53 protein-coding genes and 1 tRNA gene (2 of these 54 running past the window's edge) are annotated in these 56,733 nt (G+C 57.2%); 24 read left to right on the top strand and 30 right to left on the bottom strand.

Features of this window, described 5'->3' with window-relative positions:
- Positions 1-1,317: the 5' portion of an NAD-dependent DNA ligase LigB gene (gene ligB, locus RTM13_RS08890; protein WP_312211701.1), read on the bottom strand. The gene continues 363 nt to the left of window position 1, outside the view; the window shows 1,317 of its 1,680 coding nt (coding positions 1-1,317); it begins with the start codon at positions 1,315-1,317; the stop codon falls past the left edge of the window.
- Between the two features lie 256 nt (positions 1,318-1,573).
- On the opposite strand from ligB, the gene gmk reads away from it, so the two are divergent.
- The 7 genes from gmk (at position 1,574) to RTM13_RS08855 (ending at position 10,735) form a co-directional block, all read left to right on the top strand.
- Positions 1,574-2,197 carry a guanylate kinase gene (gene gmk / locus RTM13_RS08885; protein ID WP_312211700.1) on the top strand — a complete coding sequence of 208 codons (624 nt, stop codon included), beginning with the start codon at positions 1,574-1,576 and terminating at the stop codon, positions 2,195-2,197.
- Positions 2,198-2,251: 54 nt separating this feature from the next.
- Complete coding sequence (gene rpoZ, locus RTM13_RS08880; RefSeq protein ID WP_031523238.1) at positions 2,252-2,527, top strand: DNA-directed RNA polymerase subunit omega; 276 nt, start codon at positions 2,252-2,254, stop codon at positions 2,525-2,527.
- Positions 2,528-2,545: 18 nt separating this feature from the next.
- Positions 2,546-4,660, top strand: a complete 2,115-nt coding sequence (gene spoT, locus RTM13_RS08875) for a bifunctional GTP diphosphokinase/guanosine-3',5'-bis pyrophosphate 3'-pyrophosphohydrolase (protein ID WP_312211699.1) — start codon at positions 2,546-2,548, stop codon at positions 4,658-4,660.
- A gap of 4 nt (positions 4,661-4,664) precedes the next feature.
- Positions 4,665-5,354: a tRNA (guanosine(18)-2'-O)-methyltransferase TrmH gene (trmH, locus tag RTM13_RS08870; RefSeq protein ID WP_312211698.1), complete on the top strand. Its 690-nt coding sequence runs from the start codon at positions 4,665-4,667 to the stop codon at positions 5,352-5,354.
- Positions 5,355-5,358: 4 nt separating this feature from the next.
- Positions 5,359-7,440 (top strand): ATP-dependent DNA helicase RecG, encoded by a 2,082-nt coding sequence (gene recG / locus RTM13_RS08865; RefSeq protein ID WP_312211697.1) that lies wholly within the window; start codon positions 5,359-5,361, stop codon positions 7,438-7,440.
- Positions 7,441-7,543: 103 nt separating this feature from the next.
- Positions 7,544-8,935 (top strand): xanthine/proton symporter XanP, encoded by a 1,392-nt coding sequence (xanP, locus tag RTM13_RS08860; RefSeq protein ID WP_042393379.1) that lies wholly within the window; start codon positions 7,544-7,546, stop codon positions 8,933-8,935.
- A gap of 120 nt (positions 8,936-9,055) precedes the next feature.
- Entirely contained in the window at positions 9,056-10,735 is a 1,680-nt protein-coding gene (locus RTM13_RS08855; protein WP_312211696.1) for an AsmA family protein, read from the top strand.
- A gap of 33 nt (positions 10,736-10,768) precedes the next feature.
- Here the strand turns inward: RTM13_RS08855 and yicI are convergent, their stop codons facing one another.
- The gene (gene yicI, locus RTM13_RS08850) at positions 10,769-13,087 is read right to left on the bottom strand and encodes an alpha-xylosidase (protein ID WP_312211695.1); all 2,319 of its coding nucleotides are present in this window, start codon (positions 13,085-13,087) and stop codon (positions 10,769-10,771) included.
- A gap of 12 nt (positions 13,088-13,099) precedes the next feature.
- The gene (locus RTM13_RS08845) at positions 13,100-14,494 is read right to left on the bottom strand and encodes a glycoside-pentoside-hexuronide family transporter (RefSeq protein WP_312211694.1); all 1,395 of its coding nucleotides are present in this window, start codon (positions 14,492-14,494) and stop codon (positions 13,100-13,102) included.
- A gap of 289 nt (positions 14,495-14,783) precedes the next feature.
- Here RTM13_RS08845 and RTM13_RS08840 point away from each other — a divergent pair.
- A tRNA-Sec gene (locus RTM13_RS08840) sits at positions 14,784-14,878 on the top strand.
- A gap of 161 nt (positions 14,879-15,039) precedes the next feature.
- On the opposite strand, the gene RTM13_RS08835 is transcribed toward RTM13_RS08840, so the two are convergent.
- The 3 genes from RTM13_RS08835 to bla form a co-directional block, all read right to left on the bottom strand.
- A complete protein-coding gene (locus RTM13_RS08835) occupies positions 15,040-15,615 on the bottom strand; it encodes a PIN domain-containing protein (protein WP_312211693.1) in 576 nt (191 codons plus the stop codon).
- Positions 15,615-16,073: a helix-turn-helix domain-containing protein gene (locus RTM13_RS08830; protein ID WP_312211692.1), complete on the bottom strand. Its 459-nt coding sequence runs from the start codon at positions 16,071-16,073 to the stop codon at positions 15,615-15,617. Before RTM13_RS08830 ends, RTM13_RS08835 begins: the two co-directional genes overlap by 1 nt.
- A gap of 106 nt (positions 16,074-16,179) precedes the next feature.
- Positions 16,180-17,034: a class A beta-lactamase gene (gene bla / locus RTM13_RS08825; RefSeq protein WP_409456034.1), complete on the bottom strand. Its 855-nt coding sequence runs from the start codon at positions 17,032-17,034 to the stop codon at positions 16,180-16,182.
- 245 nt (positions 17,035-17,279) lie between these two features.
- On the opposite strand from bla, the gene RTM13_RS08820 reads away from it, so the two are divergent.
- On the top strand, positions 17,280-18,692 hold the full coding sequence (locus RTM13_RS08820; RefSeq protein WP_312211691.1) for a hypothetical protein: 1,413 nt from the start codon (positions 17,280-17,282) through the stop codon (positions 18,690-18,692).
- A 144-nt stretch (positions 18,693-18,836) separates the two neighbouring features.
- On the opposite strand, the gene RTM13_RS08815 is transcribed toward RTM13_RS08820, so the two are convergent.
- From RTM13_RS08815 to RTM13_RS08795, 5 genes are all read right to left on the bottom strand, one after another.
- Positions 18,837-19,175 (bottom strand): helix-turn-helix domain-containing protein, encoded by a 339-nt coding sequence (locus RTM13_RS08815; RefSeq protein WP_312211690.1) that lies wholly within the window; start codon positions 19,173-19,175, stop codon positions 18,837-18,839.
- A 56-nt stretch (positions 19,176-19,231) separates the two neighbouring features.
- Entirely contained in the window at positions 19,232-19,483 is a 252-nt protein-coding gene (locus RTM13_RS08810; RefSeq protein ID WP_312211689.1) for a DUF1471 domain-containing protein, read from the bottom strand.
- Between the two features lie 217 nt (positions 19,484-19,700).
- A complete protein-coding gene (locus RTM13_RS08805) occupies positions 19,701-20,453 on the bottom strand; it encodes a carboxymuconolactone decarboxylase family protein (protein ID WP_312211688.1) in 753 nt (250 codons plus the stop codon).
- Positions 20,431-21,906: a heavy metal sensor histidine kinase gene (locus RTM13_RS08800; RefSeq protein WP_312211687.1), complete on the bottom strand. Its 1,476-nt coding sequence runs from the start codon at positions 21,904-21,906 to the stop codon at positions 20,431-20,433. The genes RTM13_RS08805 and RTM13_RS08800 overlap by 23 nt, the downstream gene beginning before the upstream one ends.
- 27 nt (positions 21,907-21,933) lie before the next feature.
- Positions 21,934-22,611, bottom strand: coding sequence for a heavy metal response regulator transcription factor (locus RTM13_RS08795; protein ID WP_312211686.1), 678 nt, complete (start codon positions 22,609-22,611; stop codon positions 21,934-21,936).
- A gap of 599 nt (positions 22,612-23,210) precedes the next feature.
- Here RTM13_RS08795 and RTM13_RS08790 point away from each other — a divergent pair.
- The 6 genes from RTM13_RS08790 (at position 23,211) to RTM13_RS08765 (ending at position 31,452) form a co-directional block, all read left to right on the top strand.
- Positions 23,211-24,479, top strand: a complete 1,269-nt coding sequence (locus tag RTM13_RS08790; protein ID WP_312211685.1) for an MFS transporter — start codon at positions 23,211-23,213, stop codon at positions 24,477-24,479.
- Positions 24,480-24,601: 122 nt separating this feature from the next.
- Positions 24,602-25,387: a hypothetical protein gene (locus tag RTM13_RS08785; RefSeq protein WP_312211684.1), complete on the top strand. Its 786-nt coding sequence runs from the start codon at positions 24,602-24,604 to the stop codon at positions 25,385-25,387.
- A gap of 174 nt (positions 25,388-25,561) precedes the next feature.
- Positions 25,562-28,534 carry a formate dehydrogenase subunit alpha gene (fdhF, locus tag RTM13_RS08780; RefSeq protein ID WP_312211683.1) on the top strand — a complete coding sequence of 991 codons (2,973 nt, stop codon included), beginning with the start codon at positions 25,562-25,564 and terminating at the stop codon, positions 28,532-28,534.
- On the top strand, positions 28,534-29,022 hold the full coding sequence (locus RTM13_RS08775) for a DUF1641 domain-containing protein (RefSeq protein ID WP_312211682.1): 489 nt from the start codon (positions 28,534-28,536) through the stop codon (positions 29,020-29,022). The genes fdhF and RTM13_RS08775 overlap by 1 nt, the downstream gene beginning before the upstream one ends.
- 17 nt (positions 29,023-29,039) lie before the next feature.
- On the top strand, positions 29,040-30,452 hold the full coding sequence (locus RTM13_RS08770) for a cytochrome ubiquinol oxidase subunit I (RefSeq protein WP_312211681.1): 1,413 nt from the start codon (positions 29,040-29,042) through the stop codon (positions 30,450-30,452).
- Complete coding sequence (locus RTM13_RS08765; protein WP_312211680.1) at positions 30,445-31,452, top strand: cytochrome d ubiquinol oxidase subunit II; 1,008 nt, start codon at positions 30,445-30,447, stop codon at positions 31,450-31,452. The genes RTM13_RS08770 and RTM13_RS08765 overlap by 8 nt, the downstream gene beginning before the upstream one ends.
- Here RTM13_RS08765 and RTM13_RS08760 read toward each other — a convergent pair.
- The 6 genes from RTM13_RS08760 to RTM13_RS08735 form a co-directional block, all read right to left on the bottom strand.
- Positions 31,422-32,375 (bottom strand): GlxA family transcriptional regulator, encoded by a 954-nt coding sequence (locus RTM13_RS08760; RefSeq protein WP_312211679.1) that lies wholly within the window; start codon positions 32,373-32,375, stop codon positions 31,422-31,424. The genes RTM13_RS08765 and RTM13_RS08760 overlap by 31 nt on opposite strands.
- Before the next feature lie 26 nt (positions 32,376-32,401).
- The gene (locus RTM13_RS08755) at positions 32,402-33,592 is read right to left on the bottom strand and encodes an MFS transporter (protein WP_312211678.1); all 1,191 of its coding nucleotides are present in this window, start codon (positions 33,590-33,592) and stop codon (positions 32,402-32,404) included.
- A gap of 48 nt (positions 33,593-33,640) precedes the next feature.
- Entirely contained in the window at positions 33,641-34,402 is a 762-nt protein-coding gene (locus tag RTM13_RS08750) for an SDR family oxidoreductase (protein WP_312211677.1), read from the bottom strand.
- A 44-nt stretch (positions 34,403-34,446) separates the two neighbouring features.
- The gene (locus RTM13_RS08745; RefSeq protein WP_312211676.1) at positions 34,447-35,262 is read right to left on the bottom strand and encodes an SDR family oxidoreductase; all 816 of its coding nucleotides are present in this window, start codon (positions 35,260-35,262) and stop codon (positions 34,447-34,449) included.
- Between the two features lie 100 nt (positions 35,263-35,362).
- Positions 35,363-36,280: a LysR family transcriptional regulator gene (locus RTM13_RS08740; protein ID WP_312211675.1), complete on the bottom strand. Its 918-nt coding sequence runs from the start codon at positions 36,278-36,280 to the stop codon at positions 35,363-35,365.
- A complete protein-coding gene (locus RTM13_RS08735) occupies positions 36,277-37,191 on the bottom strand; it encodes an AraC family transcriptional regulator (RefSeq protein ID WP_312211674.1) in 915 nt (304 codons plus the stop codon). The genes RTM13_RS08740 and RTM13_RS08735 overlap by 4 nt, the downstream gene beginning before the upstream one ends.
- 122 nt (positions 37,192-37,313) lie before the next feature.
- On the opposite strand from RTM13_RS08735, the gene RTM13_RS08730 reads away from it, so the two are divergent.
- Positions 37,314-37,847, top strand: coding sequence for a carboxymuconolactone decarboxylase family protein (locus RTM13_RS08730; RefSeq protein ID WP_312211673.1), 534 nt, complete (start codon positions 37,314-37,316; stop codon positions 37,845-37,847).
- A 40-nt stretch (positions 37,848-37,887) separates the two neighbouring features.
- Here the strand turns inward: RTM13_RS08730 and RTM13_RS08725 are convergent, their stop codons facing one another.
- Entirely contained in the window at positions 37,888-38,844 is a 957-nt protein-coding gene (locus RTM13_RS08725) for a LacI family DNA-binding transcriptional regulator (RefSeq protein WP_312211672.1), read from the bottom strand.
- Between the two features lie 292 nt (positions 38,845-39,136).
- On the opposite strand from RTM13_RS08725, the gene RTM13_RS08720 reads away from it, so the two are divergent.
- The 5 genes from RTM13_RS08720 to RTM13_RS08700 all read left to right on the top strand — a co-directional run bounded on the left by RTM13_RS08720 (position 39,137) and on the right by RTM13_RS08700 (position 44,017).
- Entirely contained in the window at positions 39,137-39,451 is a 315-nt protein-coding gene (locus RTM13_RS08720) for a PTS sugar transporter subunit IIB (protein WP_312211929.1), read from the top strand.
- A gap of 12 nt (positions 39,452-39,463) precedes the next feature.
- Positions 39,464-40,789 (top strand): PTS sugar transporter subunit IIC, encoded by a 1,326-nt coding sequence (locus tag RTM13_RS08715; protein ID WP_312211671.1) that lies wholly within the window; start codon positions 39,464-39,466, stop codon positions 40,787-40,789.
- Between the two features lie 19 nt (positions 40,790-40,808).
- Complete coding sequence (locus RTM13_RS08710) at positions 40,809-42,200, top strand: glycoside hydrolase family 1 protein (RefSeq protein WP_312211670.1); 1,392 nt, start codon at positions 40,809-40,811, stop codon at positions 42,198-42,200.
- Between the two features lies 1 nt (position 42,201).
- Positions 42,202-42,504, top strand: coding sequence for a PTS lactose/cellobiose transporter subunit IIA (locus RTM13_RS08705; RefSeq protein WP_042393431.1), 303 nt, complete (start codon positions 42,202-42,204; stop codon positions 42,502-42,504).
- Between the two features lie 133 nt (positions 42,505-42,637).
- Complete coding sequence (locus tag RTM13_RS08700) at positions 42,638-44,017, top strand: carbohydrate porin (protein ID WP_312211669.1); 1,380 nt, start codon at positions 42,638-42,640, stop codon at positions 44,015-44,017.
- A 44-nt stretch (positions 44,018-44,061) separates the two neighbouring features.
- Here the strand turns inward: RTM13_RS08700 and nepI are convergent, their stop codons facing one another.
- The 5 genes from nepI to rbsK form a co-directional block, all read right to left on the bottom strand.
- The gene (gene nepI / locus RTM13_RS08695; RefSeq protein WP_312211668.1) at positions 44,062-45,246 is read right to left on the bottom strand and encodes a purine ribonucleoside efflux pump NepI; all 1,185 of its coding nucleotides are present in this window, start codon (positions 45,244-45,246) and stop codon (positions 44,062-44,064) included.
- Positions 45,247-45,442: 196 nt separating this feature from the next.
- Positions 45,443-45,895 carry a DUF1198 domain-containing protein gene (locus tag RTM13_RS08690; RefSeq protein ID WP_409456033.1) on the bottom strand — a complete coding sequence of 151 codons (453 nt, stop codon included), beginning with the start codon at positions 45,893-45,895 and terminating at the stop codon, positions 45,443-45,445.
- 65 nt (positions 45,896-45,960) lie between these two features.
- Positions 45,961-46,977: an aldose 1-epimerase family protein gene (locus tag RTM13_RS08685; RefSeq protein WP_312211667.1), complete on the bottom strand. Its 1,017-nt coding sequence runs from the start codon at positions 46,975-46,977 to the stop codon at positions 45,961-45,963.
- Positions 46,978-46,988: 11 nt separating this feature from the next.
- Positions 46,989-48,305, bottom strand: coding sequence for an L-fucose:H+ symporter permease (gene fucP / locus RTM13_RS08680; RefSeq protein ID WP_312211666.1), 1,317 nt, complete (start codon positions 48,303-48,305; stop codon positions 46,989-46,991).
- Positions 48,306-48,337: 32 nt separating this feature from the next.
- A complete protein-coding gene (gene rbsK, locus RTM13_RS08675; RefSeq protein WP_312211665.1) occupies positions 48,338-49,258 on the bottom strand; it encodes a ribokinase in 921 nt (306 codons plus the stop codon).
- A 188-nt stretch (positions 49,259-49,446) separates the two neighbouring features.
- Here rbsK and RTM13_RS08670 point away from each other — a divergent pair, with 188 nt between their 5' ends.
- Positions 49,447-50,238, top strand: coding sequence for a DeoR family transcriptional regulator (locus RTM13_RS08670; RefSeq protein ID WP_312211664.1), 792 nt, complete (start codon positions 49,447-49,449; stop codon positions 50,236-50,238).
- A 1-nt stretch (position 50,239) separates the two neighbouring features.
- Here RTM13_RS08670 and ilvN read toward each other — a convergent pair whose 3' ends face one another.
- The 3 genes from ilvN to ivbL all read right to left on the bottom strand — a co-directional run bounded on the left by ilvN (position 50,240) and on the right by ivbL (position 52,421).
- Positions 50,240-50,530 (bottom strand): acetolactate synthase small subunit, encoded by a 291-nt coding sequence (gene ilvN / locus RTM13_RS08665; protein WP_312211663.1) that lies wholly within the window; start codon positions 50,528-50,530, stop codon positions 50,240-50,242.
- Between the two features lie 3 nt (positions 50,531-50,533).
- Positions 50,534-52,222: an acetolactate synthase large subunit gene (ilvB, locus tag RTM13_RS08660; protein ID WP_312211662.1), complete on the bottom strand. Its 1,689-nt coding sequence runs from the start codon at positions 52,220-52,222 to the stop codon at positions 50,534-50,536.
- Positions 52,223-52,322: 100 nt separating this feature from the next.
- Entirely contained in the window at positions 52,323-52,421 is a 99-nt protein-coding gene (ivbL, locus tag RTM13_RS08655) for an ilvB operon leader peptide IvbL (protein ID WP_144818304.1), read from the bottom strand.
- Between the two features lie 191 nt (positions 52,422-52,612).
- Here ivbL and RTM13_RS08650 point away from each other — a divergent pair, with 191 nt between their 5' ends.
- Both RTM13_RS08650 and emrD read left to right on the top strand, forming a co-directional pair.
- Positions 52,613-53,446 carry an EamA family transporter gene (locus tag RTM13_RS08650; RefSeq protein ID WP_312211661.1) on the top strand — a complete coding sequence of 278 codons (834 nt, stop codon included), beginning with the start codon at positions 52,613-52,615 and terminating at the stop codon, positions 53,444-53,446.
- 175 nt (positions 53,447-53,621) lie between these two features.
- Complete coding sequence (gene emrD / locus RTM13_RS08645; protein WP_312211660.1) at positions 53,622-54,806, top strand: multidrug efflux MFS transporter EmrD; 1,185 nt, start codon at positions 53,622-53,624, stop codon at positions 54,804-54,806.
- Here the strand turns inward: emrD and RTM13_RS08640 are convergent.
- The 4 genes from RTM13_RS08640 to ibpB form a co-directional block, all read right to left on the bottom strand.
- A complete protein-coding gene (locus RTM13_RS08640) occupies positions 54,709-55,794 on the bottom strand; it encodes a cellulase family glycosylhydrolase (RefSeq protein WP_312211659.1) in 1,086 nt (361 codons plus the stop codon). The two genes, emrD and RTM13_RS08640, sit on opposite strands and share 98 nt — an antisense overlap.
- 51 nt (positions 55,795-55,845) lie before the next feature.
- Positions 55,846-56,217, bottom strand: coding sequence for a DUF202 domain-containing protein (locus RTM13_RS08635; protein WP_312211658.1), 372 nt, complete (start codon positions 56,215-56,217; stop codon positions 55,846-55,848).
- Entirely contained in the window at positions 56,207-56,554 is a 348-nt protein-coding gene (locus RTM13_RS08630) for a DUF202 domain-containing protein (protein ID WP_312211657.1), read from the bottom strand. The genes RTM13_RS08635 and RTM13_RS08630 overlap by 11 nt, the downstream gene beginning before the upstream one ends.
- Positions 56,555-56,713: 159 nt before the next feature.
- Positions 56,714-56,733, bottom strand: the final stretch of a protein-coding gene (gene ibpB / locus RTM13_RS08625; protein ID WP_103820562.1) for a small heat shock chaperone IbpB. Its footprint extends 409 nt past the window's final position; 20 of the gene's 429 nt are visible here — the last part of the coding sequence; its start codon lies off the right edge, out of view; it ends in the stop codon at positions 56,714-56,716.

Here is a 56,733-nt window from a genome sequence, read left to right as displayed (position 1 = left end):
GAGCCGCCAACCCGCGTCGCCCAACCCTGGAATATCAAGCACCTGCTTCGAACTGAGCCATACCAGCCGGGCAAAAAACTGCGGCAGGCATTCAGGTGAGGCATAAAAGCAGGTAAGAGCGTTGAAATGCGCGGGCGGCGGCTCGGGCTTATCGCGCGCCAGACTGCGCCATACCACCCGATCGATGCGCGGGATCCCCTGGCCCGCCAGGCTCACCTGAACCTGATCGCCCGGGGCAATATCCAACTCATGCCAGCGGCGGACGGAGCCAAGGTTTACCCGACGCACCGTCTTGTCATCCAGCTGTACCGGCTCCAGCTCGGCCACTACGGCGATCTTACCGCTGCGCCCGGTAGCAAAGCGGATGTTCATCACCTCGGCGACCTGCTCAACGGGCGGATATTTCCAGGCCACAACCCACTCGCCTTCGCCGGGCCGCCAGCGCTTGCCCTCCGGCTCTTTCGCCCTACGGATCACCACCCCGTCAGTGACAAAGGGCAGCGGCGAGGTGAACCAGCGGGTGCGGATAGTCTCAACCTCATCCGCGTTTTTCACCGACAGGCTGAAACGCGCGCTAGTGCCAAACCCGGCTTCGCTCAGCAGCGTCAGGCGCTTCTCCATCGCGGCAGGTCCGTCTGGCCACGCCCAGACAAAGAGCGCCAGCTCATTCAGCAGAGGGGAGTTCTCCCGCTGCATTAGCGCGCCCGCTACTTTTGCTCGGGCATTGATGCCGCCCATCCGCTGCTGAATATGCCCCTCACGCGCCAGATAGATCTCCCCTTGTAGCACGCTGTTTGCCAGCGGCCCGGCAAGTCGTTTAGGCAGAGACGGAATAAGGCGCACCTTCTCCGTCCACGACTCACCTTTGCGGCCATCGCCCCGGCTGATTGCCTGCACAAGCTGCCCGTTACGGTAGACGAGGGTCACCGCTACCCCATCGATCTTAGGCTGCACCCATACATCGCGGCGATCGCTCATCCAGCGTTTAAGGGCATACTTGTCCGCCAGCTTGCGCACCCCGGTATGCATTACCGGATGCGGCACCGTGCCGTTCGCGGGCGGCGCTGAGACGTCGGGCAGCGGTTGGGATATAAAGCAACGCTGCCACTGCGCCAGCCGATCGCTGAGGCGATCGTACACCGCATCGCTTACTCCGCTGCTCCCCTCTCGCCAGTATGCCACGTTCCACTGGCTGACCTGTCGCTGGAGCCGGGCGATCTCCAGCTGCGCCCGAAAGGGCGACCAGGACGGACAGGCCGCGGTGCTGTAACAGCTCCAGATAGTTAAGCCGAGCGCTAATCCTCTACGCTTCCACATTTTTTGCCTCCCTTGCCTCGACCAGCACGGTATACCGCGTAGCGAACCGGCCGACGACTGGCAAAACAGCAGGCTGCGAGGCGGCTTCAGCACTTTTTAAAACGTTGCTGCAAACGAGAATTGGATCGGGAAGAGAGTACGCAAAATGCAATAATCTCGTGCGAAAATGTGACAAAAACTACGTTAAAGGGTGCCGACGTGTATAATAGGCACGTATGTAGACATTTCCGTTCGTTCATTACATATAAAGATACTCATGGCTCAAGGCACGCTCTATATCGTTTCCGCTCCCAGTGGCGCGGGTAAATCAAGCCTCATTCAGGCTTTGTTAAAGACCCAACCGTTGTACGACACCCAGGTTTCTGTTTCACACACCACGCGCGCGCCGCGTCCCGGTGAAGTGCACGGTGAACACTACTTCTTTGTGAATCATGACGAGTTTAAAACCATGATTGGCAACGATGCGTTCCTTGAGCATGCAGAAGTGTTTGGTAACTACTACGGTACGTCCCGGGCAGCCATCGAGCAGGTACTGTCCACGGGCGTAGACGTCTTCCTCGATATCGACTGGCAGGGTGCGCAGCAGATCCGTGCAAAAATGCCCCAGGCGCGCAGCATCTTTGTATTGCCGCCGTCGAAGCTGGAGCTGGATCGCCGCCTGCGTGGCCGTGGTCAGGATAGCGAAGAGGTTATTGCTAAGCGTATGGCCCAGGCTGTTGCAGAAATGAGCCATTACGCCGAATATGATTATCTGGTTGTGAACGATGATTTTGATACCGCTATCAGCGACATGAAGACCATCATCCGTGCTGAACGTCTGCGCATGGGCCGCCAAATGCAGCGACATGACGCTTTAATCAGCAAACTATTGGCAGATTGAACCTGGTTTCAGTATCATGCCCAGTCATTTCTTCATCTGTGGAGCACTTTAAGTATGGCACGCGTAACTGTTCAGGACGCTGTAGAGAAAATTGGTAACCGTTTTGACCTGGTACTGGTGGCCGCGCGTCGCGCTCGTCAGATGCAGGTTGGCGGTAAAGATCCGCTGGTAGCGGAAGAGAACGATAAAACTACCGTTATCGCGCTGCGCGAAATCGAAGAAGGTCTGATCAACAACCAGATCCTCGACGTACGTGAGCGCCAGGAGCAGCAAGAGCAGGAAGCCGCAGAATTACAGGCCGTCACCGCTATTGCTGAAGGTCGTCGTTAATAACGCTGCAGGTCACCCTTGTATCTGTTTGAAAGCCTGAATCAACTGATTCGCACCTACCTGCCGGAAGACCAGATCAAACGTCTCCAGCAGGCGTATCTCGTTGCACGTGACGCTCACGAGGGCCAGACACGTTCAAGCGGTGAACCCTACATTACGCACCCGGTAGCGGTGGCCTGTATTCTGGCCGAGATGAAACTCGACCACGAAACGCTGATGGCCGCCCTGCTGCATGACGTAATCGAAGATACCCCCGCCACCTATCAGGACATGGAGCAGCTGTTTGGCAAAACCGTGGCCGAGCTGGTGGAAGGGGTCTCAAAGCTTGATAAGCTGAATTTCCGCGATAAGAAAGAGGCGCAGGCCGAAAACTTTCGTAAGATGATCATGGCGATGGTGCAGGATATCCGCGTCATTCTCATCAAGCTTGCTGACCGCACCCATAACATGCGCACGCTGGGCTCGCTACGCCCGGACAAACGTCGCCGCATCGCCCGTGAAACCCTCGAAATCTACAGTCCGCTGGCGCACCGCTTAGGTATTCACCACATCAAAACCGAGCTGGAAGAGCTGGGCTTTGAGGCGCTACACCCGAACCGCTACCGCGTCATCAAAGAGGTCGTTAAGGCCGCGCGCGGTAACCGTAAAGAGATGATCCAAAAAATCCTCTCGGAGATCGAAGGTCGCTTGCAGGAGGCAGGAATTCCCTGCCGTGTCAGCGGTCGTGAGAAGCATCTTTACTCCATCTACTGCAAAATGGTGCTGAAAGAGCAGCGTTTTCACTCGATCATGGATATCTATGCTTTCCGGGTGATTGTCCACGATCTCGACACCTGCTACCGCGTGCTGGGCCAGATGCACAGCCTCTACAAGCCGCGTCCAGGACGCATGAAGGACTATATCGCCATTCCGAAAGCGAACGGCTATCAGTCTCTGCACACCTCCATGATTGGCCCGCACGGCGTGCCGGTTGAGGTGCAGATCCGTACTGAAGATATGGACCAGATGGCAGAGATGGGGGTTGCGGCACACTGGGCGTATAAAGAGCACGGTGAAAGCAGCACCACCGCACAGATCCGCGCCCAGCGCTGGATGCAGAGCCTGCTTGAGCTTCAGCAGAGCGCGGGCAGCTCGTTTGAATTTATCGAGAGCGTTAAATCCGATCTCTTCCCCGATGAGATTTACGTTTTCACACCGGAAGGGCGCATCGTTGAGCTGCCTGCCGGTGCGACGCCGGTCGACTTTGCCTATGCGGTGCATACCGATATCGGCCACGCCTGCGTAGGCGCGCGCGTCGATCGACAGCCCTATCCGCTATCGCAGCCGCTGACCAGCGGTCAGACGGTAGAGATTATTACCGCGCCGGGCGCACGCCCGAACGCCGCCTGGCTTAACTTTGTCGTGAGCTCGAAAGCGCGCGCCAAAATCCGCCAGATGCTGAAAAACCTCAAGCGTGATGACTCGGTGAGCCTGGGCCGTCGTCTGCTGAATCATGCCCTCGGCGGCAGCCGCAAGCTGGCGGAGATCCCGACCGAACATATCCAGCGAGAGCTGGTGCGTATGAAGCTTGTCTCCCTTGACGATCTGCTGGCAGAGATCGGCCTCGGCAACGCTATGAGCGTGGTGGTGGCGAAAAACCTGCAGCAGGGCGAAGCCTCTGCGCCGACAGCGACAACGACGCCAAGCCATGGCCATCTGCCGATTAAGGGCGCGGACGGGGTGCTGATCACCTTTGCGAAATGCTGCCGTCCGATCCCCGGCGACCCGATTATTGCGCACGTTAGCCCCGGTAAAGGGCTGGTGATCCACCATGAGTCCTGCCGTAACATCCGTGGCTACCAGAAAGAGCCAGAGAAGTTTATGGCGGTCGAGTGGGATAAAGAGACGGCGCAGGAGTTTATCACCGAGATCAAGGTTGATATGTTCAACCATCAGGGTGCGCTGGCAAACCTGACGGCGGCAATCAACACGGCCTCTTCCAATATTCAAAGTCTGAATACGGAAGAGAAAGATGGTCGCGTCTATAGCGCCTTTATTCGTCTGACCTGCCGCGATCGCGTGCACCTGGCGAATATCATGCGCAAAATCCGCGTGCTGCCGGACGTGATCAAGGTCACCCGTAACCGAAACTAGCCTTATGACTCTGAAACGTTATACGCGTATACGTGAGATGCTCGCCAGGCGGCAGCCTGATCTGACCGTCTGCATGGAGCAGGTTCACAAGCCGCATAACGTTTCGGCAATTATTCGCACCGCCGATGCCGTCGGCTTGCATGAAGTTCACGCCGTCTGGCCGGAAAACCGGATGCGCATCATGGCCTCCTCTGCTGCGGGGAGCAACAGCTGGGTACAGGTTAAAACGCACCGCACCATTGCCGATGCCGTCGGGCATCTGAAAGGCCAGGGGATGCAGGTGCTGGCTACCCATCTCTCTGAAAAAGCAGTAGATTTCCGCGATATCGACTACACCCGCCCGACCTGCATTCTGATGGGACAGGAGAAGACCGGTATCACCCAGGAGGCGCTGGATCTGGCGGACCAGGACATTATCATCCCGATGATCGGCATGGTGCAGTCGCTTAACGTCTCGGTGGCCTCTGCGCTGATCCTCTATGAAGCGCAGCGCCAGCGGCAGAACGCCGGAATGTACGCTCGCGACACGAGCACCATAGATTATGACGACCAGCATCGACTGCTGTTTGAAGGCAGTTACCCGGTGCTCGCCCGCGTGGCGAAGCAGAAAGGGCTCCCCTATCCCGACCTCAACGCGCATGGCGAAATAGAAGCCGACGCCGCGTGGTGGGCCACTATGCAGGCGGCAAGGTAAGCGTATGCAGGGTCGGTTATTAGATGCTGTCCCGCTCAGTTCTTTAACCGGCGTTGGCGCGGCGCAAAGCAGCAAGCTGGCTAAAATCGGCCTGGTTAACGTCCAGGATCTGCTCCTGCATCTGCCGCTGCGCTACGAAGACCGCACCCATCTCTACCCTATTGCCGACCTGCTGCCGGGCGTCTATGCCACGGTTGAGGGCGAAGTGCTGAACAGCAACGTTACCTTTGGCGGCCGTAAGATGATGACCTGCCAGATCAGCGACGGCAGCGGCATTCTGACGATGCGCTTTTTCAACTTTAACGCGGCGATGAAAAACAGCCTCTCGCCAGGCCGCCGCGTGCTGGCCTACGGCGAAGCGAAGCGCGGCAAGTATGGCGCGGAGATGATCCACCCTGAGTACCGCATTCAGGGCGATCTCAGCACCCCGGAACTTCAGGAAACTCTGACGCCGGTCTACCCCACTACCGAAGGCATCAAGCAGGGAACGCTGCGCAAGCTGACCGATCAGGCGCTGGATCTGCTCGACACCTGCGCCATTTCAGAGCTGCTGCCGCCTGAGCTGGCACAGGGGATGATGACCCTGCCGGAGGCGCTGCGCACCCTGCATCGTCCGCCGCCGACGCTACAGCTGACCGATTTAGAGCACGGCCAGCACCCTGCCCAGCGCCGCCTGATCCTGGAAGAGCTGCTGGCGCACAACCTCAGTATGCTGGCGTTACGCGCTGGGGCGCAGCGTTTCCATGCCCAGTCGCTGAAGGCCAACGATACGTTAAAAAATCAGCTGCTGGCGGCCCTGCCGTTTAAGCCAACCGCTGCACAGGCGCGGGTCACGGCAGAGATCGAACACGATATGGCGCTGGATATCCCCATGATGCGCCTGGTGCAGGGCGACGTTGGCTCGGGTAAAACGCTGGTGGCCGCTCTCGCCGCATTACGCGCTATCGCCAACGGTAAGCAGGTGGGGCTGATGGCGCCCACCGAGCTGCTGGCCGAGCAGCACGCCAATAACTTCCGCAGCTGGTTTGAACCGCTGGGAATCCAAGTGGGCTGGCTGGCGGGCAAGCAGAAGGGCAAGGCCCGCCTTGCGCAACAGGAAGCGATTGCCAGCGGTCAGGTGCAGATGGTGGTCGGTACGCACGCTATATTCCAGGAGCAGGTGCAGTTTAACGGCCTGGCGCTGGTGATTATCGATGAGCAGCACCGCTTTGGCGTCCACCAGCGGCTGGCGCTGCGGGAGAAGGGCCAGCAGCAGGGCTTCCATCCGCATCAGCTGATCATGACCGCCACCCCCATTCCCCGTACCCTGGCGATGACCGCCTACGCCGATCTCGATACCTCGGTGATCGACGAGTTGCCGCCGGGACGTACCCCGGTCACCACCGTGGCGATTGCCGATACGCGCCGCAGCGAAATTATCGATCGCGTGCGTCATGCCTGCACTGCCGAAGGCCGTCAGGCCTACTGGGTCTGTACCCTGATTGAAGAGTCTGACCTGCTGGAGGCCCAGGCCGCCGAAGCAACGTGGGATGAGCTGAAGCTGGCCCTGCCGGAGCTGAACGTTGGGTTGGTCCACGGCCGCATGAAGCCTGCCGAGAAGCAGGCGGTGATGCAGGCGTTCAAGCAGGGCGAGCTGCATCTGCTGGTAGCGACCACCGTAATTGAAGTGGGCGTAGACGTCCCCAACGCCAGCCTGATGATTATTGAGAACCCTGAGCGTCTTGGCCTTGCGCAACTCCATCAGCTGCGAGGCCGCGTTGGCCGGGGCGCGGTTGCCTCTCACTGCGTGCTGCTCTACAAATCCCCGCTCTCTAAAACTGCGCAAAAGCGTTTGCAGGTGCTGCGCGACAGCAACGACGGCTTTATAATTGCGCAAAAGGATCTGGAGATCCGCGGTCCCGGCGAGCTGCTCGGTACCCGTCAGACTGGCAACGCCGAGTTTAAGGTCGCCGACCTGCTGCGCGACCGGGCAATGATCCCTGAAGTACAGCGCCTCGCCCGCCATATTCATGAACGCTACCCGGAGCAGGCCGCTGCGCTTATCGAACGCTGGATGCCGGAAACCGAGCGTTATTCCAACGCCTGATAACCCCTCCTGGAAACACCTTGTAAAATTTATAAATGCAATCGTTTGCTTTTATGAGTTGCTCAGCTAAAATGCCCGCTTTTCCACCGTGGAATTGCCTGAGATGTCCGTTAACACCGTCGAGTCAGAAAATGCGCAACCGGTTGCGCAGCCACATAACAGCGAACTGATATACCGCCTGGAAGATCGCCCGCCGCTGGCGCAAACCCTTTTTGCCGCCTGCCAGCACCTGCTGGCGATGTTTGTTGCGGTCATCACTCCGGCACTGCTGATCTGCCAGGCGCTGGGCCTGCCCGCGCAGGACACGCAGCACATCATCAGCATGTCGCTGTTCGCCTCTGGCGTGGCCTCGATTATTCAGATTAAGGCATGGGGTCCGGTGGGCTCAGGTCTGCTCTCTATTCAGGGCACCAGCTTTAACTTCGTCGCCCCCCTGATCATGGGCGGCACGGCGTTAAAAACCGGTGGCGCGGACGTCCCAACGATGATGGCGGCGCTGTTCGGCACCCTGATGCTGGCGAGCTGCACAGAGATGGTCATCTCCCGCGTGCTGCACCTGGCTCGTCGGGTGATCACCCCGCTGGTCTCCGGCGTGGTGGTGATGATTATCGGCCTGTCGCTGATTCAGGTCGGCCTGACCTCCATCGGCGGCGGCTATGGCGCGATGGCGGATCACACCTTCGGCGCACCGAAAAATCTGCTGCTGGCGGGCGTGGTGCTGGCTGTGATCATCCTGCTGAACCGCCAGCGTAACCCTTACCTGCGCGTGGCTTCACTGGTGATCGCCATGGCGGTAGGCTACCTGCTGGCCTGGTGGATGGGCATGCTGCCGCAGAACAGCGCCCCGACCAGCAGCGACCTGATCATGATCCCGACTCCGCTCTACTACGGCCTGGGCATCGACTGGAGCCTGCTCCTGCCGCTGATGCTGGTATTCATGATCACCTCCCTCGAAACCATCGGTGACATCACCGCCACCTCCGACGTCTCTGAGCAGCCGGTCTCCGGTCCGCTCTATATGAAGCGTCTGAAGGGTGGCGTGCTGGCTAACGGCCTGAACTCCTTTGTTTCGGCGGTGTTCAATACCTTTCCGAACTCCTGCTTCGGCCAGAACAACGGCGTGATCCAGCTGACCGGCGTTGCCAGCCGCTACGTAGGCTTTATCGTGGCGCTGATGCTGATTGTGCTCGGCCTCTTCCCGGCAGTGAGCGGCTTCGTCCAGCACATTCCTGAGCCGGTGCTCGGTGGTGCGACTCTGGTGATGTTCGGCACCATCGCCGCCTCCGGGGTGCGTATCGTCTCCCGCGAGCCGCTGAACCGCCGCGCAATCATGATTATCGCCCTCTCGCTGGCGGTTGGCCTCGGTGTCTCCCAGCAGCCGCTGATCCTGCAGTTTGCGCCTGACTGGCTGAAAAACCTGCTCTCCTCCGGCATTGCCGCAGGCGGTATTACCGCTATCGTGCTGAACCTCGTCTTCCCGCCAGAGAAGAACTAGTTCCCCTCGCGGCAGCGGTATTTATCCGCTGCCGCCGTAACACTGTCTCACCATTCCTTCCTTGAGCATTGCGCATAAATCGTGCATAAACTCCTTGTATGCTCACCGGGAAGGAAGACCATGAAACTGATTGGAAAAGTGCTGCTCTACATCGCGATCGCCCTGCTGCTGGTGCTCCTGGCCTGCTATTTTTTGGTTCAGACGCGCTGGGGTGCAACGCAGGTCGGCAAGTGGGTCAGCAGCAATACCGACTATCACCTCGCCTTTGACGCCGCCGATCATCGTTTCTCTTCACCTTCCCATCTGCTGCTCAAAAATGTCAACTTTGGCCGCAAAGGCCAGCCTGCGACGTTGGAGGCGAAGAGCGTGGACATCGGCTTCAGCAGCCGCCAGCTCACCGATCCCCTGCACGCGGACACTATCTTGCTTCAGGAGGGAACGCTCAACCTCTCGCCTGCCACCGCGCCGCTGCCGCTCAAGGCCGACCGCCTGCTGCTGAGCGATATGGCCTTTAACAGCCCGGCCACCGGCTGGGATCTCAGCGCCCAACGGGTAACCGGCGGCATCACGCCCTGGGAGCCGGTAGCAGGCAACGTGATGGGCAGCAAAGCGCAGATCCAGTTCAGCGCCGGCTCGATGACGCTGAACGGCGTCCCCGTCAGCAACGTGCTGATTCAGGGCAGCATCGATAACAGTGACGTGACCCTGAGCACGATTGGCGCGGATATGGCGCGCGGCTCGCTCACCGGCACGGCCCGTCGCACCGCCGACGGGGGCTGGATTGTCGATAGCCTGCGCCTGAACGATATCCGCTTACAGAGTGATAAATCCCTGACCGATTTCTTCGCCCCGCTGACTACTCTGCCCTCGTTACAGATTGGCCGTCTTGAGGTGACCGATGCTCGCCTACAGGGGCCGGACTGGGCGGTGACCGATCTCGACCTCAGCGCTCGCGCTCTGACCCTGACGAAGGGCGACTGGCAGAGCGAGGATGGCCGACTGGCAATGAACGCCAGCGAGTTTATCTTTGGCTCGCTGCACCTCTTCGATCCGATTTTTAACGCCGAGTTCTCCCCGCAGGGCATCGCGCTGCGCCAGTTCACCTCCCGCTGGGAAGGCGGCATGGTGCGTACCTCGGGCAACTGGCTGCGAGATGGCAAAGCGCTGGTGCTGGACGACGCGGCGATAGCCGGCCTGGAATATACTCTGCCAGCTAACTGGAAACAGCTGTGGATGGATCGGCTCCCCGGCTGGCTGAACAGCGTAACGCTAAAAAGGTTTAGTGCCAGTCGTAACCTGGTGATCGATATCGATCCTGCGTTTCCGTGGCAGATCACCGCCCTGGATGGTTACGGTGCAAACTTACAGCTGGCAAGGGATCGCCAGTGGGGCGTGTGGGGCGGCAGCGCCAAGCTCAACGCCGCTGCCGCAACCTTTAACCGCGTTGACGTCCGCCGACCTTCGCTAGCGCTGGCTGCCGACCGCAGCACGGTCAACATCAGCGAGCTGAGTGCCTTTACCGGCCAGGGCCTGCTGGAGGGAACCGCTACCGTTTCGCAGGGACCGGAGCGGCAGGTGAACGTTAACCTCAACGGACGCGGCATTCCGCTCAGCATATTGCAGCAGTGGGGCTGGCCCGCACTGCCCCTCTCCGGCGGCGGTAATATCCAGCTCACCGCTACCGGCAGGGTCAATGCCGAAGCACCGCTGAAGCCAACCGTCAACGGCGAGCTGAAAGCGATCGACGTTATGAAACAGCAACTCACCCAGACGATGCGCAACGGCGAAATCGTGCAATAAACACATCGCCCGGTGGCGCTACGCTTGCCGGGCCTACAGCTCGATCGAGAGCGTATTTCCTTCGGTACTCACCACCACACCCCACTCGCTGCCAGCGGATGTACCGCCTTGCACGCCGCCGACCTGCGTTACGTTACGCAGGCAGAGCGTCCAGCGCTGCGCCTCGCCGGAACCCACTACGCGCAGCGTATTACCCTCGCGCTTCGCTTTCAGGGTAAATATTACTGCGCCGTCGTCACCCGGCACCTCACAGGTGGCCTCGTGACCATCCTCAAGGGCAAAGAGCTGGAAGGCGGTTCCCTCGTGCCACGCGTAGTCCGGCCGCTGGTCGTTACTCCCCAGCGCCAGCAGCGTGTTGTTGCGCACATAGACCGGCAGGCTCATAAAGTCGTGCTGCTGTCTGTGCCAGCGGCTGCCCTGTAGCTCATCGTTGCGCCACAGGTGCGTCCAGCGCCCCTCGGGTAGATAGAACTGCACATCGCCCGCCTCGGAGAAGACCGGCGCAACCAGCACGGCGTCGCCGAGCATATACTGGCGGTCAAGGTAGTCGCAGGCCGGATCGTCAGGAAACTCCAGCATCATCGCTCGCAGCATCGGCGTACCCTGCTCACGAGCCAGCGCGGCCTGGCGGTAGAGATAGGGCATCAGGCGGCACTTCAGCTGGGTAAAGTGGCGCACCACGTCGCAGGACTCTTCGTCATAGGCCCAGGGCACGCGGTAGGATTTGCTGCCGTGCAGGCGGCTGTGGCTGGAGAGCAGCCCGAACGCACACCAGCGCTTATAGACGTGCGCCGGAGCGGTATTCTCAAAGCCGCCGATATCATGGCTCCAGAAGCCAAACCCGGAGAGACCAATCGACAGCCCGCCGCGCAGGCTCTCCGCCATCGACTCATAGTTGGCGTAGCAGTCGCCGCCCCAGTGCACCGGGAACTGCTGCGCGCCTACTGAAGCCGAGCGGGCAAACAGCACCGCCTCGCGCTCACCTACCGTCTCTTTCAGGACGTTCCACACCAGCTCGTTGTAGATATAGGCATAGTGGTTGTGCATCTTCTGCGGATCGGCGCCGTCGAACCATTGGACGTCGGTAGGGATGCGCTCGCCAAAGTCGGTTTTGAAGCAGTCAACGCCGATCGCCACCAGCTTCTTCAGCTCGTCGGCATACCAGCGGCAGGCCTCAGGATTGGTAAAGTCATAGATTGCCAGCCCCGGCTGCCACTTATCCCACTGCCAGAGCGAGCCATCCGGGCGCTTAAGCAGGTAGCCCTTCTCCTTCAGCTCCTTAAAGCGCGGCGACCTCTGCCCGATGTAGGGGTTGATCCAGACGCAGATTTTCAGCCCCTTCGCCTTCAGGCGGCGGATCATTCCCTCTGGATCCGGGAAGGTCACCGGGTCCCACTCAAAATCGCACCACTGGAAGGCCTTCATCCAGAAGCAATCGAAGTGAAAAACGTGCAGGGGCAGATTGCGATCGGCCATGCCGTCGATAAAGCTGTTTACCGTGGCCTCGTCGTAGTTGGTGGTAAACGAGGTGGTCAGCCAGAGGCCAAACGACCAGGCAGGCGGCAGCGCCGGGCGGCCAGTCAGCTGCGTGTAGCGGTTCAGGACATCCTTTGGCGTCGGGCCGTCAATCACGAAGTATTCGAGATGCTCACCTTCAACGCTGAACTGCACCTTCGACACCTTCTCCGATCCCACCTCAAAGGAGACGCACTCGGGATGGTTCACCAGCACACCGTAGCCGCGATTGGTGAGATAGAAAGGGATATTCTTGTACGCCTGTTCGGTGCTGGTGCCACCGTCGCGGTTCCAGGTCTCCACCGTCTGGCCATTGCGCACCAGGGCGGTAAAGCGCTCGCCCAGGCCATAGACAGCCTCTCCGACACCCAGATCCAGCCGCTCGAACAGGTAGTTTTTCCCGTGATGCGCATCCTGCACGTAGCCGCTGTTCTTCAGCTGGCTGCCGGTGATCCTCACGCCGTTGCGCAGAAAATCCAGCGACCACGTCTCGCCTTTGGTCACGCGCGCGGTAAGGTTGCCGGAGGTCAGGGATGCAAACGCCTCGTTGTTTTGTAATTCAATCTCTACATCTTTTTGCACGTGCAGCGGGTAGTGTGGGCCGTTATCTAACGCGCCCTGGAAGTGCTCCATCCGCACGCCGATCGCGCCCTCCTGCGGCGAGAAGAGACGCAGGGTAAAAAGCGGGGTATCCAGCTGCCACGTCCGCTCGCGCACGTCACGTGGGGCGGCGTGGATCAACAGCTCGCTGCCCTGCTGCTCTACGTCAAAGACCTGCACAGGAGAGATCACGTTAAGGCCGGGTTGAATAAGCCAGTTTCCGTCACTGATTTTCATGTTCTGTTCCTTTTAATGCGTTAATTCTTTGCCGATCGATTCCTGGCCAAACTCCTGCTGGTTGCGGCGTGCGCCCACGGCGAGCTGCTGCATCATGGCGGTCAGGAATGGGGTTTTCAGGGTGTAGAAGCGTTTGGCAACGATGGCGCTCAGCAGGTAGCAGACCGCCGGGACGAGGGTAAAGAGGGCAATAATGATGGTGATCGTGGTGCCGTTCTGCGCTTTCGCCGCCGCATCGTAGCCGCCGCCCGCCAGCGCCCAGCCGATCACCGCCCCGCCGAGAGCGAGGCCCAGCTTCAGCACAAACAATGTGCCGGCGAAGCTGATCCCGGTCAGGCGTTTGCCGTTACACCACTCGCCATAATCGACGGTGTCGGACATCATGACCCACTGGATCGGCGTCACCAGCTGGTGCAGAACGCCAATCACGAAGATAAAACCAAACATGGTGATGCTGGCGCTCATCGGCACGAAGAACATCGCCACGCTCAGCACCGCCAGCGCCGCGTTGGTCCACCAGAAGACGCTAACCTTGCACTTCCAGTCGGTAAGCGGCTTCGCCAACGCGCTGCCGATCAGATTGCCGACGCAGTAGGTGGTGAGGAAGGCGACGAACACCTCCGGCTGGCCGAGGATCCATGTGACGTAGTACATCATCGCCCCGCCGCGTACGCAGACCGCGAGGATATTCAACAGCGTCAGGAATCCGACGATGCGCCACTGGTCGTTGTTCCAGATATCGCGCAGATCTTCCCGCATGGGCGTGGTGCTCGGCGGCACCTGGATGCGCTCGCGGGTGGTAAAAAAGCAGAAGGCGAGCATCAGGAACGCCACCACCGAGAGCACTGCAATACCGCCCTGGAAGCCCAGCGCCTTATTCTCGCCGCCGATCAGATTTACCAGCGGCATCATCAGCACCGTGGAGAGCATACCGCCCGCCGTCGCCAGCACGAAGCGCCAGGACTGGAGCGAGATACGCTGGGTTGGGTCATTGGTGATCACGCCGCCGAGGGCGCAGTAGGGAATATTAACCACGGTGTAGAGTAGCGTCAGCAGCGTGTAGGTGACGGCGGCGTAGACCAGCTTGCCGCTGTGGCTGAGATCCGGCGTGGTGTAGGCCAGTACACAGACGAGGCCGAAGGGGATTGCGCCGAACAATATCCACGGACGGAACTTGCCCCAGCGGCTGCGGGTACGGTCAGCGATCAGACCCATACAGGGGTCAGAGATGGCGTCCAGCGCGCGGGCCAGCAGGAACATGGTGCCAACAAAGCCCGCAGGAATACCAAAGATGTCGGTGTAGAAAAACATCATGTACAACATGACGTTATCAAAGATGATATGGCTGGCGGCGTCGCCCATGCCGTAGCCAATCTTCTCCTTTACAGAAATAATCTGACTCTTCATTTTTCTTATCCTTCAGGTAAGGAAACGTTCTGAGACCGGTTGCAGTCGTTGTAAACCATCCCCCTCAACGCGGGTATTCCGTTTTCTGGTTATCAGATTACGATTCTTGTTTTCTGTGATCGCGGTAGGCTAAAAAGACGAATTCGATTGTAACTTTCGGAAACTATAGGGTTTTTAATCAAAGCGGCGGGTGGCAACGAAACGGGATAGTGAAAAAAGCGCTAATAGATGTGTGTAAAGGCAGGAAAGTAGCTATAATGCGCCCGCCTCCATGTAGCAATGCAGGCGCGGAAGATCGTCGTCTCCGGTGAGGCGGCTGGACTTCAAATCCAGTTGGGACCGCCAGCGGCCCCGGGCAGGTTCGACTCCTGTGATCTTCCGCCAAAATCAATAAATTTCTACGCTATTTTCTTATATATCTAATTTCACAGCTTGAAAAAGATAAAAGCCAGTTAATCTATCTTAATATTAAATAGAAAGCATTGCTTATGGATTTAATCAATAAATCACATACTGGTATTTATCTGTCTATCCGATAAAGGTTTTTAAAGGATACGTTCATACCCTTCTAAAGCTTTAACCGTTCTAGTTAACCCTTGCTTTAATAACATTGCTAAAAATTCTTCCACGTTTATGGGAGGACGCCTGAGGGACTGCCGCTGTCTTCTCACTGCCTCAAGTGTCAGAGCATGATTAAGATCGAACAGATCAGAGATAAACTCATCGGGATGAAGAGCTTCGATATTGAATGGAGCTAGAAACTCAGTGGGGAAATCTTTTTGATTCAGTGTGACTATAACTTCTGCTTTTGCACGAATAGCCGCTGCAAGGACATGTCGGTCATTAATATCTGGAAGGGTTAACCCTTCAATTAAATACTCATAACCAGTGATATTTGCATCAGGCAGCGCCTGATTCATCAATTTAACGATGTACTCAAGCGTTTGTGCCTGGATGTCCGATCTTTTTTTCAACAAATTTCTACACCACTCATGGTGTATATCTCTACTCCATTTCGGTTGGTATAAGCCTACAAGGCCAAGATGCATCAGTAGATCCCTGAGTCTCGCAGGGTAAAGTACACATGCATCTAATACTACCGGATATGGCGAATGCCTCATTAATACATCCCTGTATCCTGCGCCTGATCTGCCAAAGCCTGCATCGCATTCAGACTTTCATTTTCACGTCTCTTTTTATATTCCATCAGATCGGCAAACGAAACCCGGCGGTGACGCCCAATTTTGTGAAAAGGTAGCTTACCCTCTTCAAGAAGTTTCACCATATGTGGCCGGGATACGTTCAGGATATTTGCAGCTTCTTGCGTAGTGAGTTCGGCATGAACCGGCACAATCTGTACCGCATTACCGGCAGCAAGCTCACCCAGAACCTCCACTAACATCGTCATTGCACTTGTTGGTAATTCAATAGTGTGGGTTTTATCATCCTCACCCATGATGGAGATCCGCTGGGTTTGCAGCTTTGTAGAGAGATAAGCTGCCAGTTCCCGTTGACCACGCTGGGCCAGCTCACTCTCATGAGAATCAGGAAGATTAAGATTAGTTAGCGTTGCGGTCATGTCGATAGTCCTCGATATACTCAATAACTCAGAGGTTAATCGAAATAAACGAAACTAGCAATATTCGAAACAGTCGAAACACAACCTGTAAGCCTTACTTACACGCTCACCGAAACACCCTTTCCCCAATCTTTTTAATCACCCCATCGCTCACATTCATCGCGGCATCCGTCTGGGTTATGTAGATCGCCATATAGACAGGCTTTTCCCCCGTGGGATACACAGCGGCAATGATAGCCCTTGAGCCGTAGCCGCCTGCGCCAGTCTTATCCGCGATGGTCCAGCCCTTGGGCAGAGCGGCGCGCAGCAGGTTGTCGGCAACCTTATCCTCCCGCATCCAACCTTGCAGCACCGTTCGATGCGAGGGGGTTAGCAGCGGCGTTGCCAGCAACTTATGCACCCCTGCTGCCATACGTTCCGGCGTTGAGGTATCGCGCTCATCTCCTGGCGTGGCTTCGTTGAGTGTGGGTTCGGTGCGATCCAGCCGGGTGATGGTATCGCCGCTCTCACGCATAAAGCGCGTCACCGCTTCGGGGCCGCCGAGGTAAGTCAAAATGCTGTTGCCTGCCGTATTATCGCTATAGCTCACCGCCGCCACGCACAGGGTTTGCAGCGTAATGGTCGCCGGGGCAACATAGTTTTTGGTGATCGGAGAGTAGCTCAGCAGCTCGTCAGGCTTAATGGTGACCGTCTCATCCAGCGAGCCAGAGGTTTTGTGCAGACGGTCGAGTAGCGCGGCGCAGGCAAGTACTTTAAAAGTGCTGGTTAAGGGGAAACGTTCACTCTGACGGTAGCCAAAAATCGACTGGCCCTCGGCGTTGACGATGGACATGCCAATCTTACCTGGCAGGCGCGTCTCCTCCTGTTGCAGGAAGGCCTGTAGCCCTTCGGTATTAATTGCCTGAGCCTGCTGGCACAGGGCGCAAAGAAGAATCAGTACCCCGCCGATAGTGCGTTTCACATCAGAATTCCTTTTCGCCACCCGTCATGTCATGACATTAGCATACTTCACCTTACGCTACGGTAGCGCAGAGGGATTATCTGATTAGAACTGAGACTCCACTCCCAGCTCGCGGCTCTCTTCTAACTCCTCTGCCACCCTAAAATATGCCATTGACTAGCGAAAATGTTGCAGTATTTAACATTACTTTCTAGTAAAATCAGGACATCATTTTCAATGTAAGTTTATCAATAAAATAGGTTGCTATGAGTCAGGAATTATCATTTATACTTACGCTTCGCGATTTATCCGTCAACCTTTACTTACTTAAAGACGATGCTTCTATTGATGAAATAAAGAAGTGGGTTATCATTAATCATCATCTCCTGCCAGATGAAAAATATGTCATAGATTTTGTTAACAAGCTTATTGAAATATCAGAGAAAAATGCATCAATGAGTGAAGTGGATGACTTTTTAGTTGACGTTTCCCACTTTTGGATCTCATATGTCACCGCAGCTCCTCTGGATTTTATTTATGCAGGAAAGAGAAGCAGTGAACATATTATTGAGAGCGTGCTATCTGAATATAACATTAAATGCAATGGGCATATTTATACAGATGATGAGGTGGACTTAGCTAGTTTAGATCACCAGGGCCTGTCGGAATTAAACAGACCAGTGCTATTATGTGATAATTCCGGCTTATCCTACTTCAATAAAAATCACTTTATTGGTTATCTTAACATTGAACGCTTTGATCATTCCATCATTAACAGCGAGCACATTACAAATACCATAAAAAATTATTACAGCATGGCTGAAATCATTAATGAAAACTATCAAACCTTGCGAAAGGATCAGGGTGAAAATATCCGCAAGGTTATCTTAGGATCATCGTATGCGTATTATGGCGTGCCTGACTCACTGCTTTGTCAATCGGTAAACTTGTCTATCGCAAGTGGTGACGCATCATATAACCACGCCTTAATAAAACACTGCCATGAAAAATACGGCATTAAGAATTATGTAGTTGTACTTGGTTATTTCGAACTTTTCCATGAGTTGTCAAAAGGGCTTAATGGATATTTTTATTTGGCAAAACAGTTCTTTAAAATTAACAATATCAAATATGATTACCGCGCACGCAGCAATAAGTTAAAAAATGAGAATATCTTCACTTCTTATAGCAACCCCATGGAGTATGTTTTAAAAGAATTTATCCCCCACTTTATGGCAGCTATATCATTAACATCTGCGCAAGAAAAATTCACCAACAGCAACAGTTCTACAAACAAAAAAATTATTAATAATTTTAGCTATAGTGACACGCAGACCACCAATGAGACCCAGTATTTCTCTAAATTTTATAATACGGATGGGGTAGCTGAGTTTAATAAAATCATTTTTTCTAAGATGACTGATTTTATCAGAGAGATTAATGGTAATATATTTTTTGTAATCCAACCTTTTCTTCCTCTATTCAATGAGAGATATCATAAAGAAATGCGAGATGAAACATTAACTTTCTTTGATGCAATATCTGATGGTGAATCAACTTTTTTTATTGATCTGTCATCAGATATGGACTTTACTCCTGAGGATTTTTTTGATGCGCATCACATGAATTTTCAAGGTGCACAAAAACTTTACCATAAACTTAAATGGCTTAAGCTATAGATATTAATGTCATATAAGCGATACTCGGTTCCAAAAAATAATAAAAGAATGAAGTAAATGGCATATTTTGAAAAAAGCAGCATTAAAAGAACTTTTCACTATGCTATAACTTAGCAATAAGAGTAGCAATCAGCGGGGCGCTCGTTAGATCCCGCCACGCCTCACGTTACGATAGCGCGACGGCGGAATTTGATAACGTTTTGAAAAGACCCGGGTAAACGACTGCTGAGAGTCAAAACCGTATTTGCAGGAGATGGTAATGATACTCTCTTCGGTCTCGACTAAATCCTTTGCCGCCTGGCTGAGCTTTTTCTCGCGAATATATTGCGCCAGGCTAATATGCATCACCTGGGAAAAAATCCGCTGAAGATGCCATTTGGAATAACCCGCACGGGCGGCGACCTCTTCGATTCTCAGCGGCTTATGCAAGTTATGCTCTATCCAGCTGGCAATATCTTCAATGATATTTTCTGTTTTCACCATAAACTAACGCTCCGGTTAAGTTGCCAGTGGATAAGGATATTAATTGTACGCATGGCTCAGCGGTATATTTCCGCAACGCCATGCATCCGGTTGTCACCGGAGGTCGAGATAATTTTATAGGAGGTCGCGCCTTTCTCACTTGCCTCATGAGATAGCGCCTCTGACAGATCGTCCAGAGAGTAAGCGTTGCTGGCGGAGACGACGCCTATTTTCTCTTTACCCGTTGAATCGACAACGGGTTCAGCGGCAATGGCTGCGTTATATGAACCAAACCCCATCAGCAATGCTGCAAGCATTAATTTTTTCATAGCGATAGCCTCGTTAAAAATAAATGTTCATCGATAATGAGATGCTGCCCTCGGATATGAATATAGGCGGTGCGCCTGTCGGAAAACTGACGGTTATCTGACATCCTTGTCAGAATAGCGAGGCTTTACTTAACTTTATTTAACTAAAGGTTGTTTGAATTACCTTGATAGCGTCATTCTCCAATTGTGAGGCTGTTATTTAGTTTCCATTCTTTAACTATTTTGCTTCGGCCAGCGCTCTTTCAACGCGCGCGGCGGCATCGACATCGCCGTTGCTACGCAGCGCCTGGGCAAGCTGGCGCAGCTGGCCGGCGCTCAGCCCCACCCGCAGGCTGGCTTTGACGTGGGCCAGCAGCTGAGACTCCACGCCCGGCATCGAGGCTAACGCGCCGACGGTAGCCAGCTCGCGGCTCTGCCAGTCCAGGTTGTCGCGGGCAAAGATATCGCCGAAGAGGTGGGTTTGCAGGAACTGGTTGATGACCGGAGCGAAATCAAACAGCGCCCCCTGCACCGGCGCGCCGGATATAGTGGTCTGGTTGGCCGTGCCTACGCGCCGAAGCTCATCGCCAACGGGAACGGGAGCGGAAGGCTCTTTACCCTGCGCGTCGTTGATGCCGCGCGCTTTACGTGCATCGACCACCTTCATCAGCTCACCCAGCGCATTGAGGCTGCGGGGAAAGCCGGTGTAGGCATAGAGCTGAACGAGGATCTCTTTGGTTTCGTTTACCGTCAGGCCCGCATCCAGCCCCTGGTTAAGGGCGGCGTTGAGCTTCTTCATATTGCCAACCGCCATAGACGCCGCAATCAAAGGGATAGCCTGCTGGCGGGCCGTGAGCGTATCGGCGGTGGTGTGTTGTTCCTGCATTTCTGATGCTCCTGAAGTTACGGGGGCGGCAGCCAAAGCCTGATTCGCGCTGAACATCAGCAAGGCCGCTGCCGCAAGGGTTTTAACGTGCGTGGTATTTTTCATCCTTCACCTTCTCCATCCAGTCAGCCGCTTTACCCTCTACCATTCCGGTTAACGCGAGATGCGTCATGGCGCTATCGGGGGCAGCGACTGCAAACGTCAGTCCAAAGGTGTTAACTCCCCCTTCACTGCGCGCAAAAGCTTCCCCCCGGTGCATGATGGCCACCGCGCGGACGATCGCCAGGCCCAGGCCGTGGTGGGTATCGCTTTTGGCGCGGGAAGAGTCCACCCGGTAGAAGCGTTCGAACAGACGCTCTAAATGCTCCGGCGCAATAGGAGCGCCGGGGTTAGAGACGGCGACGCAGGCCTGCTTTTCACTTTCGCTTAACCTGACGATCACCGTGCTCTGGGGCGGAGAGTGTCTTGCGCCATTCTCCAGAAGGTTTGCCAGCGAACGATGGAACAGCCGCCGGTCGATATGTGCAACCACATCACCTTCAACCTGCAGTGAGAGCTGCTTTTCAGCGAAAGAGGGTTCGACGTACTCGGCCGTTTTTAGCGTCTCCTCGCGCAGGGAGACCTGAGTCAGCTGGGAGGCGTGCTCGCCTGCATGGGCATGAGAAAGAAACAGCATATCGTTAACGATGGAGGTCATCCGCTCCAGCTCCTCCAGATTTGAGCCGAGCAGCTCCTCAAGCTCCTCCAGCGAACGTCTGCGGGATAGCCCCAGTTGGGTCTGACCGATCAGGTTGGTGAGCGGCGTGCGCAGCTCATGGGCTACGTCGGCGTTAAAGCTCTCAAGCTGCCGCCAGGCTACTTCCTGGCGCTCCAGCACCCCATTGAAGGATGACGCCAGCTGCCGTAGCTCCTCCGGCAGCGCCTCTGCATCCAGCCGCTGGCCGTGATCGCCCGGTGCCAGGTGCTGAGCCTGATCGCTGAGCGCGCCCACCGGACGCAGCCCCACCCTTGCTACAGCAAAGCCAAGCAGCGCCACAATCGGTACCCCCAGGACGATGATAATAATCAGCGTACGGGTGAAGGCCTCCAGCGTGCCCATATAGGGGGTCGAGTCGATAGCCACCACATAGCGCAGATCGGGCCGCTCGCCTCTGGCGGGGATCGTTTTCACCAGCACGAACAGCGAGCAGGCGTCTCCGGTGGCTCCCGGTACCTGATTGACGCCCTCTTTCAGCGAGGCCCAGCTCACGCCTACCGGTGGTGCGCCGCCCAGGCTAAAACGCGCATCGTTACTGACGATCCAGTAGCGAACCCGCTCACCCTCCGAGCTGGCCAGATCGGTAAACTTGTTCGCCAGTATCGGCCAGCTCTCCGCTGACGTGCGCGACGCAATCCAGGGCCGCATCAGGGATTCGCGAAAAAGCAGCTCGTTGTGCATCTGCTTTTGCAGAGACTCATGCAGCGAGCTTCTCAGCACAATGCCAAATACCGCCACGATGAGTAAGGCACTCATGGCGAACATCAGCGCCAGATGGCTGGAGATAGCGCGTTTAAACATGCTTTTCGCCCTCGCTTAAGGAGGAAATCAGGAGCGGATCTCAAGGACATAGCCCATCCCGCGCACGGTATGCAGCAGTTTGACCTCGAATGGCATATCGATCTTGGCGCGCAGGCGCTTAATCGCGACCTCGACAACGTTGGCGTCGCTGTCGAAATTCATATCCCACACCTGTTCGGCAATCATCATTTTTGACAGGATCTCCCCCTGGTGACGGGCCAGCAGGCTGAGCAGGGAGAACTCTTTTGCGGTAAGCTCCAGCCGAACCCCGGCGCGAAATACCCGGCGGGCCAGCAGATCGAGATGCAGGTCGTGAATGTGGATCTGGGTAATATCCGCGCCCTCCGTTGAACGACGGCGCACCAGTGCCTGAATGCGGGCCACCAGCTCAATCAGCGAAAAAGGTTTGGGGAGATAGTCATCCGCGCCAAGACGCAGCCCTTTTACGCGCTCATCAACCGAGCCGCGCGCCGAGAGCATCAGCACTGGCGTCTGCTTACTGGCCCTCAGCCCCTCCAGCACCCGGTAGCCGTCCATTCCCGGCAGCATGACGTCGAGAATGATGGCGTCGTAGTCGTACTCCAGCGCATAGTGCAGGCCCTCCGCACCGTTGGCGGAGACGTCGACGGTAAATCCCGACTCCCCCAGCGCGCGGCTGAGGTAGGTCGACGTCTTCTCTTCATCTTCAACCAGCAGCAGTCGCATACGCAGTGCCCTTTTTCGCTATGCCGCTGCGCGGCATGATGAGCTATCTTACGTCAGCGCGGCCAACGGCTGGCTGACAGCCTCCTGACATTTCTGTCAGAAATGTTAGCGGATCCCACCCATTTAAAAATGGCGCAAAGAAGCATGAGCTTATGAAGAGCATTCATGAGTATTAACTCTCCATCACTACGTTAGGCACGGTGCGATATGTAGGCTCGGTAAGCGTAGCGCCACCGGGCGTTACTATGCTGACGCAACAATGCCGGGCGGCACTGCGTTTGCCCAGCCTACGGTTAGCGCGGCGCAGTTTGCAGGCGATAGCCGCATTTACCTCTACCTCTAAAGTGTGACTCCGATCACATACCAAAACTCCTCCGGCACGACTTGCCAGCTAAATTGAGTTAGATCACGAAAAATAGTGAAACGTCGGTTCATCATTACTTAAAAATGTGAGTTAGATAACACATACCAGCCCAAAAACGGGCAATAACCATTTCCGACGTTCTGCGTAGCGCCGTTTTTCCTCTCTATCTCTATTCGATTCTTTGTCCGCTGCTTTGCAGCGGTCGGCCAGTCATTGCTTTAAAAAAGGGGTATGTATGCGCAAAACAGGTCACATGCGCTGGTTTATGGTTTCGCTGGTGACGCTCGGGACCGTTCTCTGCTATCTAACCAGAAACACTATCTCGGCGGCAGCACCAACGCTACAAACCGATCTGCACATCACCACGCAGCAGTACTCCTGGATTATTGCTACCTTCTCGGCCTGCTACACCATTGCTCAGCCGATCGCGGGGTATATCCTCGATTCGCTCGGGACCAAAATGGGCTATACCATCTTCGGCCTGCTGTGGGGCGTGTTCTGTATTGGCGCGTCTTTCTCTACCAGCTGGACAGGCCTGGCGTTTTTCCGCGGCCTCGGCGGCTTTGCCGAAAGCGCGATGATCCCCGCCGGGCTGAAAGCGGTAACCGAGTGGTTCCCGGACCGGGAACGTTCGGTGGCGGTGGGCTACTTTAACGTTGGCTCCTCTATCGGCGCGGTGATTGCGCCCCCGCTGGTAGCCTGGGCGATCTTTATGCGCGACTGGCGGCTGGCCTTTATTATCGTCGGCGTCTCCAGCGTGCTATGGGCCGCAGGCTGGTTCTTCACCTATAACCGTCCGGCAAAGGCGAAATCCCTCTCCAAAGAGGAGTATCTCTACATAACCGGTGGACAGCCGGAGAAAGAGCATGTGGAGAAGGTGCGCATTGGTCGCCTGCTGAAGCAGCGTAAGTTCTGGGGCATCGCGCTGCCGCGCTTTCTGGCCGAACCGGCATGGGGAACCTTCAACGCCTGGATCCCACTGTTTATGGTGCATACCTACGGCTTTAGCCTGAAAGATATCGCCATGTTTGCCTGGATCCCGATGCTATTTGCCGACGTAGGCTGCATCGTGGGTGGCTATCTGCCGGGAATATTCCAGAAGCTGTTCGGCGTTAACATTATCGTTTCCCGTAAGCTGGTGGTCACCATGGGGGCGGCACTGATGATCCTGCCAGGCATGGTGGGACTGTTCGGCAGCCCAATGGTGGCGATTGGCCTGCTGTGCGTCGGCGGGTTTGCCCACCAGTCCCTCTCCGGGGCGCTAATCACCCTCTCCTCCGATATGTTTGACTCCGGCGAAGTGGCGACCGCTAACGGCTTCACCGGCATGGCGGCGTGGACGGCGAGCACCCTGTTTGCGCTGGTGGTGGGTGCGCTGGCCGATACCGTCGGTTTTAGCCCGCTGTTTGCCGTGCTCTCCGGCTTCGACGTGGTCGGCGCAATCCTGCTGTGGATGCTGCTTAAGAACCCTGCCGAAACCCTGATCCCGCAAGAAACGTTCTGACTAAAAATGCGCCACCGGCAACCGCAGGTGGCGCGTCTCAAAAACCATTTAATTAGTGTAGAATTCCATTCGTTGCTATAAGTATCACTTGTTCGTTAATTACATCGACAAAGGATGACAAGATGGCCCGAATGAACGTTGCTATTGCTGATGCGAAACAGTGGCAGGGTATCGATTCAGATGTGTTGCATATCATACTGGAAGGGACCTATCGCTCATTTGTAGACATGATGGGCTATGAACTTGATAAAGATATTGTCGTTACGAACGATCTGGACAGTCAGACGCCAATGATTTTCTTTCCGCTGAATACACGGGAGGAGCGGGAGAGATACTCTATTACCCTGAAGGTCGAAGATACGCGAAATTGGGGAGAGATCGTTTATCAGCTCTCCCATGAGATCTGCCACGCGTATTGTAACTTTTATAAGGCGAAGGCCACCAAACATAAGTGGTTTGAAGAGGCTATTTGTGAAGCCGGCGCCTTTAGCAATCTAAATAATATTTACCAGAGTTGGAACGATTTACCCTTTGTAAAACATCCGGCACTGGAGACGTTTCGTCAGGAAATACCTGCCTGTCTCGAAAAACTGTTAAAGGACGTACCGCAGGGTATTACCACTGGCGATATTCTGGAATTCATTAACGTTAACCTGCCGGTATTTGAAATAAAAAGCATCACCAAAATCTGGGACCGTGATAGCCACATTAAACTGCGGGCAATTTCCTACTATTTATGCGAACAGCTGTTCTATATCGATAGCCGCTACTGGCGATCGGTGCTGCATTTTAATGAGTGGGATGCCACTACCGATAAAAATTTTGTCAGCTTTATTAATAGCTGGGCGAAGCACGGCGGCGATGATGTGCGTCCCGTCGCCGCCTCGTTAGGGATCCTGCTGATATAGATCCGTTAACCTCGCCCCGCCGTACATACCTGGCAACATCCCTGCCTGGCGCCCTCTCTTAACCGTGGCTACCTTTAAACAACTATAACGAAGGCGCATCCCTGCGGGAAAAGATGCCTTCACTCTGCTGCGGCGTGGTTTGCCGACGGCCACTGGCAAGGTTGAGGAAGTAAAATGAGCGAGCCCCTGTGTACCCTGTTTTACGACGGGAGGCCGGTTACTGGCCCGGCGAACGTCCCGTTAATCGACTTTCTAACCGCGGGCGGCCTGAAGCTGCCCCATGTCTGCTACCACCCATCGCTTGAACCGATGCAAACCTGCGACGTCTGCTGGGTGGAATACAATGGCGAACTGGTGCGCGGCTGCTCGCTTAAAAGCGCAGAAGGCATGGAGATAGCCAGCCGCACGCCGCTTGCCGAGGCGGCGCAGCATGAGGGGATGGACCGCCTGCTGGCGAAGCATGAGCTCTACTGTACCGTCTGCGAGCACAACACAGGCGACTGTACGCTGCATAACACCATGGCGGATATGCATATCCCCATTCAGCGCTATGAGTATCAGCGTAAGCCCTACGTGAAAGACCACTCCAACCCGTTCTACACCTACGACCCCGATCAATGCATTCTCTGCGGCCGCTGCGTGGAGGCGTGCCAGAACGTGGAGGTGAATGAAACGCTGAGCATCGACTACACCATGGCGCATCCGCGCGTGCTGTGGGACGGTGGCGAAACCATCGCCGGATCAAGCTGTGTCAGCTGCGGCCACTGCGTCACTGTCTGCCCCTGTAATGCGCTGCTTGAGAAAACCATGCAGCCGGACGCCGGGCCGTTTACCAGCATGAAACAGTCGCTTAAGCGACCCATGATCGATCTGGTGAAAGCGGTCGAAAACACCACCGGCGCGGAAATCGTCACCGGTATTTCGGTGATGGACATGCACTGGCGTCAGCCGGAGATCAAACGCACCAAAACCGTCTGCACCTATTGCGGCGTGGGCTGCAGCTTTGAGATCTGGACGCGCGACCGCCACGTGCTGAAAGTGCAGCCGATGGCCGACGCGCCCGCCAACGGTATCTCTACCTGCGTGAAGGGCAAATTCGCCTGGGATTTTATTAACGATAAAGAGCGCCTTACCACCCCGCTGATTCGTGAAAACGACCGCTTTCGCAAGGCGAGCTGGGATGAAGCGCTGGAGCTGGTGGCGCGCCGCCTGCTGCAAATTCGCAACCAGCACGGTCCGCAAAGCATCGGCTTTATCGGCTCCAGTAAAGGCAGCAACGAAGAGGCCTACCTGACGCAGAAAATCGCCCGTCTGATTATCGGCACCAACAGCGTGGACAACTCCTCCCGCTACTGCCAGAACCCTGCTACTCAAGGGCTATTCCGTACCGTAGGCTACGGCGGTGATGCGGGCACGATAGAAGATCTGCAGAAGGCGGATCTGGTTGTCATCGTCGGCAGCAATACCGCGGAAAACCACCCGGTTATTGCCGCAAAGATCAAAGCGGCGAGAAAGCATCACGGGCAGAAGCTGCTGGTCGTCGACCCCCGCCGTCATGAGATGGCCGAGCGCGCCGATCTGCACCTGCGCGCCCGCCCCGGCACTGACATGGTATGGGCCTCGGCGATGGCCCGCTATATGTTCGATAACGGCTATGCTGACCAGGCGTTTCTGGCCGAACGCGTTAACCAGGTAGAGGAGTATCGCCAGTCGCTGGCGCCCTTCACGCTGGAGTTCGCGGCAGAAATCACCGGGCTTTCCGTTGAGGAACTCACCGCCGCCGCTGAGCTTATCGGCAAGGCAAGCGCGGTTTGCATCATCTGGGCGATGGGTATCACCCAGCATAGCCACGGCGCCGACGCCAGCACCGCGCTCTCTAACCTGCTGCTGGTAACCGGCAACTATGGCCGTCCCGGCACCGGTGGCTACCCGATGCGCGGCCACAACAACGTGCAGGGGGCGAGCGACTTCGGCTGCCTGAAAGATTACTACCCCGGCTACGAGTCGGTGAGCGATGAAAGCGTGCGCGAAAAGTGGGCGCGCGCCTGGGGCGTCGAGCCGGAGCGGCTGTCGCTGGAGGCGGGCTCGGATAACTTCGAGATGGTTGAGCACGCGCGTACAAAACAAATTCGCGCCATGTATGTGATTGGCGAAGAGACCGCTTTTGCCGACGCCGATACCACTAACGTTCACGAGGGCTTTACCAACCTCGATTTTCTGGTGGTGCAGGATCTCTTCTTCAGCCGCACGGCGCAGTTCGCCGACGTGGTGCTGCCGGGCTGCCCAAGCGTGGAAAAAGAGGGCACCTACGTCAACACCGAGCGGCGTATTCAGCGCTTCTACGAGGCTATAGCCCCCCTCGGTGATAGCCGACCGGACTGGCACATTCTCACCGAGCTTGCCGCCCGCATGGGACATGACTGGGGCTATACGCACCCGTCGCAGATTATGGCCGAAGCGGCACGCATCGCGCCCCTGTTCGCAGGCGTTAGCTACGAGCGGCTCGAAGGCTTCAGCTCCCAGGTCTGGCCCGTCACGGCGGAGGGCAAAAGCACGCCGCTGCTCTACACCGATAAATTTAAAACGCCCGACGGACGCGCCATTCTCTACCCGCTTAAGTGGCAGCCGCCGCAGGAAGAACCCGATGAGCAGTACGATCTGACGCTCAACAACGGCCGCATGCTGGAGCATTTCCAGGCAACCAACCAGAGCGGGCGCGGTGGGCGCACGATGTCGCTGTCGCCGGACTGGTTTGTGGAAATTAGCCCGGCGCTTGCCGCCGAGCGCGGCCTCGCGGAGGGCGACTGGGTGAAGCTCACCTCACGGCGCGGCTCGCTGGAGGTGCCCGTGGTCGTCACCGACCGCGTAGCGGGCGGCACGCTGTTCATCTCTATTCATCAGGGCAAGCCGGGCATTAACCTGCTGACGGGCGAACATCACGATCCGGACGTTAACACGCCGGCCTATAAAGAGATCGCTATCCGGCTGGATAAGCTTTCACGCGAGCCGCACCCCTCACCTCTGCCGCGGCACAACTTCCGCTACGGCAACCGCACGCCGATACCGCATGTACAGGTTGAGGAGAAATGGCAGCGCGACGACTATCGCCTCCCGCCCGAACAGGCCCCGAATCCGGAGAAATTTTAATGGCTAAAGCGATTGAGTATCAGGTGGAGCCGCCGAAAATCGGCCCCACCGCCGAGGAAGAACTTCAGCGTCTGTTACAGACGCTGCATGAGCATGGCGTGCTGCGCCTCGCCAACGATCTGGTGGCCAGTAATAACGACTGGCTCAAGGTGATTGTTGACGGCCTGAGCCGCAAAGGATCGCTGAACGTCATCCAGAATATCTCCGTGCTGCTAATGGCGCTCTCCACCATTCCGCCGGAGCAGACCTACAAGCTCGCCTTCGGCCTGCGTGATTTTGTGGCCGAACTGAGCCGTGAGGAAGAGCAGCCGCAAAGCGCGAACGGCAGCGCGCCGGGGGCACGCGGTGCCTGGAAAATGCTGCATGACGACGAGCTATGGCACTCTCTCACGCCGCTGCTAAACGGCCTGAAGGCTTTCTCCCGCCGCATGGAGGAAGAAGTGGATAAACCGATTTCGTCGTTCAGCGGTAAACCGAGCGACGCCTGAGGCTCAACGGAGGAAGCATGATAAGCCAGGAGACGGCTTTGTGGCTGGCGCGCAGCCAGTTCGCCTTTACCATCGGCTTTCACATTGTGCTGGCGGCCTTCACCATCGGCCTCGCCCAGTGGCTGATGCTGCTGGAGGGGCTGTGGCTGTGGCGTAAACAGCGCGTTTATCTCGATCTCTACAAATACTGGAGCAAGGTATTCGCGCTGAACGTTGGGGTGGGCGTGGTGACCGGCGTGCTGATGGAGTTTCAGTTCGGCACCAACTGGGGCGCGCTCGCTAACCGTGCCGGTGCAGTGATGGGGCCGATGATGTACATGGAGGTGCTGGTCGCCTTTTTCCTTGAGGCCGGGTTTATGGGGGTGGTGCTTTTCGGCATGGGCAAGGTGCGCCCCTGGGTGCACTTTTTCGCTACCTGCGTGGTGGCCGCCGGGTCAATTTTCAGTGCCTTCTGGATCCTCTCCGCTAACTCCTGGATGCAGACGCCAGCCGGTTTTATCACTGGGGCAGATGGTCGTTTTCAGCCCGTCGACTGGTGGGCTGTGATCTTTAACCCCTCTTTCCCCTGGCGTTTTGTTCACATGACGCTGGCAGCGATGCTCGCCACCGCCTGCCTTATCGCCGCCGCAGGGGCGTGGCACCTGCGAAAACGCCCCGATAACCGCGGCGCAGGGCTGATGTTCTCCTGGGGCCTGTGGCTGCTGCTGTTCGTCACCCCGATTCAGGTTGTGATAGGCGACCTGCATGGTGAAAACACACGCGATCACCAGCCGGTAAAGCTGGCGGCGATGGAAGGCAGTTGGGATCCGCCGCCGCCCGGCGAGGGCGAGCCGCTGCGGCTTTTCGCCATTCCGGATATGCAGGCGCAGCGCAATCACTTTGAACTGGCCATTCCAAATATCGGCTCGCTCTACCTGCGCCACAACCTTACCGGCACTATTCATAGCCTGAACCAGTATCCGCGCGAGGATCTTCCCTGGGTGCCTGGGGTGTTTTTCGCGTTTCGCGCAATGGTAGGGCTTGGGCTGCTGATGCTCTTTTTCGGCGCAGCCGGGCTGGTCACACGTCTGCGCGGCAGGCTATGGACCTCGCGCTGGCTGCAACGCGGCATGGTATGGATGGCACCAGCAGGCTTTTTCGCCATGCTCGCCGGGTGGTTTGTGACCGAGACCGGACGCCAGCCTTGGACGGTTTACGGCGTGCTGCGCACCGCGCACAGCGCTTCCCCCATCGCCCCCGCGCTGGTGCTGACCTCCTTTTTTGCCATCCTGGTGGTGTATCTGCTTATCTTCGCCATCGGGCTGTGGTTTTTGCTGCGCCTGCTTGGCAGGGCACCATCCCATGATGAAAGAGAGCCAAATGCGGAAGTGGCGGAGCAGACCGGACGTGGCATAACGCCGCAGAGCATACGGGGGCGCTACGATGCTTGAGGCTATCCTTTCTATGCCACCGTTAACGCTGCTTAGCGCCATCGCGCTGGCCTTCGGCGTGCTGATCTACGTGGTGCTGGACGGCACCGATCTTGGTGTCGGCCTGCTCGCGCCATTTCAGCCGCCACAGGCGCGCCAGCAGATGAACATCTCTATTCTGCCGGTGTGGGACGGGAACGAAACCTGGCTGGTGCTGACCGCAGGCGCGATGCTGGCACTTTTTCCGCTCGCCTTTAGCATCCTTTACAGCGCGCTCTATCTGCCGGTCTATATCATGCTGCTGGCGCTGATCGTGCGCGGCATGGCCATAGAGTTTCGCCACCAGCGTCCAGCGCTGTTCGACCCGCTGTTTATCGGCGGATCATGGGTTGCGTCGCTAAGCCAGGGCGCAACGATGGGCGCATGGATTGAGGGAATAGCGCATAACGGCGAGCACTTCACCGGCGGTCCGCTGGCGTGGCTTTCACCGTTTTCGCTCTATTGTGCCGTTTCGCTCACCGTGGGATATGCGCTGCTCGGCGCCTGCTGGCTGGTGTGGCGCTGTGAAGGGGATCTGGCCGTCTGGGGCAGGCATCAGGCAATACGGCTTGCGCTGCTTACCGCCGCGCTGCTGGCGGGGCTGGTTATCTGGACGATGCAGCTGCAGGAGAATTATCGCCTGCATTTGCTGGCCTGGCGCTACAGCGGGCCGCTGGCGCTCATCGCGCTGCTGGCGCTGGTGGGGCTTCTCGCCACGCTGCGCCGCAAAGGTGAATTTTTGCCGCTGGCTATGGCTCTCACGCTCTTTTGCACCGCGTTTGGCGCTATGCTGCTGGCGGTGTTTCCGTTCATTCTGCCGCCCGGCCTGCTGCTGACCCAGGCCGCCGCGCCGCCCGCCACGCAAAAGCTGATGCTTATTGCTTTCGGCGCATTTGTGCCGATTACGCTTCTCTACAACAGCTGGGGCTTCTGGATCTTCCGCGGCAAAGTTCACGCCGCACGGGATGCAGATCGTCCCTGACGCAGCGCCTGGGGCGGCACGCCATAGCCACGGACGAAAACTTCGCGCATATGGCGGCGGTCGCGAAAGCCGGATTCGCGGGCGATGGCATCGAGAGTTAAACGGCTCTGCTCAATCATCAGCCGGGCCGCCTCAAGGCGCAGTCCCTCAATGGCCTTAGCCGGCGATTTGCCGGTCTCGGCACGAAACAGTCGTGTGAGCTGACGGGCGCTGATGTGTACGGCATCCGCTAAGTCATCTACCGTCAGCGGCTTGCGCAGGTTTTTACGCGCATACTCCAGCGCGCTTTGCAGCCTGTCGGAGCGGGGTGCCAGGGCCAGCATCTCCGAATGCTGGGTCTGGCCGCCGGAGCGGCGCTGGTTCATCACCAGACGGTGCGCCACGCTGCGAGCCACATCTGCGCCCAAATCTTTCTCTACCATCCCCAGCGCCATATCCAGACCGGCGGTGAGACCCGCCGAAGTCCAGATCGCCTCATCAATAATAAAGATGCGATCATCCTCAAGCTGAATGGTCGGATGCAGGCGTTTCATACTGGGAGCGTGCGCCCAATGGGTAGTGGCGCGTCGGTTCTCCAGCAGCCCCGCCTGGGCCAGCACAAACGCACCGGTACAGATCCCTGCCAGCCGCCTTGCCTGTCGGGCTGACGTTTGTAGAAAGGTAATAATTCCCGGCGTGGCGGGCTGCTCGGTAGGCATCAACACGCCCGCCAACAGCCAGGTATCCATCTGTAGATCGGCAGATAATGGCGCACTATCGATACCAATCCCCGACGATGAGCGCACCGCTCCGCCGTGCTCTGAGTAGACCGCCGTCTGGTAAAAATTCTCGCCCGCTACAATATTGGCAAACTCAAAAACGGTCAGCGTTGAGAGGGCCAGCATCTGAAAATTATCGGAAATAATTAAACCAATCCTGTGCATCAGATCACCTTACCGAAAATGAGAAGTCAGACGTTCACCGCCTGGCGGGGCTGCGTGCGAAAATGCTCCGAGAGCCAGAGGCTTACCAGCGCCAGCAGCAGAAAGAGTATCGCACTGACCATTACGCCATAAAAGCCATAAAGCGGATAGATCCATGAGGCGACGGCGGAGCCAAAGCCAATCCCGCAGAACATAAAGGCGCTGGTCAGCGCCAGAGAGATGCCCCGCGTCTGCGGATCGGCCATTTCCACGATCCTGCGCTGCTGCGAAGGCCACAACAGATCGGTGGCAAACGCCCAGAACACCAGCGCAATATAGAGCAGCGCGAGCTTGCCCGGCAGCAGTGTGATGACCACCATATCCACTACCAACAGCGCTATCCCTGCGGTCAGCAGGCGCTCGGCGCTGTAGACCCTGGCGGCCCGCGCGACAAACAGGTTGCCGACAATACCGGCCACGCCAATCACCGCCAGCGCAACCGACACGCTGCCGCTGTCGCCATGCCAGGTATCACGCACAATCGGCGAGATGAAAGCATACAGGTCATAGACGCCGGAAGTGATAAAGAACACGACCAGAAACGCCGTCAGCGATGTCCGCTCCGTCAGTACCTGCCCAACCTGGCGCAGGCGAATATCTGCCCCGGCGACGCTGTTTGGTACGCTCAGCATAATATTGATGACCGACAGCACGCTCATTGCCCCAACGAGGGTAAACAGCATTCGCGCCCCTAATAGATTTGCGACCCAGGCCGCCAGCGGAATGCCGACCATGCTGGCCATCGACACGCCCAGCAGGATCATGGCGATGGCGCTGCCGCGCTCCTTTTGTTTCACCAGCTCCGATCCCAGCGCCACCAGTACCGGCCCGATCAGCGATGCACCGAGACCCATCGCGATCCGTGCGAGCACCAGCACGCTGTAGTCTGGTGCCAGGGCAAACAGAAACGCCCCCACGCCAAAGACGCTCATTCCGGCAACCACCTGCTGGCGTCGCCTGACGTGGCCGAAAAAGACCTGCGCCAGCGGAGCGCCTATGGCAAAGGTCAGACCGAAAATGGCCAGCAGCCGAGCGCTCTGAGCATCGGTCAGCCCCCAGGCATAGGAAATTGGCTCCAGGCTCCCTGCGACGGAGAGCGCTCCGGTCGCCTGTACAAAATAGGCCAGGCTTAAGGCCCACAGCGCCCGGCGCTGGGGAGCGGTAATCTCATTTTTCATCGCCACGATCTCTTAAAGCCGAAGCGGCTTACCCGCTCCGGCCAGCGGTTACGCTACGGGAATAGGGTTCTCAACCATTGCCTGGTTGAACTGATTCACGACGGCATGCTCATCCGCGCCCGGATTGGCGCGGGCGGGCAGCACGCGGTCAACGATAGCTTCGATATTATCGCAACCCAGTTTCTCGAAGGTCTCGCTGATAAAGGCGTCCAGCGGCATGGCCCGCTCGTCACCGCTGCGGTAGACCAGATCGGTATCGACCCATGGAGGGGAGATCTCAATCACCTTCACGCTGGTGTCACGCAGCAGAAAGCGCTGCGAGAGAGTGTAAGAGTGGATCGCCGCCTTGGTGGCGGAGTAGAGCGCGTTACTCGCCAGCGGGATAAAGGCCAGGATCGAGCTGTTGTTGATCAGCACCGCATCCGGCTGTTTTTTCAGATGCTCGATAAACGCCGAGGTGACGCGTACCGGTCCCAGCAGGTTGGTGTTGAGCAGAGAGACGGCCATCGCGTCATCCTGCACGCCCGCGGCGTTATCAAAGGGCATGATGCCAGCGTTGTTGATGACCACGTTCAGCGCCGGGTAGCGTGACAACACGCTCTCGGCCGCCGCCTGGACGCTTGCAGCATCGGTAACGTCAAGCACTACCGAGTCCATTCCCGGATTAGCGGCAGTGACGCTATCCAGCAGCGTTTTGCGGCGGCCGGAAATAATCACCTTATTGCCCAGCTTGTGGAACTGCTCAGCCATCGCCCGGCCAATGCCAGAGGTGCCGCCGGTAATGAAAATTGTGTTGTCGGTCAGTTTCATAATCTCTCTCCAGTCAGTTTCTTAACGTTGTTATATGCAGGTGATTAATGGGTTGTGCTGGTGCGGTAGCGATCGGCCGGTACGCTGGACGAAAGGTGTTTCATCATGGCCTGACGGGCGGCTTCCCACGTCTGCCACTCCTCCTGCGCATGCAGTGAAGGAATAGTAATCAGCTCGCCCTGGCTGAAGCCGACCAGTGCGGCATCCACCATGTCCTGCGGACTCATCACAATGGATTTATCAAGCTGGTCGAGCGGCAATCCACCGTTGTCCCAGAACGGCGTGGCGGTTGCGCCTGGCAGGACGGCCTGTACCTGAATACCCTTTTCGGCCAGCTCATGATGCAGCGACTGGCTGAAGGCCAACACGTAAGCTTTTGTCGCGCCGTAAACACCGTTAAGCAACTCCGGGGCGATGCTGACAATAGAAGCGATATTGATAATTGCCCCCTGCCCGCGAGCTACCATGCCCGGGACAACGGCGTAGGTCAGACGGGTCAGCGCGGTCACGTTGAGATCGATCATCGACTCCATGCGGTCAATGTCGCTGTCGAGCAGGGAGGTATGGGTGCCGACGCCTGCGTTATTGACCAGCAGCGTGATGCTGGCGTCCTGGCGAAGCTTCTCTTCCAGTGCCCGCAGTGATTCAGGCTGATTCAGGTCGGCGGAGATCACTTCTACGTTACGGGAGGTATCGGCGGTAATGTGGCTCGCCATCTGGTTCAGGCGGTTATGGTTGCGGGCAACGATTATCAGGTCATAACCCATTCTTGCCAGCCGGCTGGCGTAGATAGCGCCGATACCGGTAGAGGCGCCAGTAATCACTGCCGTGCCTCTGTCCGCACGAAATGCTGTATTCATGATGTTCACCTTGTGTTGTGTTATCGGGTTGGTGAACTCATCTTATGCGCTTTCGTGATGTCTTAAATGACGTAGAGGGTAGTGATTCAGGACATCATAATTAATACGCGACGTCCGGCAGCAGGTTGGTAATTGCCGTTAGGTGCTCCCGCAGGACGCTGTGCAGCTGGCGAATAGCCGGAGAAAACTGCTTGCGATGTGGACAGATGAGGTTGAGCGGCGCGGCTTCCCCTGGATGCTCGGGTAGCAGCATCTCCAGCCGTCCGGCCTGCACATCGGCGCTGATGTCGATCCACGACTTATAGACGATACCCATGCCCTCTACGGCCCAGCGCCGCGCCACGTCGGCGTCATCACAGAGCAGGCGGCTTTTGACCGTTAGCGGTCGGCGAGTGCCGTTCTCAGGGAAGCTCCACTTGTCGTAGACGTGGCTGTTCATGGTAAACAGCAGGCAGTGGTGCTGCGTCACCTCGTCAAGGCTGGCGGGCCGTCCGTGCTTTTCAAGGTAGGCCGGAGAGGCTGCCAGCACGCGGCGATTGTTCTCCGCCAGCGGCAGCGCCACGTAGCTGCTGTTATCCAGCACGCCGTAGCGAATGGCAACGTCTACCGGGTCGCGAAAGACGTCGCTGATCTGGTCGGAGAGCGAGAGCCGCAGGGTGATTTTGGGGTGCATTTCGCAGAAACGGGTTATCAGCGGCAGCAGGACGTTGCGCCCGATATCCGATGGCATCGCCACCTTCAGCTCGCCCTGTAATTCGTTATCGCTGTGCAGGCTCTCTTCGCCGGCCTGCACCACGGCCAGCAGCTCCTGAGCGAACGGCAGATACTTCTCGCCCTCCGCCGTTAGCCGCAGGCTGCGGGTGGATCGGGCGAAGAGGCGCTTATCGAGATCCCGCTCCAGCCGGTGAACGGCAGCGCTTACCTGGCCCGGCAGCAGATCGGCCTCTCGTGCGGCGTTAGAGAAGCTTCCCAGCGCCGCGGCGCGCACAAATAGCGTCACATCTTCAAGGCGAATCATGCTCTTGGTCTCTTTCGATACTGGCCCGGAGTCATACCATACAGGCGCTTAAAGGCCTGTGTAAACGAGGCCAGTGATAGAAACCCGCAGCGTCCGGCCACCGCATCCACGGTTGCCTGCGTCTCCTCCATTAGCATCCGCGAGGCGAGGGTCAGGCGCAGCTGGGAGAGCCAAACCTGGGGCGTCTGGTGATAGCTGCGGGCAAAGTGGCGGGCAAAAGTGGCGCGGGATAAGAAGCAGCGCTCGGCCATGATCTCCATCGTCCACGAATGGGCCGGATCGGCCAGTACCGCCAGTAGCGCAGGGGCCAGCCGTTTATCGCTCATCAGGCGCAGCAGCCCGGCAGGAGGTTCACGCAGGGAGAGCAGGATCCGCATCAGCAAGGCCAGCAGCGTCGCAGCCAGGCTTTTGACTATTGTGGCCCCGCCCGGCTGTGGCGTCAGGCTCTCCCGCACTAGCATCGTCAGCAGAAGCTCCAGCTCAGGGCAATCTTCCCGGTCGTGGGTTTGCAGATGGATCAGCGCCGCGTTGTCGGCGAAGAGCCAGCTGTAGCCCGGCCCGAAATGAAACTCGCCGCACAGCACCTCTACCGCAGGACCCGGCCCGCTGGTCTCTACTTCAATTAGCGTCCCGTTATGACGTTTCGCTACGGGCGCGACCTGTCCCCACTCCACCAGCCCCTGAAGCAGATGCGGCGAGCCGTGGGGCAGCAGCAGGATATCCCCAGCGCGCACGTCAAGCGTTCTGCCCGCCATCACCAGCCGGGCTTCACCGCGCAGAATAACATGCCAGGGCACGGTGCCAGCGGCAAGCTGGGGATGGTCGGCCTCCCAGCGTCCGGAAAAGCGGCAGTGCAGGTTAACGGCGCACTCCGGGGCCAGCATAGCAAGTAGTTGGCTAAGGCTATCCATAACTTCTCCTGAGACGACAGGACAAAAAATCGAGACGATGAGCGGCAACGGCCCTGCCGCGGGCCCCCTATTATGAGTCCATCGCCGATACGGCGGAACCCATAAACTGACAGGAGAAGATCATGAGCCGTTTAACTACTATCCAGCCCGATAACGCCACTGGCCAGACAGCTGAACTCTTCAGCGCCATTAAACGTGGGATGGGTAAAGTGCCCAACGCCTACCAGACCATTGGCAACGCGCCGGATATGCTCGCCCAGGCGTTGCAGCACAACGCCGCGCTGGCGAAAAGCAGCCTGAGCAAACGCGAGCTGGAGGCAATTAACCTCGCCGTCAGCGAAGCTTCCGGCTGTGATTACTGCCTGGCTGCTCATACCCTGACCGGCAAAATGGCAGGCTACAGCGTTGAGCAGACCGAGCAGCTGCGTCGCGCCGACTATCCAGAAGATGCGCACATTGATGGCCTGGTGAAATTTGTGAAAGCGCTGGTTACGACGCGCGGTACGCTGCCGGAGGAGACCGTTAGCCGCTTCCGTGACGCGGGCTTTAGCGATCGTCAGGTGGTAGAGACCATCAGCGCGGTCAGCGCCATTCTGTTCACCAATATGATTAACCGGGTCAACGACACCGTCGTGGATTTCCCGAAGGTGAACTAAGCGAGCGGCCCGGTGGTGCGTTGCTGCCGGGCCTGCTCTGTCAACGTTGGCGCATATCCGGAATAATCAGATCCCCGCGCAGCACGCATGAACCCAGCACGTCCTGGGTTTTTTCGCTCAGCCAGCTGACGATACGGGCCGCCATCGCGTCCATCGAGTATTCGATAGCCGGGATGGTTGGGATCCCCGGCAGATGCACGGAGCCAGCAAGGCTGAAGACCATGATGTCACCCGGCACCGATTTATTAAACGCCTGCAGCTGGGTAATCACCCGCTGCGCCTCCTGCTCGTCGGCCACCAGCAGGGCGTTAAAATTGAGCGTGGAGGCGTTGTTGAGCAGCACCTGGAGCGCAACCGAGGCCGAGGTGGCGTCCATAAACACCAGGTTACGGTTAAAGGGCAGGAAGTTGTTTTCCAGCGCGTGCTTGTAGCCCAGCAGAACCCGCTCGGCAGAGCCGCTGATGTCGGGGTGGATGAGCGCTATCTGCCGTCGCCCCTGACTAATTAAATAGTTACAGGCCGTTTCCGCCGCGAAGGCGTGATCGAACTGGATGCTGTTCGGCGTGTCGGCCTCTGCACAGTCCACCAGAATCACATCGTCATAGCCAAGGTTACTCAGCGGGAAACGCGCCCCGATGATCAGGACGTCATCGCACAGGCCGCAGGTCAGCTCATCGAGGGCGCTAATCACCTCCGAGCGACTGTTGGCAAAGCGCAAAAGCAGGTGCTTCTGATGCTGGCTAAGGTGCTTCTCCAGCGCGTAAAGGTAGCCGGTGGTCTGGTTGATATTGTCCTGGGCGCAGATGACGCCAATGCAGCCTGTGGTTTGGCTAAGCAGAGACTGGGCGATGACGTTGGGCCGGTAGTTTAGCTCCTCGACGGCTTTCAGCACCGCCAGCCGGCTGGCCTCTTTGACCCCGCGTGACCCGCTCAACACCCGTGAGACGGTCGCTTTAGACACTCCCGCCAGACGTGATACATCGTTGATTGTAGACATCTTTATCCCCTGTCAGGCCGCATGCGCAGCCCAAAAACCAACCAAAACATGGTGCATAATATCGCCAGCAGCAGTATAGCTGGATTCTATTTCCCATGGAAACCGATTTTCCGTTTAGCTCCCATTGCTGGTAGTGAACCATAAAAAGCTGTGATGTAAATCCAGGAAAATTATCATATACCCTATGGATTTTGATGAGTATCACACTTCAACACCTAACAGATGGAAACCGGTTTCCATCTGTTATCCAATCACCATTGTAATAACTTTTAACATTTAGAGGATGGGGATGATGATCAAGATCATGCTGTGCTGCTCTGCGGGGATGTCCACTAGCCTGTTGGTCAGGAAAATGGTCGAAGCGGCAGATGAAAGAGGTTTACCGGTAGAGATCGATGCTTACGGCGTAGCGGAGTTTGATACCCAGTTTCCACGCTACCAGGTGGTTCTGCTGGGGCCGCAGGTGAAATACATGCTCAACACGCTGTCAGAAAAGGCTGCCGCCCAAGGCATTCCCGTTCAGCCCATTAACCCAATGGACTACGGTATGCAGCGCGGCGACAAGGTGCTGGACTTTGCTCTGTCGCTCATCGAAGCGGCACACTAAAAGGGTGTTCCTATGAGTTCGTTATATCAATCCATGGTTGCCGTTATCGAGCAGTCCATCACGCCGCTGGCAGGGCGACTGGGGCAACAGAAGTATGTCATCGCCATCCGCGACGGCTTTACCGCCGCGCTGCCGTTTATGATCATCGGCTCCTTTATGCTGGTGTTTATCTTCCCGCCCTTCTCTGCCGATACCACTAACGGTTTCGCGCGCGGCTGGCTCGATTTCTCCCAGACCTACCGCGAACAGCTGATGCTGCCGTTTAACCTGAGCATGGGCGTGATGACCTTTTTTATCTCGGTCGGGATCGGTGCCAGCCTCGGGCGGCAGTTTAATCTCGATCCGGTGATGTCCGGACTGCTGGCGTTTATGGCCTTCCTGCTGGTGGCTGCACCCTATGCCGACGGCAAAATCTCCACCCAATATCTGTCCGGTCAGGGGATCTTTACCGCACTGATCACCGCCATCTACTCCACCCGCGTCTATGCGTGGCTGAAGCAGAACAACATCACCATCCGCCTGCCGAAAGAGGTGCCAACCGGCGTGGCGCGCTCCTTTGAGATCCTGATCCCGGTGGTGGTGATTATCGGTACGCTGCACCCGCTAAACCTGTTTATCGAGGCGCAAACCGGCATGATCCTGCCTCAAGCGATTATGCACCTGCTGGAGCCTCTGGTTTCGGCATCGGATTCCCTGCCAGCCATCCTGCTCTCCGTTCTGCTGTGCCAGATCTTCTGGTTTGCCGGTATCCACGGGTCGCTGATCGTTACCGGCATTATGAACCCCTTCTGGATGGCGAACCTCTCCGCTAACCAGGCCGCACTGGCGGCAGGCGCGGCGCTGCCTCACGTCTACCTGCAAGGTTTCTGGGATCACTACCTGCTGATTGGCGGCGTTGGCTCGACCCTGCCACTGGCCTTCCTGCTGCTGCGTAGCCGTGCCACGCATCTGCGGACCATTGGCAAGATGGGCATCGTACCGAGCTTCTTTAATATCAACGAGCCGATTCTTTTTGGCGCGCCGATCATCATGAACCCGATGCTGTTTATCCCCTTCGTCTTCGTTCCGATGGTTAACGCCTGCCTCGCCTATGGCGCGACGAAATTGGGCTGGCTGGCACAGGTCGTTTCGCTGACGCCGTGGACAACGCCCGCGCCTATCGGCGCGTCATGGGCCGCTAACTGGGCGCTGAGTCCGGTCATCATGTGCGGGATCTGCATGGTGCTGTCCGCCCTGATGTACTTGCCGTTCCTGCGGGCCTACGAGCGTTCGCTAATGAAAACCGAAGAGCAGAAAGCGCAAGACGTTACTCCGCTGGCCGGAACCGTTCGCCAGTAATTAACGGGAGAGAAGAGAGATGAAATACGTATTCCCAGAGCATTTCTGGTGGGGCAGCGCCAGCTCCGCGCTGCAAACCGAAGGCCAGAGCCAGCAGGGCGGCAAAAGCACGACCACGTGGGACCACTGGTATGCCAGCCAGCCCTGGCGCTTTCACCAGCAGGTCGGTCCGCAGGACACGTCGACCTTCTACCAGAACTGGCGGCAGGATATCGCCCTGCTCAAGCAGCTCAACCACAACAGCTTCCGTACCTCGCTGAGCTGGTCGCGGCTGATCCCGGACGGCGTGGGCGAGGTTAATCCTGAGGCGGTGGCGTTCTATAACAACGTTATTGATGAGCTGCTGGCCCAGGGGATCGCTCCATTTATCACCCTGTTCCACTTTGATATGCCGATGGCGATGCAGGAGAGAGGCGGCTGGGAAAACCGTGAGGTGGTGGAGGCGTTTAGCCGCTACGCGCGGATCTGTTTCGAGCTGTTTGGCGACCGGGTGCTGCACTGGTTTACCTTCAACGAGCCGATTGTCCCGGTAGAAGGCGGTTACCTGTATGACTTCCACTACCCCAACGTAGTGGATTTCAAACGGGCGGCGACGGTGGCCTACCATACGGTGCTGGCGCACGCCTCGGCGGTTCGCACCTACCGCGCCGGGCACTACGCCGGAGAGATTGGCATTGTCCTCAACCTGACGCCGTCCTATCCGCGCTCAAACAACCCGGCGGATCTGACCGCCGCGCACCATGCCGATCTGCTGTTTAACCGCAGCTTCCTCGACCCGGTGCTGGTTGGCGAATATCCGGCGGACCTGGTGGCACTGCTGAAGGAGTACGATCAGCTGCCGGTCTGCCTCCCGGAGGACAGCGCCCTGATTGCCGACGGCAAAATCGACCTGCTGGGAATTAACTATTACCAGCCGCGACGCGTGAAGTGCCGTGATAGCGCAGTTAACCCAGCCTCGCCGTTTATGCCGGAGTGGCTGTTTGATTACTACGAGATGCCGGGCCGAAAAATGAACCCTTATCGCGGATGGGAAATATACGAGCCGGGTATTTACGACATCCTCACTAATTTACGCGTTAATTACGGCAACCCACGCTGCTTTATTTCAGAGAACGGTATGGGCGTCGAGAATGAGCAGCGTTTTATTGAGAACGGACAAATTAACGATCAATACCGGATTGAGTTTGTTTCCGGACATTTGAAGTGGCTGCATAAGGGTATCCAGGAGGGCTGTCACTGCCTCGGTTACCATATGTGGACATTTATTGATAACTGGTCATGGTGCAACGGCTATAAAAACCGCTACGGCTTTGTGCAGCTCGATTTAGCCAGCCAGACGCGGACGATTAAACGCAGCGGAGAGTGGTTTGCTGCCACCGCCGCCAATAACGGATTCAATGAGGAGCAATAAGATGATTGAACTGGAAGAGGCCGTCATGGAGATTATCGTCAACGCCGGACAGTCGCGCAGCCTCTGCTTCGAGGCGTTGCACGCCGCGCGCGAAGGCAACTTTGACGAGGCGAACAGCCTGCTGCGCGAGGCGGACGGCTACGCTCGTCAGGCGCACCATATGCAGACCAAACTGATCGAGCAGGATGCCGGGGAAGCCCGCCAGCCAATGACCTTAATTATGGTTCACGCCCAGGATCATTTAATGACGTCACTGCTGGCCCGTGAGCTATCGGAAGAGATTATTCGTCTTTATCAACGTTAATTAATTATGGAGAAATAGTCAGTCAGTTTTTAAGTAATCTGTACCTCACAATTAATGGTGATAGCGCAACTATTCCGCATCAAGCGGCGGGATAGTTATTGTCTAAAAATAATATATTAGATCGAGACAAAAAATGAATATCAATAAAAAACTTCCAGTCGCGCTGGCGGTTATGGCTGCCCTTTGCTCTGGTTCAGTCAGCGCCCAGGAGTTTACTCAGGAACAGATCGACGCGATTGTGGCAAAAGCGGTAGATAAAGCCCTCGCGGAGCGGCAAAAGAAAATTGATGTAGCGGTAGATAAAAAGGCCGACGTGATCACCGAGCCGGAGTCGGCGGCCCAGTCGCCGGATATGGCAATCCCCTTTGGCGTGAAGTTTAGCGGCTATGCCCGCTACGGGGCGCAGTTCCAGGGCGGCGATCAGAAATTCGTTGGCGTTGACGGATCCTATAACGGCTCCTCCGCCATCGGTCGTCTGGGCAACGAGGGCAACGGCGGTGAATTCCAGCTCTCGAAAGCCTTTAAAGGCGATAACGGCGCGATCTGGGACATCAACGTGATGTTCGATCACTGGGGCGACGAGGTGAACCTGAAAAAAGCCTACGCCGGGGTGACTAACATTCTGGAGTCCAACCCCAACGCCTACCTGTGGGCGGGCCGTGATTTCCACCAGCGTCCGCAGCAGGGGATCAACGACTACTTCTGGATGAACCACGACGGCCAGGGCGCAGGGGTGAAAAATTTCGACATCGGCGGCGTGCAGTTTGACGTCGCGGCAGTAGCGGCGGTGGAGTCCTGTAGTCCGGAAGTGATGAACGATGAGGGCAACCCGTCGCGTATCACCTGTACCGGCGGCTCCGGCACCGGTGATAAAGGCAACTACGCCATTACCTCCAAAGTGCACGGCATGAAGGTCGGCCCGCTGGATCTGGAGCTGTACGCCAACTACGGCTTTGACTCGAAGGCGGTAGACACCGACGAGCGTAAAAATGCCTGGCAGGGCGGCGTCGTGCTGAGCCACACCGGTGAGAAAGGGGTAAACAAGGTAATTGCCCGCTACTCGGACAACTCAGATAACAGCGTCTATAACAAAACCGACGACCTGACGGCGATCTACGCCAGCTTCGAGGGTAACTATAAGTTTACCCAGCAGGCGCAGATTGAGTACCTGCTCGCCTTCCACGACTATGACAATGATGCCAATAGCGTGGATAACCGACGCAACTACGGCGCGATCGTGCGTCCGATGTACTGGTGGAACGACGTGCACTCTACCTGGCTGGAAGCGGGCTATCAGCGGGTCGATTTTGACCAGGGCGGGGATAACCACGGCTGGAAGCTGACGCTGTCGCAGAACATCTCAATTGCGATGGGGCCGGAGTTCCGTCCAATGCTGCGCTTCTACGTCACCGGCGGGCAGGTGGATAACGACCGCACTGCACGGGTTAACGGCACGGAGGAGAGCAATCTCGACTCGTTCAACGTCGGCGCGATGTGGGAAGCGTGGTTCTGACAATTAACGCCCGGCGGCGCTAGCGCTTGCCGGGCCTACGTTTATTACCCTTTGACGCGTACTTTCGCAGCCACCAGCAGCGCCGTCAGCAGCATCAGGCTGCCGGAGAGCACCAGCGGCGAGAGCAGGCCGAGGTTATCGAGTGCGTAGCCGCCGACTGCCGCACCGCAGGTATTGGCAAGCTGGATCACCGCAACCTGGATCGATCCGGCTTTTTCCGCCTGATCCGCCAGCGAGCGGGTGATCCACGTCGACCAGCCCACCGGCACCAGCGCAAAGGCTAATCCCCACACTACCGCCACCACAGAAGCGACGATTTTATCGCTGCCCCACAGGATCAGCGTCAGGGCACTAAGGGCCAGCACCAGGGGTGCAACGGCCAGCGCCGTTTTCAGCGATTTTTTCAGGAACGCGGATGACATTGAGGTGCCGATAAAGCTGGCAATACCAAAGCTGAGTAGCACCAGCGTCAGGCCATCGACGTCAAAGCCTGCCATGCTCATATAGACTGGGCGGATGTAGGTAAAGAAGGCGAACTGACCGGCAAAGGCCATAAATATGGCAGTCATCCCCGCCAGCACGCCTGGCCGCTTGAGGATGCCAAACATATTTTCCTTGTGCTGCATCGGCTCGCCTGGCAGGGAGGGCAGCGCTTTCCAGACCCACAGCGTACAGACGATCCCCATCACCGCCGCCGCGTTAAAGACGTTTCGCCAGCCAATGATGCCGCCGAGGAAACTGCCCAGCGGCGCGGCGATCACCAGCGCAATCGACACCGCGCCAAAAATTACCGACAACGCTTTGGGTACCACACGCATCGGGACCAGCCGCATGGTGAGCGAAGCGGACATGGCCCAAAAACCGCCGAGAGCGAGGCCTAAGCAGGCGCGCCCGATGAGCAGCAGGGTAAAGCTGTTGGCAAACGACACCAGCAAACAGGAGAGAGTTAGCAGCACCGAGAAGATCAGCACCACGTAGCGGCGATCGGTGGTGCGAATGGTCTGGGTGATAAACAAGCTAGCGAACATGGCAACAAAGGCGGTCATGGTGACCGACTGTCCGGCGGTGCCCTCGGAGATGCCCAAATCCTGCGCCATCGGCGTCAGCAGGCTGACCGGCAGAAACTCTACGGTGATGAGGCAGGCCACGCAAAAGGCGACGGCGAAGACGGCTGACCAGTTTGGCCGGGCCAGTTCCGGGTGGGGTTTTCCCTGTAAATGCTCACTCATTTTGCCTCCAGGCAACGTCACATTGCGGTAAAGTCGCGCAGTGTAACATTCTGAGTGTGACGCATTTAACGTTTTAGCAACTTATACAGTGAAATGTGCAATTGTTTGCGCCCGACGGCGCTGCGCTTGCCAGGCCTACAGGATCGAGCATGATGTGTAGGCCGGATAAGCGTAGCGCCATCCGGCGTTACGCTGCTTAATGCAGCCAGTGGACGCCCTCGTCAGGCATAAAGAATGCGTTGTAGCGCACCTGGAAATTGTTGATGTCGGCCATATCCGGCTCCAGCTCGCGCAGGAAACCCAGCGCCAGACGCACCTGGGCATCGGTCAGCGGCGCGGCCAGACGGGCCTTTTGCAGCGTGCGGTGCCAGTAGTGGAGGTTTTGCTCGCTGCTATCGACAATGCACGCCTGCCAGATCAGTAGCGTCTGGGCGGCATTCTGGAGATGTGCCTCGTCCGGACGAGAGAGGTACTGAATGTACTCCGCGCCTGCGGCTTTACCCAGCTGATCGATCATCGATTCAACCGGCATCGGTGTAGTACCCAGCCGCTCGCTCAGACGACGCACCGCCCGCCGCGAGTCTGAGGTCAAAACGCGAAAACCTACTACAAAAACAATAACCAGCGTCGCCAGCGTTAACCAAATCATGAAAGCTCCTGCCCTGTGCCAGAACGCTTATCATACGGGTAAACGCGGCGACGCATACAGTCTCTTTAGTGCGCTATCCCGGTTGTCACTTTGAAGCTGCGGCTCTCCTGCGGGGCCAGCGTCAGCAGGCTGCCGTTGGCCTGTGCCGCCAGGAATCCTTCCGGACGGCAGGTCGCTGGCAGGACAAACGCCGCGACCTGCTGATCGCCGTTGTACAAAATCCAGCGCGTTGCATAGTTGAACTCTGCGCTGGAGAACCGGGTCACAAAGGTGGTGCCGTCCGGGGAGATCATTTGAAACTCCGGCGTCGCGGTGTAGCGATCCAGCCTGTCGGCAAAGAAGACAATCTCCGGATCGTAATACGCCGGCTCGCTCAGCGTCTTCAGCGTGGTCTCACCCTGCTGGATACGCTGGTTGAACGCCAGCCACTGCTCGGTGGGTTTCACATGTGCCGGTATGGACTCCCGCAGTGCCAGCGCCTCATCCGGCAGGTTCTGGCTGAAGGTCGCCTCGGGAATATAGGCATAGTTCATATGACACATATACTGGAGTGGCATCGCCACCGAGGCCAGGTTAGTGACCGTCATATCGATATCAAACAGCGCGCTGGCTTTACGCAGCGTGACCGCGGGCTGCGCCAGGTAGTGATGGCCGAAGCCCATCACATACTCGTAGCGGCCCCCGACGCGCAGCGTATCACCGTCGATCTCCAGCCAGGCTTCGTCCATCGCCGCGCAGGCCATTTCGCCGTGCAGCGCATGGGTGTCCTCCGGGGAGGGGCAGCCGTTCGCCAGCAGGCCCGAGTGGAAGGCAAAGCAGCCATAGGTTTCGACAATCTCTTTGGCTGGCTTCGGCTGGCTGAACATGTTGCGCATGGTCAGCTCGTGGCCATCAAACTCCGCGTCCCAGATCATCTGCCCCAGCCAGGGTAAGATCACCAGGTGACCGCGGGCGTTTGCCACCCTCAGGCCTTCAACGCCGCTCGGGTAGCGGAAGGCGCTGACCGTAAAGTCGCCGTTCTCCAGCAGCGTTCGCGGCTGCGTGGTAAAAAGCTCACGCCACAGTGGCAAACAGGTTTTCATAGCAGTTCTCCTCAAGAAGCGGTTGCTGGGGTCAGTTCACGACGCACTTTGCTTTCACGCCAGAAATAGATCCCAACGTAGACAAAGCAAAGCATAGAGACGAGGAATGAGAGCTGTAACGAGTGGAACATATCTGCTACGTAGCCCTGCACCGCCGGAACCACCGCCGCGCCGACAATCGCCATCACGATCACTGCCCCCGCCATCTCGGTATGCTCGTTGTCCACCGTATCCAGCGTGCCAGCGTAGATGGTGGCCCAGCATGGCCCAAACAGAATGCTCACCAGCACCGCCACGTAGACCGCGCTGAAGCTCGGGGCCAATGCAACGTAGGCCAGGAACAGCGCCCCGATAACAGAGTAGAGGATCAGCACCTTCTCCGGGTTGAAGCGCGTCATCAGAATGTTGGCCACGAACTTGCCAATGAAGAAGCAGGCAAAGCTATAGACCATAAAGTTAGAAGCATCCCGCTCGTTGATATCTCCCAGCTCCAGCGCCAGGCGGATGGTGAACGACCAGACCGCAACCTGCATACCAACATAGAGGAACTGGGCCAGAATGCCGCGGCGGAAACGGGCGTTGCCCGCCAGATAGCGCAGGGTGTCCATTGCCGACGGGCGCTTACGGTTCGCCGTTTGCGCCACCTTGCAGGTCGGGAAGCGGGTTAACATAAACAGCACCATCACCACGACCAGCACCATGATCATGTACTTATACGGCTCTAAGGTGTTCTCCAGCATCAGCACTTTAAAGTTATGGATCTGCTCTGGCGTCATGCCCGCCATCTGCTTCTCCAGGCTGTCGCCTTCGGAGAAGACCAGGTACTTGCCGAGTAGAATGCCCGCCGCTGCCCCGATCGGGTAGAAAGTCTGGCTCACGTTGAGGCGCAGCGTGGCGTGGGATTTTGGCCCCAGCATTGAGCTGTAGGTATTGGCGGCGGTCTCAAGGAAGCTTAAGCCGATGGCAATAGCAAAAATCGCGGCGAGGAACATGGTGTAGGTTGCCATGTGCGACGCCGGGAAAAAGAGCGTACAGCCGACAATATAGAGCGTCAGGCCAATTAAAATAGCAATCTTATAGCTGCTCTTTTTAATCACCAACGATGCCGGGATAGCAATTAAGAAATAGCCGCCGTAAAACGCACTCTGCACTAAGGCAGAGGCGAAGTTACTGAGGGAAAATACGCTTTTAAACTGCGTAATTAAAATATCATTTAACGCTGCGGCGCAGCCCCATAATGGGAACAGGCACGATAACAAAATAAACTGGAACAGAGGGGTCTTATTCAGATACCCATCGGGCATCTGAACGATGTTTTTATCGTTCATAGTGCTACCTTTTACAGTGTAGGGTTTTTTTATTATTCGTTTATCGCCAGAAACTCATTGAACTGCTCAATGCTGGGATAGGACGATTGGGTGCCTTTGCCCGTTACGCTGAAGGCCGCGAAACGCGAGGCTTTTTTCATGGCGGTTTCTACATCACCGCTCTGGACGTAGTAGTGGGCAAAGCAGCCAATAAAGGCATCGCCCGCGCCGCTGGTGTCGACGGCATTCACTTTGATCGCCGGGACATGTACTTCCGTATCACGGGTCATCCACAGTGCACCCTTCTCGCCCATGGTGACGATAATATTGTTCAGCCCTTTATCGGTCAGGCTGCGGGCGGCGCGACGAATATTGTCGTAGCTGTCGACTGGCATGCCGGTGAGAATTTCCAGCTCGGTTTCATTCGGCACAAAGAAATCACATTTGCAGGCGTAGGACATATCCAGCTCGCGCAGCGCCGGGGCCGGATTTAACAGCACCTCAATGCCGTGCTTTTTCCCAAATTCAATAGCGTGATAGACCGTCTCCAGCTGCACTTCGAGCTGTAAAACAATGAGCTTACATTTCTTTAGATCTTCAGCGGCGCGATCGATATCTTCTGGCGAGAGGAATTTGTTTGCCCCTTTAATAATCAGGATACTGTTGCTGGAGTTAGGATTAACAAAAATAGGCGCGACGCCGCTGCTGGTGCACGGCACTTTCTCTACGTAGGTGGTATTGATGCCCCACGACTCGAGGTTACGGATGGTGTTGTCGGCAAAGATATCATCGCCCACTTTGGTCAGCATCAGCACTTTGGAGTTGAGCTTCGCTGCAGCAACGGCCTGGTTGGCACCTTTACCGCCGCAGCCAATCTTGAACGCCGGTGCTTCAAGGGTTTCACCCTCTTTCGGCATCTGGTTGGTGTAGGTGATTAAATCCACCATGTTGGAGCCGATGACTGCGATATCCATTTTCCTACCTCTCAGAAACAAACACTTAACAATGATATTATCGTAACATTATCATGTTATTTTAGTATCATTTGTGACTCCGCTCGCGATTACAGCAACATTTGATCCAGCGTCATTCCCGCTCTGAGCGGAAAATGTTACTTTAGAAACATAAGAAGATGATTAGGCTGGTAAAGCGGAGAGAGAGAATGGAAACCAAGCAGAAGGAGCGTATTCGTCGCCTGACGGAGTTGCTCAAAAAGACCGACCGCATCCATCTCAAAGATGCGGCGCGGATGCTGGAGGTTTCCGTTATGACCATTCGTCGTGATTTTAGCCAGGAGGATGAGCCGCTGCCGCTGGCGCTGCTCGGGGGCTATATCGTGATGGTGAACAAGCCTGCTGCTCCGGCCACCAGCCAACCCGTCGCCGCAGCCACGCGCCGCCATCACCGGGATGATATGCCGATTGCGATCCTCGCCGCAGGCCTGGTGAGTGAGAACGATCTGGTGTTTTTCGACAACGGCCCGGAGATGCCGCTGGTGATCGATATGATCCCCGACGAGATTACCTTCACCGGGATTTGTTACTCGCATCAGGTGTTTATGGCGCTGAACGCCAAGCCCAACGCCACCGCCATGCTCTGCGGCGGCACCTACCGCGCAAAGAGCGACGCCTTTTACGATCCCAACAACCCGTCGATTCTCGACTCGCTCAACCCGCGCAAGGTATTTATCTCCGCCAGCGGCGTACACGAGCACTATGGCGTGACCTGGTTCAACCTCGACGATCTGCCAGTGAAGCGCAAAGCGATGGAGCATGGCATCCGCAAAATCTTGCTGGCGCGTTACGCGCTCTTTGATGAGGTGGCCCCCGCCAGCATCGCCCCACTCGCGCAGTTTGACGTGCTGATCAGCGATCGCCCGCTACCGGCAGAGTATGCTATCCACTGCCGGAACGGCTCGGTCAAGGCGATCACCCCTGACTCCGAAGGCGAGTAATCTACTCGAAAAAGACGGCAATTTTGTTAAACATGGTGGGATCGGATTGGTTCCGCACCACTTTTACCACATCTTCCAGTTTGTCGATCTGGCTAATCATCTGCTCCAGCCGCTGATCGTCCGCCACCAGCAGCCAGATGCGGCTCTGCTCTCCACCCGGTAGCGGCAGACAGAGAATGCCCTCGACGTTAAAGGCGCGCCGGGCAAAGAGACCGCAGACGTGGGTCATCACCCCAGGGTGGTTGCGGACGGTGAGTTCCAGAATAACGTTGTCATGTGTTGATTGTGGCATGGCTTATTCTCCCACCATTTCAGTATTGGCCGCGCCCGGCGGAACCATTGGATAGACTTTTTGCTCGGCATCGGTACGAACATGGATCAGCGCCGGACCCGGACGGAAGATGATCTCCTGCAGGGCCGCGTGCGGATCGGCCGCAGCGTTTAAATCGCAGGTTTGCAGGCCAAACCCGGCGGCGATCTGCATAAAGTTGATCATGCCGGGATAGGTAGCGGCAAACACGCCCTGCTTGTAGAACAGGCTCTGCTGCTGATGCACCAGCCCCAGCGCCTCGTTATTCATCAGGATGATTTTGATATCGAGCTGGTTTTCAGCAGCGGTCGCCATCTCCTGAATGTTCATCATCAGGCTGCCGTCGCCGGAGAAACAGAGCACCTTGCGTTCGGGGTTGGCCAGCGCTGCGCCAATAGCTGCCGGTAAGCCGAAGCCCATTGTGCCTAACCCACCGGAGGTGAGCCACTGGCGCGGGCGGTTAAGCGGATAGGCCTGAGCGGTCCACATCTGATGCTGCCCTACGTCAGTGGTGATAATCGCACTGTCATCAACGCAGGCCGCGACGGCATTAATTAACCCATAGTGGCTCAGCGGATCGTCCGCGCCCGGCATGTTAGCCGGAAACTCCTGTTGCAGCTGCGCCACGGTATCGCGCCAGGCGTCACGCGTATCCTCTGCAATCAGCGGGATCAGCTGCTCTAACACCTCGCCGACATCGCCCTGAATAGCGCAGTGTGGCTGTTTGATTTTACCCAGCTCGGCGCGGTCGATATCGACATGGATAATTTTGGCGTTCGGGCAGAAAGTTTCGGTCTTGCCGATCGCCCGGTCATCAAAACGCGCGCCCATGACTATCAGCAGATCGGCTTCGTGCAGAATAAAGTTGGTGCTGCGTGCGCCATGCATCCCCAGCATGCCCAGCGACAGCGGATGCTGTTTCGGCAGCATGCCGAGCGCCATCAGCGTCATGGTGGTCGGCAGACTGGCCTTTTCCGCCAGAGTCCGCACCTGCTCCGGCGCATTGATCACCCCGCCGCCCAGGTAGAGTACCGGGCGCTGGGCCTGGTTAATCATCGCCGCCGCCTCACGCACGCTCTCAATGCTGAACGCCGGGGCGGGGGCGGTATCACCTGGCTCCGGTAGAATGTCTAATTCGATCTCGGCGGTCTGAATATCCTTAGGAATATCTATCCACACCGGGCCGGGACGGCCTGACTGGGCAATACGGAACGCGTCGCTAATGACCTGCGGCAGCTCGCGGATGTCGCGCACCAGATAGTTGTGTTTAGTGATGGGGATAGAGATGCCGTAGGTGTCCACCTCCTGAAACGCGTCGGTACCGATCATCGACGAGGGAACCTGACCCGTGATGCAGACCAGCGGAATGGAGTCGAGGCGCGCGTCGGCGATGGCGGTCACCAGGTTAGTGGCCCCCGGCCCGCTACAGGCCATACAGACGGCGGGTTTCCCCTGGGTGCGCGCCATGCCTTGCGCGATAAAGCCTGCACCCTGCTCGTGGCGGGCCAGGACATGACGGATCTGCGTGCTTTGACTCAGAGCGTCGTACAGCGGCAGCACCGTGCCGCCTGGGATGCCGGTGACGATGGAGATGCCCTGGCGCTCCAGTAAATGAACGATTAACTGTGCGCCAGTAAAGCGCCTTGCCTGCGAGGTTGTGCCCAAACTTGCCATGCTCCAGTCCTTTAATTCTGGGCCGACTTTCCGGGCGGTCTAAACGAAAAACCCCGCCCGGTTTGCGCCGGCGGGGTTTTGGAATCGTGTGTTCCGGACCCTACGGCGCTATGCCGACGACCACCACCACACGCACGACGACGACCGCGGCAGATGGCGCGGTGCGTAGTAGAGTCGATGTCAGCATGGCTGGGTTCATTAGGGGCCTGTTTTGTTGTGTTGTGTATTTATTAGCTGAATTTATACAAACACAGCTTGTGCGGCGTGACAATCGTTTTATCGCAGCGGCGATGAAAATGCGTGAACGATCACGTTTCATTGCAAAACAAAAACGCTGCCGGAGCAGGGTTAAGTGTTACAGTTGTATGACAATTCACCATCCGGTTCGCTATGACACTCTCTGTTTTCTGCATTCTATTGTTCGCTGCCCTGCTGCATGCCAGCTGGAACGCTATCGTCAAAGCCGGAACGGATAAACTCTATGCCGCCATCAGCGTTAGCGGCTCCGCCACGCTTATCGCCCTGATCCTGTTGCCCTTCTCACCACAGCCCTCTGCCGCCAGCTGGCCTTTTTTAGCGATCTCCTGTGCGTTACAGGTGGTGTATACGGTACTGGTGGCAAAAACTTACCATGTCTCTGATATGAGCCAGACCTATCCTCTGATGCGCGGCACGGCCCCGCTGCTGGTGGCGCTGATTAGCGTCCTCGCATTAGGGGATACGCTTTCGTGGCTCGCCTGGTCTGGGATCGGCGTCATCTGCCTGTCGATACTGGCCATGGCGCTGAATGGCCGGATGCAGTCACGCAAGGGGGTCTGGCTGGCGCTGCTGAACGCCTGCTTTATCGCCGGATACACGCTGGTGGACGGCACCGGCGTGCGTCTGTCTGACACCGTGCTGGGCTATACGCTGTGGACCTTCTTTATGAACGGATTCTGTCTGCTCTGCTGGGCGATGGTGGCGCGCCGTCGCGAAGCGTCCAGCTACCTGCGCCTGCACTGGAAGAAAGGGCTGTTTGGTGGCGTGGGAACCATGGGATCGTACGGCCTGGCGCTGTGGGCAATGACCCAGGCCCCGCTGGCCGTGGTTGCGGCCCTGCGTGAAACCTCGATACTTTTTGGCGCGCTTATCGCTTTTTTACTGTTAAAAGAGCGAGTTGCTGGCGTGCGCATCGCTGCCGCGCTGGGGATTGCCGGCGGGGCGATTCTGTTACGCCTGGCATAAAGACCCAGGCAATATTAGTTGCCAATATTGTTCATAAATCCTGCCTTTTCGCTTTTGTTCATTCATCGCCCTGATGCTTAACTTATCGCCGTACTGTGGTAGATTTCTCGCGCATTTATGGAATGCGTAGTGACTTATTCTTTATTTCTCTCATTTGGCAAAAGTATTCAGCGACATGAAAAGACAAAGGAACGTTAACTTATTGTTGATGCTGGTATTACTGGTGGCGGTCGGCCAGATGGCGCAAACCATCTACATTCCGGCCATTGCCGACATGGCAAAGGAGCTTCACGTCCGCGAGGGCGCAGTGCAAAGCGTGATGGCCGCCTATCTGCTAACCTATGGCCTCTCCCAGCTCGTCTATGGCCCCTTATCCGATCGCGTGGGGCGTCGCCCGGTTATTTTAGTGGGCATGGGCATTTTCATGGTGGCGACGCTGATTGCCCTGACCACCCATAGCCTGACCGTATTAATTGCGGCCAGCGCGTTGCAGGGTGTTGGGACCGGCGTCGGCGGCGTAATGGCGCGAACCTTACCGCGCGACATGTATCAGGGAACCCAGCTCCGGCATGCCAACAGCCTGTTGAACATGGGGATCCTGGTAAGCCCGCTGCTGGCCCCGCTGATTGGCGGCCTGCTAAATACCCTGTGGTCATGGCGCGCCTGCTTCGCCTTCCTTCTGGTGCTGTGCGTGATCGTTGCCTTCAGCATGGCGCGCTGGATGCCCGAGACCCGACCCGCAGGCGCACCGCGCACGAAACTGCTCACCAGCTACAAAGTGCTTTTCGGCAGCGGGTCTTTCAATTGCTATCTGCTGATGTTGATCAGTGGCTTGGCGGGTATCGCCGTGTTTGAAGCCTGCTCCGGCGTGCTGTTAGGGGCAGGACTTGGGCTTAGCAGTATGGTGGTAAGCATTCTGTTTATTCTGCCGATCCCGGCGGCCTTCTTTGGCGCATGGTTTGCCGGACGCCAGAATAAACGTTTCTCCACCCTGATGTGGCAGTCGGTGATGAGCTGCCTGCTGGCAGGTCTGATGATGTGGATCCCTGGCCTGTTAGGCATGATGAACGTCTGGACCCTGCTGATCCCGGCGGCACTGTTCTTTTTCGGCGCGGGGATGCTCTTTCCGCTCGCCACCAGCGGGGCAATGGAGCCGTTCCCATTCCTTGCCGGGACGGCGGGCGCGCTGGTGGGAGGCCTACAGAATATCGGTTCCGGCGCGCTGGCATGGTTCTCAGCCATGATGCCGCAAACCGGACAAACTAGTCTGGGTTTATTGATGACCCTGATGGGGCTGCTAATTTTACTGTGCTGGCTGCCGCTGGCGTCGCGCGTGCCGCATCACGAACAGCCTGTTTAACATTATGATGGCCCGGCTTCTCGCCGGGCTTTTCACATATCGGGGCCACCATTGTCTTCAGCAGTGGTTCGGCTACCGGACGCCACGCCCCCTCCTCGCCATCGTAAAACTGCGAATCAGTATTGATGGCGTAAGGAATTTTTGCCTGCTGTAGCTCACAGGCCATAAAGGCTGCAAAGGCCATTTGTGACGCGGTAGGGGTGACGCGGCTGGATCCACCTACACCCCAGCCTCCCACCCAGCTAACGTGTCCGGTTTTTTGCTGCCAGCGCAGCGCGACGCTGATGCGATTTCGAATCGCTGCCTTCTCCGCCGCTGTACCCGATGTCCACGGATATCTGCCGTTACTCTTTAGCGGCCCCCAAGGGAAGATATGCCACTCCGCCAGGAGATAATTTTGGCTGTGCGCTGGCAGCTTCAGACTGGAGAGATCTTCCGGTTCGGCCCGCAGGCGCGGCGCGATAAATATCATGCGCTGGGCGTTAATGTCATGAATGGCTTTAACTGTTTTTTCGTAGACGCGATTGAGCGAGGCGAGATTATGATTCAGCTTGTCGGCTGGCTCATAAATGAGGTCAAAGCCTAGCTGCGGGGAGCTGTTGCCGAAGTAGTGCGCAACGGCGATCCACCAGTTCACCACCTCTTTTTCAGTCTCGGGTTTGGGATCGTTTTTATACTCATCGGCCTGATAAGAGATAATCGGGATCACGCCGTAGTGCTCGCAGGCTTGCACCAGCTTACGCAGGTGAATGAGCCGCGCCTCCGTCGACTCGCCTGCCACACGGATGCGCACATGCGCTATCCCCTGCGCGGCAAAATCCCGCACCACGAGCGGGTCGAACTCGCGGATGCCGCGCTCGGTGCGCGCCCAGTCAACGTCCATGCCGACGCCAAGCTGCGCCGCATAGCGTGCGGCCGTCAGCGGCGGTTCAGCATAAACGGCAGGGGGAGCAAGCAGTAACGCAGCAGCGATCGGAAACTTATACACGGTTAGCCTGAGAAGATGAGTTAACGCACCGCTATTTTTTAGCACGCTTTTTTAACTGCCGTGTAGCGCAGCGAGAAGAAAAAGTGCGATCTGCTGGAGGTGGGTAGCGGCAAACAGCAGCGCCAGCGAGAGCACGCCTAACGCAACCAGAAGCTTGTCCCGTACCGCTGACGTGCGCAAAAAGTCGCTGCGACCCACGTCCATCAGGTTGCGCTTCAGGGTGTAGCGCCAGAGGATCAGCGCCACCGCCGCCAGCAGAGCAATCGCTACCCAGAAAGCCGAGCCAGCCTGCTGCCCGTTGTGCTTTACCGCCAGCACCAGCAGCGCGCCGTAGCCCAGCAGGGTGCGCTGCCAGGCAAGCGACGTGCGCTCGGGCTGCAGGCCGGGGTCCTGCTCGCGGCGGGCTTTGCGGCTATCCGGCATAGAAGACCAGCGCCATCACTACCGCTGCCACGACGAGCAGTATAATGCTGATAACCAGCAGGCTGTAGGTATAGGGGAGATCCTGCTTCAGGCGCATCGCCTTCTCATTGCGCAGCCAGCGCAGGTAGCCAAAAATCGCCAGCCCGCCGGAGGTGAGGCAGAGCAGCAGCGCCAGTAGCTCGCGAATAAACGGCGTGGCGAAGTCCGGGGCGAGCTGATCGAGGCCTACGCCCGCCGCCAGAAAGCCTAGCGCGGTGCGGATCCAGGCGAGGAAGGTGCGCTCGTTTGCCAGAGAGAAGCGGTAGTCCGGCGCTTCACCGAGGCGAGAAATTTTCATGCGGTGTCCTTGTGGTTTATCGCGCTCAAACAGCACCATCAGCATGCCATACCGCATCACCTTTGCGAAGATGTATACCGCCGGGTGGCGCTACGCTTACCTGGCCTACAGAGTGGATACAAAAAAGGCCCCAAGCGGGGCCTTTTTACATCGTCAAGCTTAGCTATTCAGCGCCGGGC

It is taken from the genome of Pseudescherichia sp., from assembly GCF_031979925.1.
In the GTDB taxonomy this organism is placed as follows: Bacteria; Pseudomonadota; Gammaproteobacteria; order Enterobacterales; family Enterobacteriaceae; genus Pseudescherichia.
Note: the sequence above shows the minus strand (reverse complement) of the source record. Positions and strands in the feature narration are given on the sequence as shown.

Bases quoted from the DNA above. Each gene is read 5' to 3' on its own strand.
- gmk (WP_312211700.1), top strand. From the start codon at position 1,574: ATGGCTCAAGGCACGCTCTATATCGTTTCCGCTCCCAGTGGCGCGGGT.
- rpoZ (WP_031523238.1), top strand. From the start codon at position 2,252: ATGGCACGCGTAACTGTTCAGGACGCTGTAGAGAAAATTGGTAACCGT.
- trmH (WP_312211698.1), top strand. From the start codon at position 4,665: ATGACTCTGAAACGTTATACGCGTATACGTGAGATGCTCGCCAGGCGG.
- recG (WP_312211697.1), top strand. From the start codon at position 5,359: ATGCAGGGTCGGTTATTAGATGCTGTCCCGCTCAGTTCTTTAACCGGC.
- xanP (WP_042393379.1), top strand. From the start codon at position 7,544: ATGTCCGTTAACACCGTCGAGTCAGAAAATGCGCAACCGGTTGCGCAG.
- RTM13_RS08855 (WP_312211696.1), top strand. From the start codon at position 9,056: ATGAAACTGATTGGAAAAGTGCTGCTCTACATCGCGATCGCCCTGCTG.
- yicI (WP_312211695.1), bottom strand. From the start codon at position 13,087: ATGAAAATCAGTGACGGAAACTGGCTTATTCAACCCGGCCTTAACGTG.
- RTM13_RS08845 (WP_312211694.1), bottom strand. From the start codon at position 14,494: ATGAAGAGTCAGATTATTTCTGTAAAGGAGAAGATTGGCTACGGCATG.
- RTM13_RS08835 (WP_312211693.1), bottom strand. From the start codon at position 15,615: ATGAGGCATTCGCCATATCCGGTAGTATTAGATGCATGTGTACTTTAC.
- RTM13_RS08830 (WP_312211692.1), bottom strand. From the start codon at position 16,073: ATGACCGCAACGCTAACTAATCTTAATCTTCCTGATTCTCATGAGAGT.
- RTM13_RS08820 (WP_312211691.1), top strand. From the start codon at position 17,280: ATGAGTCAGGAATTATCATTTATACTTACGCTTCGCGATTTATCCGTC.
- RTM13_RS08815 (WP_312211690.1), bottom strand. From the start codon at position 19,175: ATGGTGAAAACAGAAAATATCATTGAAGATATTGCCAGCTGGATAGAG.
- RTM13_RS08810 (WP_312211689.1), bottom strand. From the start codon at position 19,483: ATGAAAAAATTAATGCTTGCAGCATTGCTGATGGGGTTTGGTTCATAT.
- RTM13_RS08805 (WP_312211688.1), bottom strand. From the start codon at position 20,453: ATGAAAAATACCACGCACGTTAAAACCCTTGCGGCAGCGGCCTTGCTG.
- RTM13_RS08800 (WP_312211687.1), bottom strand. From the start codon at position 21,906: ATGTTTAAACGCGCTATCTCCAGCCATCTGGCGCTGATGTTCGCCATG.
- RTM13_RS08795 (WP_312211686.1), bottom strand. From the start codon at position 22,611: ATGCGACTGCTGCTGGTTGAAGATGAAGAGAAGACGTCGACCTACCTC.
- RTM13_RS08790 (WP_312211685.1), top strand. From the start codon at position 23,211: ATGCGCAAAACAGGTCACATGCGCTGGTTTATGGTTTCGCTGGTGACG.
- RTM13_RS08785 (WP_312211684.1), top strand. From the start codon at position 24,602: ATGGCCCGAATGAACGTTGCTATTGCTGATGCGAAACAGTGGCAGGGT.
- fdhF (WP_312211683.1), top strand. From the start codon at position 25,562: ATGAGCGAGCCCCTGTGTACCCTGTTTTACGACGGGAGGCCGGTTACT.
- RTM13_RS08775 (WP_312211682.1), top strand. From the start codon at position 28,534: ATGGCTAAAGCGATTGAGTATCAGGTGGAGCCGCCGAAAATCGGCCCC.
- RTM13_RS08770 (WP_312211681.1), top strand. From the start codon at position 29,040: ATGATAAGCCAGGAGACGGCTTTGTGGCTGGCGCGCAGCCAGTTCGCC.
- RTM13_RS08765 (WP_312211680.1), top strand. From the start codon at position 30,445: ATGCTTGAGGCTATCCTTTCTATGCCACCGTTAACGCTGCTTAGCGCC.
- RTM13_RS08760 (WP_312211679.1), bottom strand. From the start codon at position 32,375: ATGCACAGGATTGGTTTAATTATTTCCGATAATTTTCAGATGCTGGCC.
- RTM13_RS08755 (WP_312211678.1), bottom strand. From the start codon at position 33,592: ATGAAAAATGAGATTACCGCTCCCCAGCGCCGGGCGCTGTGGGCCTTA.
- RTM13_RS08750 (WP_312211677.1), bottom strand. From the start codon at position 34,402: ATGAAACTGACCGACAACACAATTTTCATTACCGGCGGCACCTCTGGC.
- RTM13_RS08745 (WP_312211676.1), bottom strand. From the start codon at position 35,262: ATGAATACAGCATTTCGTGCGGACAGAGGCACGGCAGTGATTACTGGC.
- RTM13_RS08740 (WP_312211675.1), bottom strand. From the start codon at position 36,280: ATGATTCGCCTTGAAGATGTGACGCTATTTGTGCGCGCCGCGGCGCTG.
- RTM13_RS08735 (WP_312211674.1), bottom strand. From the start codon at position 37,191: ATGGATAGCCTTAGCCAACTACTTGCTATGCTGGCCCCGGAGTGCGCC.
- RTM13_RS08730 (WP_312211673.1), top strand. From the start codon at position 37,314: ATGAGCCGTTTAACTACTATCCAGCCCGATAACGCCACTGGCCAGACA.
- RTM13_RS08725 (WP_312211672.1), bottom strand. From the start codon at position 38,844: ATGTCTACAATCAACGATGTATCACGTCTGGCGGGAGTGTCTAAAGCG.
- RTM13_RS08720 (WP_312211929.1), top strand. From the start codon at position 39,137: ATGATCAAGATCATGCTGTGCTGCTCTGCGGGGATGTCCACTAGCCTG.
- RTM13_RS08715 (WP_312211671.1), top strand. From the start codon at position 39,464: ATGAGTTCGTTATATCAATCCATGGTTGCCGTTATCGAGCAGTCCATC.
- RTM13_RS08710 (WP_312211670.1), top strand. From the start codon at position 40,809: ATGAAATACGTATTCCCAGAGCATTTCTGGTGGGGCAGCGCCAGCTCC.
- RTM13_RS08705 (WP_042393431.1), top strand. From the start codon at position 42,202: ATGATTGAACTGGAAGAGGCCGTCATGGAGATTATCGTCAACGCCGGA.
- RTM13_RS08700 (WP_312211669.1), top strand. From the start codon at position 42,638: ATGAATATCAATAAAAAACTTCCAGTCGCGCTGGCGGTTATGGCTGCC.
- nepI (WP_312211668.1), bottom strand. From the start codon at position 45,246: ATGAGTGAGCATTTACAGGGAAAACCCCACCCGGAACTGGCCCGGCCA.
- RTM13_RS08690 (WP_409456033.1), bottom strand. From the start codon at position 45,895: ATGATTTGGTTAACGCTGGCGACGCTGGTTATTGTTTTTGTAGTAGGT.
- RTM13_RS08685 (WP_312211667.1), bottom strand. From the start codon at position 46,977: ATGAAAACCTGTTTGCCACTGTGGCGTGAGCTTTTTACCACGCAGCCG.
- fucP (WP_312211666.1), bottom strand. From the start codon at position 48,305: ATGAACGATAAAAACATCGTTCAGATGCCCGATGGGTATCTGAATAAG.
- rbsK (WP_312211665.1), bottom strand. From the start codon at position 49,258: ATGGATATCGCAGTCATCGGCTCCAACATGGTGGATTTAATCACCTAC.
- RTM13_RS08670 (WP_312211664.1), top strand. From the start codon at position 49,447: ATGGAAACCAAGCAGAAGGAGCGTATTCGTCGCCTGACGGAGTTGCTC.
- ilvN (WP_312211663.1), bottom strand. From the start codon at position 50,530: ATGCCACAATCAACACATGACAACGTTATTCTGGAACTCACCGTCCGC.
- ilvB (WP_312211662.1), bottom strand. From the start codon at position 52,222: ATGGCAAGTTTGGGCACAACCTCGCAGGCAAGGCGCTTTACTGGCGCA.
- ivbL (WP_144818304.1), bottom strand. From the start codon at position 52,421: ATGAACCCAGCCATGCTGACATCGACTCTACTACGCACCGCGCCATCT.
- RTM13_RS08650 (WP_312211661.1), top strand. From the start codon at position 52,613: ATGACACTCTCTGTTTTCTGCATTCTATTGTTCGCTGCCCTGCTGCAT.
- emrD (WP_312211660.1), top strand. From the start codon at position 53,622: ATGAAAAGACAAAGGAACGTTAACTTATTGTTGATGCTGGTATTACTG.
- RTM13_RS08635 (WP_312211658.1), bottom strand. From the start codon at position 56,217: ATGCCGGATAGCCGCAAAGCCCGCCGCGAGCAGGACCCCGGCCTGCAG.
- RTM13_RS08630 (WP_312211657.1), bottom strand. From the start codon at position 56,554: ATGAAAATTTCTCGCCTCGGTGAAGCGCCGGACTACCGCTTCTCTCTG.